The sequence below is a fragment of the Algoriphagus marinus genome (assembly GCF_001936475.1).
Taxonomy (GTDB): domain Bacteria; phylum Bacteroidota; class Bacteroidia; order Cytophagales; family Cyclobacteriaceae; genus Algoriphagus; species Algoriphagus marinus.
Genome location: NZ_MSPQ01000005.1, coordinates 346,030 through 400,995, shown reverse-complemented (window position 1 = coordinate 400,995; position 54,966 = coordinate 346,030). Strand labels below are relative to the sequence as shown.

Annotated in this window: 61 protein-coding genes (1 of these 61 only partly in view); 30 read left to right on the top strand and 31 right to left on the bottom strand. The window is 39.2% G+C overall.

Annotated features, from left to right (window positions below; all coding sequences use genetic code 11):
- The first annotated feature begins 363 nt into the window (after positions 1 to 363).
- From BVC88_RS10520 to BVC88_RS10500, 5 genes are read left to right on the top strand one after another with little or no spacing between them, the layout of a single operon-like run.
- A complete protein-coding gene (locus BVC88_RS10520; protein WP_075350632.1) occupies positions 364 to 1,608 on the top strand; it encodes a dihydroorotase in 1,245 nt (414 codons plus the stop codon).
- Complete coding sequence (locus tag BVC88_RS10515) at positions 1,601 to 2,113, top strand: DUF4199 domain-containing protein (RefSeq protein ID WP_075350631.1); 513 nt, start codon at positions 1,601 to 1,603, stop codon at positions 2,111 to 2,113. The genes BVC88_RS10520 and BVC88_RS10515 overlap by 8 nt, the downstream gene beginning before the upstream one ends.
- A gap of 7 nt (positions 2,114 to 2,120) precedes the next feature.
- On the top strand, positions 2,121 to 2,669 hold the full coding sequence (locus tag BVC88_RS10510) for a DUF4199 domain-containing protein (RefSeq protein WP_075350630.1): 549 nt from the start codon (positions 2,121 to 2,123) through the stop codon (positions 2,667 to 2,669).
- A gap of 3 nt (positions 2,670 to 2,672) precedes the next feature.
- On the top strand, positions 2,673 to 3,635 hold the full coding sequence (locus tag BVC88_RS10505; RefSeq protein WP_075350629.1) for a glycosyltransferase family 2 protein: 963 nt from the start codon (positions 2,673 to 2,675) through the stop codon (positions 3,633 to 3,635).
- Positions 3,635 to 4,597 carry a glycosyltransferase gene (locus BVC88_RS10500; RefSeq protein WP_075350628.1) on the top strand — a complete coding sequence of 321 codons (963 nt, stop codon included), beginning with the start codon at positions 3,635 to 3,637 and terminating at the stop codon, positions 4,595 to 4,597. Before BVC88_RS10505 ends, BVC88_RS10500 begins: the two co-directional genes overlap by 1 nt.
- On the opposite strand, the gene BVC88_RS10495 is transcribed toward BVC88_RS10500, so the two are convergent.
- Positions 4,594 to 5,358 carry a class I SAM-dependent methyltransferase gene (locus BVC88_RS10495; protein ID WP_075350627.1) on the bottom strand — a complete coding sequence of 255 codons (765 nt, stop codon included), beginning with the start codon at positions 5,356 to 5,358 and terminating at the stop codon, positions 4,594 to 4,596. The genes BVC88_RS10500 and BVC88_RS10495 overlap by 4 nt on opposite strands.
- 174 nt (positions 5,359 to 5,532) lie before the next feature.
- On the opposite strand from BVC88_RS10495, the gene BVC88_RS10490 reads away from it, so the two are divergent.
- Positions 5,533 to 7,029 (top strand): TolC family protein, encoded by a 1,497-nt coding sequence (locus BVC88_RS10490; protein WP_075350626.1) that lies wholly within the window; start codon positions 5,533 to 5,535, stop codon positions 7,027 to 7,029.
- On the opposite strand, the gene BVC88_RS10485 is transcribed toward BVC88_RS10490, so the two are convergent.
- From BVC88_RS10485 to BVC88_RS21675, 9 genes are all read right to left on the bottom strand, one after another.
- Positions 7,030 to 7,398 carry a hypothetical protein gene (locus BVC88_RS10485; protein WP_075350625.1) on the bottom strand — a complete coding sequence of 123 codons (369 nt, stop codon included), beginning with the start codon at positions 7,396 to 7,398 and terminating at the stop codon, positions 7,030 to 7,032.
- A 54-nt stretch (positions 7,399 to 7,452) separates the two neighbouring features.
- Positions 7,453 to 7,644, bottom strand: a complete 192-nt coding sequence (locus BVC88_RS10480; RefSeq protein ID WP_075350624.1) for an Arc family DNA-binding protein — start codon at positions 7,642 to 7,644, stop codon at positions 7,453 to 7,455.
- Between the two features lies 1 nt (position 7,645).
- Positions 7,646 to 8,134 (bottom strand): hypothetical protein, encoded by a 489-nt coding sequence (locus tag BVC88_RS10475; protein ID WP_075350623.1) that lies wholly within the window; start codon positions 8,132 to 8,134, stop codon positions 7,646 to 7,648.
- A gap of 1 nt (position 8,135) precedes the next feature.
- Positions 8,136 to 8,984 (bottom strand): SPFH domain-containing protein, encoded by an 849-nt coding sequence (locus tag BVC88_RS10470; protein WP_075350622.1) that lies wholly within the window; start codon positions 8,982 to 8,984, stop codon positions 8,136 to 8,138.
- A 116-nt stretch (positions 8,985 to 9,100) separates the two neighbouring features.
- A complete protein-coding gene (gene ftsY / locus BVC88_RS10465; RefSeq protein WP_075350621.1) occupies positions 9,101 to 10,057 on the bottom strand; it encodes a signal recognition particle-docking protein FtsY in 957 nt (318 codons plus the stop codon).
- Between the two features lie 90 nt (positions 10,058 to 10,147).
- Entirely contained in the window at positions 10,148 to 10,300 is a 153-nt protein-coding gene (locus BVC88_RS10460) for a DUF4295 domain-containing protein (RefSeq protein WP_075350620.1), read from the bottom strand.
- 36 nt (positions 10,301 to 10,336) lie between these two features.
- A complete protein-coding gene (rpmG, locus tag BVC88_RS10455; protein WP_075350619.1) occupies positions 10,337 to 10,519 on the bottom strand; it encodes a 50S ribosomal protein L33 in 183 nt (60 codons plus the stop codon).
- Positions 10,520 to 10,550: 31 nt separating this feature from the next.
- Positions 10,551 to 10,793 carry a 50S ribosomal protein L28 gene (gene rpmB, locus BVC88_RS10450; RefSeq protein WP_075350618.1) on the bottom strand — a complete coding sequence of 81 codons (243 nt, stop codon included), beginning with the start codon at positions 10,791 to 10,793 and terminating at the stop codon, positions 10,551 to 10,553.
- 102 nt (positions 10,794 to 10,895) lie between these two features.
- Positions 10,896 to 11,054, bottom strand: a complete 159-nt coding sequence (locus BVC88_RS21675) for a DUF5522 domain-containing protein (protein ID WP_175574404.1) — start codon at positions 11,052 to 11,054, stop codon at positions 10,896 to 10,898.
- A 74-nt stretch (positions 11,055 to 11,128) separates the two neighbouring features.
- Here BVC88_RS21675 and rocD point away from each other — a divergent pair, with 74 nt between their 5' ends.
- From rocD to BVC88_RS10420, 6 genes are all read left to right on the top strand, one after another.
- Positions 11,129 to 12,394 (top strand): ornithine--oxo-acid transaminase, encoded by a 1,266-nt coding sequence (gene rocD / locus BVC88_RS10445; RefSeq protein ID WP_075350617.1) that lies wholly within the window; start codon positions 11,129 to 11,131, stop codon positions 12,392 to 12,394.
- Between the two features lie 109 nt (positions 12,395 to 12,503).
- Positions 12,504 to 13,157 (top strand): HAD family hydrolase, encoded by a 654-nt coding sequence (locus BVC88_RS10440; protein WP_075350616.1) that lies wholly within the window; start codon positions 12,504 to 12,506, stop codon positions 13,155 to 13,157.
- A 1-nt stretch (position 13,158) separates the two neighbouring features.
- Complete coding sequence (gene hemB / locus BVC88_RS10435; protein WP_075350615.1) at positions 13,159 to 14,127, top strand: porphobilinogen synthase; 969 nt, start codon at positions 13,159 to 13,161, stop codon at positions 14,125 to 14,127.
- 514 nt (positions 14,128 to 14,641) lie between these two features.
- Positions 14,642 to 15,940: an ammonium transporter gene (locus tag BVC88_RS10430; protein WP_075350614.1), complete on the top strand. Its 1,299-nt coding sequence runs from the start codon at positions 14,642 to 14,644 to the stop codon at positions 15,938 to 15,940.
- 106 nt (positions 15,941 to 16,046) lie between these two features.
- On the top strand, positions 16,047 to 17,240 hold the full coding sequence (locus tag BVC88_RS10425) for a porin (protein WP_075350613.1): 1,194 nt from the start codon (positions 16,047 to 16,049) through the stop codon (positions 17,238 to 17,240).
- Positions 17,241 to 17,527: 287 nt separating this feature from the next.
- Positions 17,528 to 17,890, top strand: a complete 363-nt coding sequence (locus BVC88_RS10420) for a hypothetical protein (protein ID WP_075350612.1) — start codon at positions 17,528 to 17,530, stop codon at positions 17,888 to 17,890.
- Positions 17,891 to 17,925: 35 nt separating this feature from the next.
- Here BVC88_RS10420 and BVC88_RS10415 read toward each other — a convergent pair whose 3' ends face one another.
- Together BVC88_RS10415 and dnaK are read right to left on the bottom strand one after the other, a co-directional pair.
- Positions 17,926 to 18,300 (bottom strand): co-chaperone GroES, encoded by a 375-nt coding sequence (locus tag BVC88_RS10415; RefSeq protein WP_075350611.1) that lies wholly within the window; start codon positions 18,298 to 18,300, stop codon positions 17,926 to 17,928.
- A 126-nt stretch (positions 18,301 to 18,426) separates the two neighbouring features.
- On the bottom strand, positions 18,427 to 20,346 hold the full coding sequence (dnaK, locus tag BVC88_RS10410; RefSeq protein WP_075350610.1) for a molecular chaperone DnaK: 1,920 nt from the start codon (positions 20,344 to 20,346) through the stop codon (positions 18,427 to 18,429).
- A gap of 436 nt (positions 20,347 to 20,782) precedes the next feature.
- On the opposite strand from dnaK, the gene BVC88_RS10400 reads away from it, so the two are divergent.
- From BVC88_RS10400 to BVC88_RS10390, 3 genes are read left to right on the top strand one after another with little or no spacing between them, the layout of a single operon-like run.
- Positions 20,783 to 21,589, top strand: coding sequence for an MOSC domain-containing protein (locus tag BVC88_RS10400; RefSeq protein WP_245803627.1), 807 nt, complete (start codon positions 20,783 to 20,785; stop codon positions 21,587 to 21,589).
- Entirely contained in the window at positions 21,586 to 22,524 is a 939-nt protein-coding gene (locus BVC88_RS10395; protein WP_075350608.1) for a hypothetical protein, read from the top strand. The genes BVC88_RS10400 and BVC88_RS10395 overlap by 4 nt, the downstream gene beginning before the upstream one ends.
- Complete coding sequence (locus BVC88_RS10390) at positions 22,503 to 22,988, top strand: nucleoside-triphosphatase (RefSeq protein WP_075350607.1); 486 nt, start codon at positions 22,503 to 22,505, stop codon at positions 22,986 to 22,988. Before BVC88_RS10395 ends, BVC88_RS10390 begins: the two co-directional genes overlap by 22 nt.
- Here BVC88_RS10390 and hemE read toward each other — a convergent pair.
- The 6 genes from hemE to truA form a co-directional block, all read right to left on the bottom strand.
- On the bottom strand, positions 22,985 to 24,010 hold the full coding sequence (gene hemE / locus BVC88_RS10385) for a uroporphyrinogen decarboxylase (protein ID WP_075350606.1): 1,026 nt from the start codon (positions 24,008 to 24,010) through the stop codon (positions 22,985 to 22,987). The two genes, BVC88_RS10390 and hemE, sit on opposite strands and share 4 nt — an antisense overlap.
- Before the next feature lie 128 nt (positions 24,011 to 24,138).
- The gene (locus BVC88_RS10380; RefSeq protein ID WP_075350605.1) at positions 24,139 to 24,663 is read right to left on the bottom strand and encodes a hypothetical protein; all 525 of its coding nucleotides are present in this window, start codon (positions 24,661 to 24,663) and stop codon (positions 24,139 to 24,141) included.
- 133 nt (positions 24,664 to 24,796) lie between these two features.
- On the bottom strand, positions 24,797 to 25,312 hold the full coding sequence (locus tag BVC88_RS10375) for a hypothetical protein (protein ID WP_075350604.1): 516 nt from the start codon (positions 25,310 to 25,312) through the stop codon (positions 24,797 to 24,799).
- A 2-nt stretch (positions 25,313 to 25,314) separates the two neighbouring features.
- Positions 25,315 to 25,905, bottom strand: coding sequence for a hypothetical protein (locus BVC88_RS10370; RefSeq protein ID WP_075350603.1), 591 nt, complete (start codon positions 25,903 to 25,905; stop codon positions 25,315 to 25,317).
- A gap of 39 nt (positions 25,906 to 25,944) precedes the next feature.
- Positions 25,945 to 27,717, bottom strand: coding sequence for an ABC transporter ATP-binding protein (locus BVC88_RS10365; RefSeq protein ID WP_075350602.1), 1,773 nt, complete (start codon positions 27,715 to 27,717; stop codon positions 25,945 to 25,947).
- A gap of 6 nt (positions 27,718 to 27,723) precedes the next feature.
- Complete coding sequence (gene truA / locus BVC88_RS10360) at positions 27,724 to 28,482, bottom strand: tRNA pseudouridine(38-40) synthase TruA (protein ID WP_075350601.1); 759 nt, start codon at positions 28,480 to 28,482, stop codon at positions 27,724 to 27,726.
- A 101-nt stretch (positions 28,483 to 28,583) separates the two neighbouring features.
- On the opposite strand from truA, the gene BVC88_RS10355 reads away from it, so the two are divergent.
- Entirely contained in the window at positions 28,584 to 29,066 is a 483-nt protein-coding gene (locus tag BVC88_RS10355; RefSeq protein WP_075350600.1) for a DUF4293 domain-containing protein, read from the top strand.
- Between the two features lie 184 nt (positions 29,067 to 29,250).
- On the opposite strand, the gene BVC88_RS10350 is transcribed toward BVC88_RS10355, so the two are convergent.
- From BVC88_RS10350 to BVC88_RS10335, 4 genes are all read right to left on the bottom strand, one after another.
- Positions 29,251 to 30,009: a hypothetical protein gene (locus BVC88_RS10350; RefSeq protein ID WP_075350599.1), complete on the bottom strand. Its 759-nt coding sequence runs from the start codon at positions 30,007 to 30,009 to the stop codon at positions 29,251 to 29,253.
- Between the two features lie 24 nt (positions 30,010 to 30,033).
- Positions 30,034 to 30,720 carry a hypothetical protein gene (locus BVC88_RS10345; protein WP_075350598.1) on the bottom strand — a complete coding sequence of 229 codons (687 nt, stop codon included), beginning with the start codon at positions 30,718 to 30,720 and terminating at the stop codon, positions 30,034 to 30,036.
- Positions 30,717 to 31,247, bottom strand: a complete 531-nt coding sequence (locus BVC88_RS10340; protein WP_075350597.1) for an RNA polymerase sigma factor — start codon at positions 31,245 to 31,247, stop codon at positions 30,717 to 30,719. Before BVC88_RS10340 ends, BVC88_RS10345 begins: the two co-directional genes overlap by 4 nt.
- Positions 31,248 to 31,334: 87 nt before the next feature.
- On the bottom strand, positions 31,335 to 32,948 hold the full coding sequence (locus BVC88_RS10335) for a CotH kinase family protein (protein WP_075350596.1): 1,614 nt from the start codon (positions 32,946 to 32,948) through the stop codon (positions 31,335 to 31,337).
- Between the two features lie 56 nt (positions 32,949 to 33,004).
- Between BVC88_RS10335 and BVC88_RS10330 the strand changes: the two genes are divergently transcribed.
- Positions 33,005 to 34,102 carry a trans-sulfuration enzyme family protein gene (locus BVC88_RS10330; RefSeq protein ID WP_075350595.1) on the top strand — a complete coding sequence of 366 codons (1,098 nt, stop codon included), beginning with the start codon at positions 33,005 to 33,007 and terminating at the stop codon, positions 34,100 to 34,102.
- A 21-nt stretch (positions 34,103 to 34,123) separates the two neighbouring features.
- Here BVC88_RS10330 and BVC88_RS21015 read toward each other — a convergent pair whose 3' ends face one another.
- Both BVC88_RS21015 and BVC88_RS10320 read right to left on the bottom strand, forming a co-directional pair.
- Positions 34,124 to 34,546 carry a rhodanese-like domain-containing protein gene (locus tag BVC88_RS21015; RefSeq protein ID WP_083639069.1) on the bottom strand — a complete coding sequence of 141 codons (423 nt, stop codon included), beginning with the start codon at positions 34,544 to 34,546 and terminating at the stop codon, positions 34,124 to 34,126.
- Between the two features lie 107 nt (positions 34,547 to 34,653).
- On the bottom strand, positions 34,654 to 35,055 hold the full coding sequence (locus BVC88_RS10320) for a hypothetical protein (RefSeq protein ID WP_075350594.1): 402 nt from the start codon (positions 35,053 to 35,055) through the stop codon (positions 34,654 to 34,656).
- A gap of 172 nt (positions 35,056 to 35,227) precedes the next feature.
- On the opposite strand from BVC88_RS10320, the gene BVC88_RS10315 reads away from it, so the two are divergent.
- Both BVC88_RS10315 and BVC88_RS10310 read left to right on the top strand, forming a co-directional pair.
- Positions 35,228 to 35,623 (top strand): PAS domain-containing protein, encoded by a 396-nt coding sequence (locus tag BVC88_RS10315; RefSeq protein ID WP_075350593.1) that lies wholly within the window; start codon positions 35,228 to 35,230, stop codon positions 35,621 to 35,623.
- Positions 35,620 to 36,456 carry an MBL fold metallo-hydrolase gene (locus BVC88_RS10310; RefSeq protein ID WP_075350592.1) on the top strand — a complete coding sequence of 279 codons (837 nt, stop codon included), beginning with the start codon at positions 35,620 to 35,622 and terminating at the stop codon, positions 36,454 to 36,456. Before BVC88_RS10315 ends, BVC88_RS10310 begins: the two co-directional genes overlap by 4 nt.
- A 6-nt stretch (positions 36,457 to 36,462) precedes the next feature.
- Here BVC88_RS10310 and BVC88_RS21315 read toward each other — a convergent pair whose 3' ends face one another.
- The 5 genes from BVC88_RS21315 to BVC88_RS10290 all read right to left on the bottom strand — a co-directional run bounded on the left by BVC88_RS21315 (position 36,463) and on the right by BVC88_RS10290 (position 42,212).
- Positions 36,463 to 36,609, bottom strand: coding sequence for a hypothetical protein (locus tag BVC88_RS21315; RefSeq protein ID WP_175574403.1), 147 nt, complete (start codon positions 36,607 to 36,609; stop codon positions 36,463 to 36,465).
- 83 nt (positions 36,610 to 36,692) lie between these two features.
- On the bottom strand, positions 36,693 to 38,231 hold the full coding sequence (locus BVC88_RS10305) for a YifB family Mg chelatase-like AAA ATPase (protein WP_075350591.1): 1,539 nt from the start codon (positions 38,229 to 38,231) through the stop codon (positions 36,693 to 36,695).
- 62 nt (positions 38,232 to 38,293) lie between these two features.
- Positions 38,294 to 38,656, bottom strand: a complete 363-nt coding sequence (locus tag BVC88_RS10300) for a hypothetical protein (RefSeq protein ID WP_075350590.1) — start codon at positions 38,654 to 38,656, stop codon at positions 38,294 to 38,296.
- A gap of 28 nt (positions 38,657 to 38,684) precedes the next feature.
- Positions 38,685 to 40,517: an ABC transporter ATP-binding protein gene (locus BVC88_RS10295; protein ID WP_075350589.1), complete on the bottom strand. Its 1,833-nt coding sequence runs from the start codon at positions 40,515 to 40,517 to the stop codon at positions 38,685 to 38,687.
- A 57-nt stretch (positions 40,518 to 40,574) separates the two neighbouring features.
- A complete protein-coding gene (locus tag BVC88_RS10290) occupies positions 40,575 to 42,212 on the bottom strand; it encodes a hypothetical protein (protein WP_175574402.1) in 1,638 nt (545 codons plus the stop codon).
- A gap of 246 nt (positions 42,213 to 42,458) precedes the next feature.
- On the opposite strand from BVC88_RS10290, the gene BVC88_RS10280 reads away from it, so the two are divergent.
- From BVC88_RS10280 to BVC88_RS10230, 11 genes are all read left to right on the top strand, one after another.
- Positions 42,459 to 42,707, top strand: coding sequence for a type B 50S ribosomal protein L31 (locus BVC88_RS10280; RefSeq protein WP_075350586.1), 249 nt, complete (start codon positions 42,459 to 42,461; stop codon positions 42,705 to 42,707).
- Between the two features lie 69 nt (positions 42,708 to 42,776).
- Positions 42,777 to 43,973, top strand: a complete 1,197-nt coding sequence (locus BVC88_RS10275) for a GlmU family protein (protein ID WP_075350652.1) — start codon at positions 42,777 to 42,779, stop codon at positions 43,971 to 43,973.
- An 11-nt stretch (positions 43,974 to 43,984) separates the two neighbouring features.
- Positions 43,985 to 45,133, top strand: a complete 1,149-nt coding sequence (locus BVC88_RS10270) for a DNA polymerase III subunit (RefSeq protein WP_075350585.1) — start codon at positions 43,985 to 43,987, stop codon at positions 45,131 to 45,133.
- A gap of 1 nt (position 45,134) precedes the next feature.
- Entirely contained in the window at positions 45,135 to 45,575 is a 441-nt protein-coding gene (locus BVC88_RS10265; RefSeq protein WP_075350584.1) for an ATP-dependent zinc protease family protein, read from the top strand.
- A 42-nt stretch (positions 45,576 to 45,617) separates the two neighbouring features.
- Positions 45,618 to 46,526 (top strand): 30S ribosomal protein S6--L-glutamate ligase, encoded by a 909-nt coding sequence (rimK, locus tag BVC88_RS10260; RefSeq protein ID WP_075350583.1) that lies wholly within the window; start codon positions 45,618 to 45,620, stop codon positions 46,524 to 46,526.
- Entirely contained in the window at positions 46,523 to 47,461 is a 939-nt protein-coding gene (gene hemC, locus BVC88_RS10255) for a hydroxymethylbilane synthase (RefSeq protein ID WP_075350582.1), read from the top strand. The genes rimK and hemC overlap by 4 nt, the downstream gene beginning before the upstream one ends.
- Positions 47,458 to 48,303, top strand: coding sequence for a peptidylprolyl isomerase (locus tag BVC88_RS10250; RefSeq protein WP_075350581.1), 846 nt, complete (start codon positions 47,458 to 47,460; stop codon positions 48,301 to 48,303). The genes hemC and BVC88_RS10250 overlap by 4 nt, the downstream gene beginning before the upstream one ends.
- Positions 48,275 to 49,210 carry an SDR family oxidoreductase gene (locus BVC88_RS10245; RefSeq protein WP_075350580.1) on the top strand — a complete coding sequence of 312 codons (936 nt, stop codon included), beginning with the start codon at positions 48,275 to 48,277 and terminating at the stop codon, positions 49,208 to 49,210. Before BVC88_RS10250 ends, BVC88_RS10245 begins: the two co-directional genes overlap by 29 nt.
- A gap of 43 nt (positions 49,211 to 49,253) precedes the next feature.
- Positions 49,254 to 50,639 (top strand): sodium-dependent transporter, encoded by a 1,386-nt coding sequence (locus tag BVC88_RS10240; protein ID WP_075350579.1) that lies wholly within the window; start codon positions 49,254 to 49,256, stop codon positions 50,637 to 50,639.
- Positions 50,640 to 50,766: 127 nt separating this feature from the next.
- Complete coding sequence (locus tag BVC88_RS10235) at positions 50,767 to 51,138, top strand: response regulator (protein ID WP_075350578.1); 372 nt, start codon at positions 50,767 to 50,769, stop codon at positions 51,136 to 51,138.
- Positions 51,139 to 51,214: 76 nt separating this feature from the next.
- Positions 51,215 to 51,817 carry a porin family protein gene (locus BVC88_RS10230; protein ID WP_075350577.1) on the top strand — a complete coding sequence of 201 codons (603 nt, stop codon included), beginning with the start codon at positions 51,215 to 51,217 and terminating at the stop codon, positions 51,815 to 51,817.
- Between the two features lie 70 nt (positions 51,818 to 51,887).
- On the opposite strand, the gene BVC88_RS10225 is transcribed toward BVC88_RS10230, so the two are convergent.
- Both BVC88_RS10225 and BVC88_RS10220 read right to left on the bottom strand, forming a co-directional pair.
- Complete coding sequence (locus tag BVC88_RS10225; RefSeq protein WP_075350576.1) at positions 51,888 to 54,407, bottom strand: WD40/YVTN/BNR-like repeat-containing protein; 2,520 nt, start codon at positions 54,405 to 54,407, stop codon at positions 51,888 to 51,890.
- Between the two features lie 91 nt (positions 54,408 to 54,498).
- A protein-coding gene (locus BVC88_RS10220; RefSeq protein WP_075350575.1) for a hypothetical protein crosses the window boundary here: on the bottom strand, positions 54,499 to 54,966 show its 3' portion. 702 nt of this gene lie beyond the right edge of the window; the window shows 468 of its 1,170 coding nt (coding positions 703-1,170); its start codon lies off the right edge, out of view — the gene reads right to left on this strand; it ends in the stop codon at positions 54,499 to 54,501.

The following is a 54,966-nucleotide window of genomic DNA, read 5'->3' as shown; positions in this document are numbered from 1 at the left end:
CCCTGCAGCGCCGATGGTACTGGGGTTACTCCCGGGAGAGTAGGTCGCCGCCTCATTTATTCAAAAGCCTTTCAGGAAACTGAAAGGCTTTTTTGCGTTTAAGATTTTTCAAGAGTCTATTGACATCCGGGCAGCACACGTTAGGAGATCGGGAGCCACTTATTTATTCATAAGCGAGCTAGACAGCTGGCTTTTTTTGTGTTAAAGGTTTTTAAATATTTCATTGTTACACTTGTAGAAACCCATCAACATTAAGTAAGTGTAAACTTTAGGTTCTTTTCTTAAAAGTGTTTTCATATAATTTGATTAACCATTTTTCATTTTTAGAATATTATTGCAGTTTTGCATCAAAGCCAAATTTGAATGTCCATTCTATTTAGAGGTCTCCGTCTTGTTAATTCTAATGGTTTGTCACAACCAAATGATTACGTTTTTGAAAAAGGAGAATTTACACTTGTTACCAACAGCAATTCATCGGTATTTAATGAAGAAATTAATGCAGATGGCTGGCTCTTGTCAGATGGTTGGATTGATCTTAGATGTAGTATGGGCGAACCTGGTCATGAGTATAAAGAATCCATAGAAAGCCTTGCTGATTCATTAGTATCTAGTGGTTTTTGTGCAGGCGTGATACAGCCAAATACTCACCCAACGATTCAGTCAAAAGGTGATGTAGAATATATTTTGAATCGTGCGAAGCGGTTTACTCCTGAATTTGTAATACAGGGTGCTGTCACAAAAGATACTGCTGGAGAAGATTTTACTGAGATTTTGGATATGAATTTCCAGTCTGGTGTTAAGATCTTTGGTGAGGGTGTTAAACCCTTGTCGAATGGCGATCGGTTTATGAAAGTGAATCAATACCTGCAAAAATTTGACGGAATTTTGTTTGATCATTCTTACGATCCATTACTTGCTATTTTCGGACAAATGCATGAAGGTGAAAATTCCACAATGCTAGGGGTGAAGGGAATTCCAAATCTGGCTGAAGACGTGGCAATTCAAAGGAATATTGAGATTTTAAAATATACTGGTGGGCGTGTTCATTTTCAAACTGTCAGTTCTGCTAAAACTGTAGATCTTATTCGGAAAGCAAAAGCTGAAGGCTTAAGAGTTACTTCAGACATTTCAATTTATCAATTGATTTTTTCTGATCATGATTTAATGGATTTTGATCCTAATCTTAAGGTTTTACCGCCTTTCAGGGGAGATCTTGACCGGAAGGCATTAATTGATGGATTAAAGGATGGTACAATAGACGCTATTGTATCTAATCATCAGCCTGAAGATTTCGATTCCAAGTTTATGGAATTTGATCTGGCGCATTTTGGAATGGCTGGACTCCAAACCTTTCTACCAGCATTGGTTCGCTTAGAAGCTGAATTGGGTTGGGGATTGTTAATTGATAAAATTACGAAAGGGCCCAAATCAATACTTCCTCAAGAATTGACCGATTCTTGGACCATATTTGATCCTAAGTCTACTTGGACTTACAATGAAAAAACTAATAAATCGCTTTCTTCAAATAACCCTTGGTTTGGCAAAGAACTTACGGGGAAAGTGAAATATGTGATTCAAAAAGGTCAATTAATCGAAGTGAATGTCTAAGTATTTTAAAACAGCCTATCAATTCGGGAGCTTGGGCGGTATACTTAGCTTATTTGCTTTTTTTATACTTTCATTTTTTTATGTAGACCCTACGAATTTAACTTTGCTTTTTGGCTATGTTATAACACCGATTGCAATTTTTCTTGCCATCAAATTTTTTAAAGAATACTCCAATGGTGGATACCTATCTTTCGCAGAAGGTATGTCTGTAGGATTTGTGACATATGTTTTGATTGGATTAGTTTCAGCTATTGGGATTTGGATTATTCTGACGATTTCACCGAGTCTATTTGAGCAAATAAAACTTTCAAAATTCGATGTTTTAGAGAAAGGAAAAGAAACAATTATTTCTCAGGTCGGCGAAAATTCCTTTGACGCTACTCTTGTAAGCATAAAAGAAATGTCGAAATTGGATGTGTCAATCAATGATGGGCTATGGAAAATCATCCCAGGATTGTTTTTTACTATTATTATTTCAATTATTTTAAGAAAAAACCCTAACTAAAAAAATTATGGAAGAGCATCAATCTCCTTTTCAAGCAGCAATTAAACCCGGAGTTACCATGGGTTTGGTTTCATTGGCAGTAACCTTTATTGCCTATTTCATTGACTCCACACTCTTGGCATCAGGCTGGTTTGCATTGGTTGCACTTGTCATTTTCTTCGGATTGATCATTTATTTTGGTAGGGAATATCGTACCGAACTTGGTGGTTATATGAGTTTTGGGACCGCATTCAATTTTAGTTTTATAGCTATAATTATTTCAGGCTTAATTGGTCTAATTGGTCAAATTTTACTTTTTCAAGTAGTTGATCCGGAGTTGCCAGGAGTTTTAGCCGATAAATCTTTCCAAACCACGATTGAAATGATGGAAAAGTTTGGAGCCTCTGCTGATTCTTTGCCTCCAGATCAATTAGAACAAATGAAACAGGATACTATGAGCAATTTCACTCTAGTAGGTCAATTGAAAGGTTTTGGAATTGGAATCATATTTTACGCAATTATTGCATTAATTTTGGGGGCTATCTTGAAGAAAAAGGATAAGTCACTCGAATTTTAAATCATGCTTCAGATTTCCGTCGTAATTCCTGTTTTCAACGAAGAGGAGTCTTTACCAGAATTAGCAAATTGGATCAGCCGGGTCATGCATGACCACGGCTTTTCTTATGAAGTTATTTTGGTGAATGATGGAAGCTCCGATAATTCTTGGGAGCAAATCCAATCTCTGGCGGAAAAAACAAATGAGATCAAAGGCATCAATTTCACTCGAAATTATGGTAAATCTGCTGCGTTAGATGCGGGTTTTAATAAGGCCTCAGGGGAAGTAGTGATTACTATGGATGCAGATCTTCAAGATAGCCCGGATGAGATACCAGGACTCTATCAAATGATTAAAGAAGGTGGGTTTGATGTTGTTTCAGGCTGGAAAAAAGAAAGGCATGATCCAATATCCAAAACAATCCCTTCTAGATTTTTTAATGGGGTGACTCGATGGATTTCAGGCATTAAACTACACGATTTTAACTGTGGATTAAAAGCCTACCGTTTGAAGGTGGTGAAGAATATCCAGATCTATGGGGAAATGCATCGCTACATTCCCTTATTGGCAAAATGGAATGGATTTGGAAAAATAGGAGAAAAGGTAGTTAAGCACCAATCACGTAAGTATGGGTACTCCAAGTTTGGGATTGAGCGTTTTTTGAATGGTTTCTTGGATTTAATTTCAGTATCATTTGTCCATAGGTACAAAAAGAAACCGATGCACTTTTTCGGACTTCTTGGTTCTTTATCTTTTATGACTGGATTTTTGATTACCTGCTGGTTGATTTTTCAAAAAATTTATGGTCTTAGTAAAGGATTGAAAGTACGTGAGATTGTGGATCAGCCACTCTTTTTTCTTGCTTTGGTGGCATTGATTATTGGTGTTCAATTATTCGTTACGGGTTTCATCGCAGAGCTAATGACTTCCAATCAATCCAAAGAAGCTGAATACAAAATTGGCGAAGAGGTTAATTTTGATTTTTGATGTTTTTTTCGGTGATCATTCCGGTCTTTAATCGACCCGACGAGCTGGCCGAACTACTAAGAAGTCTATCTGTCCAATCCTATCAAAAGTTTGAAGTGATAGTCGTCGAAGATGGTTCGAGTATTACTTCAGAATCTGTTATCGGAAAATTCAGAAATGAAATTTCAATAACCTATCTAGTCCAATCTAACCAAGGGCAAGGTTTTGCGCGAAATAATGGAATGAGTAAGGCTAGCGGTGACTTCTTTGTCATTTTGGATTCGGATGTGATTTTACCAAAAAAGTATTTGGAAGTGTTAGCTAGTCAAATCCAAGAGCGAAAACTAGATGCTTTTGGTGGTCCTGATGCAGCCGCTTCCGATTTTTCGACAATGCAAAAAGCTATGGATTTTGCAATGACCTCCTTCTGGACTACAGGAGGGATTCGTGGAAAACTTAAAGACCCTTCCAAGTATCAAGCGAGGGGATTCAATATGGGGGTTTCCAAGACAGTTTTTTTAAAAACTGAAGGTTTTGCTGATCCAAATAGGGGAGAGGACATTGAATGGAGTATTCGGATAAAAAAAGCAGGATTCAAATTGGAATTGATTGAGGAGGCATTTGTTTATCATAAGCGAAAAAACACCTTGTTTTCTTTTGCAAAGCAAGCTTTTTCTTTTGGTCAAAATCGAGTAAATGTATCTCGATTCCATCCCGAAGCAATCAAACTTGTTCATTTGCTGCCTACTGCTTTCAGCTTGTTCCTTGTTTCGATGATTCCCCTCTCGATATTTTTCCCGTCGCTTTTCACCCTCCAATTAGTCTTAATTGGATTTTGGATTGGGATGATTTTTTTGAATTCCTTGATCCAATATCGCTCAGTTTCTGTTGCATTGTTGAGTATTATTACATCATTGACTCAACTCGTTTGCTATGGATTTGGGTTAGTATATGAATATCTTAAAAAATCGGTAAAGGGCTAAATTCCCTTTTTGCAGATAAATAGGATTTCATCTGGTGCTAGTGCAAATTGCTTAACTTTTTCTTGACCTAATTCCTTTACAAATTCATTTTCTTCGATTTTCAATCCGGATCTTCGGAGTCGTTCTGCATAGTCTTTTCCAAATTTCCTGACGTGATCACGTTGACCAAAGAGCCGCTCTCGTTCTGCAGGGTCTGTGATAGATTTGTCTTCCAGTGTTTTTTCTAGATTATAAACGGGGGATTGAAGAATTCCCCAGCCTGATTCCTTCAGAACTCTATTGAACTCTGAACAAGCTTTGATATCATCTTCTACATGCTCCAGTACATGGTTGCAGAACACAATATCAAATGTATTTTCAGGGAAAGGTATTTCATGAACATCCATTTTCACTTTAGCTAATGGGGATTCTATGTCGGCTGTAATGTATTCTAAATTTGGAAGGGACTCAAATCGATCTATAAAGCAATGCTCCGGAGCTACGTGAAGAACTTTCAACTTTGCAGTAAAAAAATCTGTTCTCTCTTTTAAAAATAGCCACATCAGTCTATGTCGTTCAAGGGCCAAGCAATTTGGGCAAAGGGCATTTGGCCTAGCTATTCGGCCATAAGGAAGGAACTTGCTGTATTGACTTCCACAGACTGGGCATTGAACCTGAGTGCCTTTATTTAACTGTGCAAAAACTTTCATCACCAAAGGGCTAACTCGCTGTAGCAATGGTCTCGGCACGTACCGGATGACAAAACTGATAATAGACTTCATAGGGTGATTTAAATCCAACGCAAGTTAACCAAAGACACCGTAGGGTTGAAAAGAATTAGTGGATTTTGAAATTTTACAAATTTTAGGAAAATGTAACAAACTATTCTATTGTTTAAGAATTTCCAATCGGTATTTTAGTTGATCCAAATATAGAACTATCAATTAAGCTATTTTATGAGATCTATTAAACCAACTTTTTTTGCCCACCTATCCAGTTTATTTCTTATTTGCCTATTCTGGAATGTGTCACACGCCCAGGAGGCTACTACTTTTACACTTCAAGAAATGGTGCAACGCGCTAAAGAACTTTCTCCTTCTTCGCTTCGGGCCCAAACCAGAAAAGAAAATAGCTATTGGCAGTACCGATTGTTTAAGTCAAATTATAATCCTCAACTGCGGCTAACCGGTACTATTCCGAGTTATTCTCAATCCTTCAATAGTGTTACCCAGCCGGATGGTTCTATCGAATTCTTGGAGGTTCAGCAGAATTTTATGGATCTTGAACTTGGTCTTCAGCAGGTAATTGCTCCCACTGGAGGGATCTTATCGGTTAATTCTTCTACTAATCGTTTTGATAATTTTCTGGCAACGGGAAGTAATCCTCAAACTAGGTATTCTGGAGTTCCTGTTAATGTGCGACTTCAGCAGCCAATTTTTGCTTACAACCCATTTAAGTGGGATAAGAAAATCCAACCCTTAGTTTTTGAGGAAAGTAAGCGAGCATATGTGCAAGAGATTGAAGAGGTGTCCTATTTCACTACTCAACTCTTTTTTGATTATTTGATTGCCCAAGTCAATCTTGAAATCGCAACTGTGAATTTGAAGAATACTGAAGAAATCTTTGGTATTGAAAAAAGAAGATATGAAATCGGAACGACTACTGAGGATCGCCTTCTACAAGTTGAACTTCAAGCTCTTCAGGCCAAGCAAGATCTTGCTCAGGCCAAGTTAGATTTGGAAGGTTCATCATTTGCAGTGAATTCATTTATTGGCTTGAATCAAACCTCAAAAATCACCTTAATATCTCCCACAGAATTACCTGATTTTGAAGTAGACGTTAATCAAGCTATAGAGTTGGCATTTGCTAACCGGGCAGAGGCTTTAGGTTTTGACAGAAGAAAGCTAGAAGCGGAAGCATTGGTAGCAGAAGCTAAAGGTCAGCGGATAGGAGCAAATCTGAATGCAAGTTATGGCTATAATAATGCTGCATTCAATTTTGGCGATTTGTATAATAATCCGAATACGCAAGCATTGGTGAATTTGGGCATATCAGTTCCAATCTTGGATTGGGGAAGAAATAAAGCGAGAATGTCGCAAGCACAGGCAAATCAGCGCTTAGTGGAGTATACGGTGGAGCAGGATATTATCAATTTCGAGCAGGAGATTTTCACAAAGGTTAAAAACTTCATCATGATGAGAGAGCGATTAAATGTTACTAATCTTTCTTCTGATGTGGCTCAGCGTAGATACGATATTGCGCTTAAGAGATATCAGACAGGAAGCGTAACCATAACTGATTTGAATATTGCCCAAAATGAAAAAGACTCTAATAAAAGAGCCTTTTTCAATTCATTAAAAGATTACTGGATGGCATATTATGAGCTTAGAGCACTTACGCTTTATGATTTTGAAAATCAGATTTTGCTTTATACTCCAGAGCTTGAAAACTAGTTAGCCTATTTTACCTTTTTCCTTTAGGTATTTTTCGAGCTTTTCAATTTCTTTGGAAAGTTTGTCTATGTCTTTCGTTTTCTTTTCCAGTGCCTTAGTTAATTTCGCTACATCATTTGGACTAAGATCACCTTTAGAGTTTTTACTTTGGAATTTGGCTAGATCCTTAGCGTATTTCTCTTTCAATTTTTCAATTTTCTCTTGATCCTTTTGAAGCTTGACTCTGGTTTTTTCGATTTTAGCTTGTTCTTTGAGAATCTTTTTATCTACTGTGGTTGCCTCACTAATGACCTCTTGGGCATAAGTGGTAGAAGGAGTCAGGAAAAATATTCCTGCTAAGAAGAGTATGCTGAAGATGATTTTTTTCATGACTTTTCGTTTTAAGTTTATTGAATTTCATCAAATACCATTGGAAAACAAAAGTTAATTCTGGTTTTTATCCTCTGAGTTTTCTACTGAAGGCGCTTTGGGTAGTCTACCAGATTTTAATAACGCTTCACGTATGATCCATTCCAATTGCCCATTGGTGCTTCTAAATTCATCTGCAGCCCATTTTTCAACTGCCTTCATCATCTTTTCATCTAGTCGTAGCGCAAAGGCTTTTTTAGATGCCATTTTATTCCTCCTTCCAGGTTGATAGATATTCTTCCAGCTCTTTAGCTTTCATGGTTCCTATCATGATTTTCTTTTTTTCTCCTATGTCTAGTAATAACCCTTTATCACCTAAAATACTATAAGCTTTAGTAGTGCTGTTCCCTTTCAATCCCCATCCGCCATAGTCAGTTATTGGACTATAGGAGATGACTGAAATAGATTGGATTTTTTCTCTTGGGTATTTTCTCCATGATCTTACAAATGGGAAAAATTTAAATGAAACTCCTATTTGGTCGATTCGTGTCTCGAGTTTTAAATTAAAAATGAAAAGAAGGATTAAACTCATTGTTACTCCTACAACCGACAATGCAATCCCCATTTCAGTTTTATCTTCAGCCTGAATAAAAAAAACAAGTAGTAAGATCAAGGTGGGCAGTTCGACCATCAAAATGAAATACATAACCCAAGTTCCTCTATAGGTTTGCGTTTCTTTATAAACTTGATTTGCCATATTACTGGTGTAATGTTCCTACGTTTAGTACAGGGCTGGCACTTCTATCTGAGCAGAGTACAACCATTAAATTAGATACCATTACTGCTTTTTTCTCATTATCAAATTCTATAATGTCTTTCATTTTCAAATCAGCAAGTGCCATTTCTACCATTCCTACTGCCCCTTCGACGATTTTCTGTCGAGCGGCTACTATGGCAGTTGCCTGCTGACGTTGAAGCATTGCAGAAGCAATTTCAGATGCGTAAGCCAAATGCGAAATCCGAGCCTCAATGACTTTGATTCCTGCATGATTCAATCGGTCACTTATTTCTCGCTCAAGCGAATGGTTTACTTCCTCTACGCCTGATCGAAGTGTAACTTCTTCTTTTTCGGCCTCAAAGTCATCATATGGATACAATCCAGCCATTTTTCGAATAGCAGCATCTGATTGTAAATGAACAAAATTCTCATAATCATCGACATCAAAAGTTGCTTTGAATGTATCGTCGACTTGCCAAACTACGATTGTACCGATCATTACTGGATTTCCGATTTTGTCATTCACTTTAACAGGTTTATTTTCAAAGTTTCGAACCCGTAGTGAAATTTTCTTCTTGGTCATAAATGGATTCACCCAAAAGAAACCACTCGCCTTTACGGTTCCTTTGTAATCCCCAAATAGTAAAAGAACCATTGCTTTATTAGGTTCTACAATAAAAAAACCTGTTAGGCAAATTGAGAAAAGCAAACTAGCTGCCACTCCAATAATAGGTTGCGCACCGATGAAGCTAAATACTGCAACGGGAATAAGTGCTACCAGGAATAGGATAATTAAATATCCAGAGAAAGGTTTGATTATTTTTTCCATGTCAATATGATGTTAAAATGATATCATATTGAATTACGTAAAAAAAATCTATACGTTCAAGTAATTTCAAAAAAAAAGTCCTGATACATCAGGACTTTAAATAGCATTATGTTTTTTTATTTCTTTTTGAAGAGTGAATCCACAAATTCTTTTCTATTAAAAATCTGTAGATCAGTCATTTTTTCCCCTACTCCAATGTATTTAACTGGGATTTTGAATTGATCCGAAATACCAATTACCACTCCACCTTTGGCTGTACCATCCAGTTTTGTAATTGCTAATGATGTGATTTCAGTGACCTTTGTAAATTCCTTAGCTTGAATGAATGCATTTTGTCCAGTTGAGCCATCGAGAACCAGCATGATCTCATGTGGTGCGTCTGGAATAAATTTTTGCATTACCCGCTTGATTTTACCCAGTTCATTCATCAAGTTTACTTTGGTATGAAGTCTACCGGCAGTGTCGATAATGACTACGTCAGCTTTTTGATCCACTGCTTGTTTTACTGCATCGAATGCTACAGAAGCCGGATCAGTATTCATTCCATGGGAAACTACTGGTACGCCTACACGCTCTCCCCAGAGAATCAATTGATCTACCGCCGCGGCCCTGAATGTATCAGCGGCTCCTAAAATGACAGATTTCCCTGCAGTTTTAAAAGTATTCGCCAATTTCCCAATTGTAGTAGTTTTTCCTACTCCATTTACCCCAACAACCATGATTACATAAGGCTTTTTATCTTCAGGGATATCAAAGTCAATGAGATCTTGCGTGTTATTTTCTTCGAGAAGAGCTGCTATTTCTTCCTTGAGGATTTTATCCAACTCGGAAGTATTAACATATTTATCTTTGGCTACACGAGCTTCTATTCGATTGATAACCTTTATGGTGGTATCCACTCCTACATCTGCTGTGATGAGGATTTCTTCGAGTTCATCTAATACAGCTTCATCCACAGTAGATTTACCTACTACAGCTTTGCTGAGTTTTGAGAAGATATTTTCGTTGGACTTTTGGAGCCCTTGGTCGAGACTTTCTTTTTTGTCCTTAGAGAAAAAGCCAAAGATTCCCATATAATACGTTTTAAAAATTCAATATAACCAAAAAGTCCCTGCTGACCTATGGGCAGAGGGACTTAGATACTTTAGGATGCACTTGGCAACTTATTTTTTCAAGGTATCCTGCACCAATGTGGAAGGAACCATTTCTTCTTTGAAGGTATAAGCACCAGTCTTGTCAGACTTTACGGCTCTTATCACTTTGGCGTAAGATACACCACCTTCTTTTTTTAGGGTTGCTACTACTTTCTTAGCCATATCTTTTGTCTTTTACTGGAATCGCTTCCGAGGGAATTACTTAATTTCTTTATGAACAGTCATTTTCTTCAAGATTGGGTTGAATTTCTTCAATTCTAATCTTTCAGTAGTGTTTTTTCTGTTTTTGGTAGTGATGTATCTTGAAGTACCTGGCATACCTGAAGTCTTGTGCTCCGTGCATTCCATAATCACTTGTACTCTGTTGCCTTTCTTAGCCATCTTCGTGTTGATTTAAGGGTCGTGACTTTGATTATCTGATTACGATCATACCGTCATTCTGCGCTTTCTTCAAAACTGCAGTAATTCCGTTTTTATTGATAGTTTTCAGTGCCTTTGAGCAAACTTTCAAAGTGATCCATGCGTCCTCTTCAGGTACGTAGAAAGTCTTCTTATGAAGATTTGGGTAAAATCTACGCTTGGTCTTGTTGTTTGCATGGGACACGTTGTTTCCTACGCGAGGTCTTTTTCCAGTAATGTCACAAACTTTTGCCATGGTAATATATCGTAAATATGATGCGTTTCTGTAATGAGTCTGCAAATATCGGAACTTTTCGCGAATTACCAACAAAGGGATTCAAAAATATTCCCTTTTCTATCAGCCTTTTGGGAAGGGGCAATGTTTACACCCACTTCCGCAGCAATATCCCCGTTTCAGATGATAGGATTTTGTGAAAACCATCAATCCGCTTTCGTTGAAATAATAATCGGAGGGTGTAATTGAAGTAGGAGTTTGTTGCTTCTTTTCGGGTTTCATGGGACAGACGAAGGGCAATTACTATATTTGTCCAACTCTTTGAATTTTAAATTAAAACCCAAAAATACAATAATATGGAGACTATTACTTCCAGTAACCAAGCAATCGCACTTGAGGATCAATACGGAGCACATAACTATCATCCGCTTCCAGTTGTTTTGGCAAAAGGAGAGGGAGTCTTTCTTTGGGATGTGGAAGGGAAAAAGTATTTTGATTTTTTGTCAGCCTATTCTGCTGTTAATCAAGGGCATTGCCATCCGAGCATTTTAAATGCTTTGATTGAGCAAGCTGGTACATTGACACTCACTTCCCGTGCATTTCATAATAATGTCTTGGGGCCCTTTGAGAAATATATTACGGATTACTTTGGTTTTGATAAAGTTCTCCCGATGAATACAGGTGCGGAAGGTGTAGAGACAGCTATAAAAATTGCTCGGAAATGGGGCTATGAAAAAAATGGCATCGAAGAAAATCAAGCTAAAATCATTGTAGCTGAAAATAATTTCCATGGAAGAACAACCACGATTATTTCTTTTTCGAATGATTCCAATGCACGGAAAAATTTCGGCCCATTCACTGAAGGCTTTATCCGTATTCCTTATAATGATATCACTGCGCTGAAGGCAGCATTAAAAAAAGAAAATGTGGTGGCCTTTTTGGTTGAGCCTATTCAGGGAGAAGCAGGAGTGTATGTGCCAGCTGATAATTACATTAAGGAGGCAAAAGCGGCCTGCGAAGCAGCTAACGTATTATTGATCGCAGATGAAATCCAGACTGGTATCGCCCGTACAGGTTCTCTTTTGGCCGTATGTGGTAATTGCACCTGTGAAAAATCATGTGAGCAACAGGCTACTTATACCAAACCAGACATGTTGATCTTAGGAAAAGCGATTTCTGGGGGCTTCTATCCAGTATCGGCTGTCCTAGCGGATAATCATATTATGGAAGTGATCAAACCTGGTCAACACGGATCAACTTTTGGGGGAAATCCTCTTGGGGCCAAAGTTGCAATCGCTGCGCTTGAAGTGGTATCTGATGAAAATTTGGCTCAAAATGCAAGAAGACTCGGAAAGATTTTTCGAGATAGGATGCAAGCGTTGGTAGAGAAATATCCTATTATGAAGCTTGTGAGAGGAAAAGGTCTTCTAAATGCAGTAGTTATTAATGATTCAGAAGATAGTAGTACAGCTTGGGATATTTGCGTGGCACTAAAAGATAATGGCTTACTCGCTAAGCCTACTCATGGGAATATCATTCGTTTTGCACCTCCATTGGTAATGACAGAGGATCAGATTCACGAGTGCTGTGATATTATTGAAAAGACCATAAAAGCTTTTTAATCATTAATCAGTTTAGCTTAAACTTCAATGAATTCCCTGAAATTTTGAATTTCAGGGAATTTTTTTTGGCTTTTGCGTAGTTTTGCCTTTAAATACACCTAAAAACAACATGCTTCAAGCGGTCATTTTTGACATGGATGGCGTTATTTGCCATACCAACCCCTATCATTCGATTGCATTTCAGCAGTTTTTTGCAAAAAGAAATTTGAACCCTACTGAAGAGGAGTATAAACATCATATGTATGGGAAAAATAATAGCTACATTCTAAGCCACTTTCTGGGACGTAAGATCGAGGGAAAAGAATTAGCTGAGTTGGAGTTCGAAAAGGAAAGCTTGTTCAGAGAAATTTATAAAACAAAAATTCAACCTATTGCTGGTTATTTAGACTTCCTCAGAAAGTTGAATTACCAGAACCTTCCTGTTGGTGTTGCTACCTCCGCTCCAAGGGCTAATATGGATTTGATTTTAGATACTTTAGAAGTGAGGTCAATTATGGGTTCTCTTTTATCGGAAGAGGATGTGTCCAAACATAAGCCTGACCCTGAAGTTTACCTTAAAAGTGCTTTCAACTTAAATGCAGACCCTAAACGTTGTTTAGTATTTGAAGACTCTTTCTCCGGAGTCTCAGCTGGTTTGAATGCTGGGATGAAAGTAGTTGGAGTTCTATCCACACATACTAAAGAAGAATTACCTGTTTGTGATTTATACATTAAAGATTACTCCGAACTGAATCTAGATCAGATTCAACAACTCTTTTTATAACATGCTCAGAAGACCAAGAAGAAATCGCAAATCCGAGGCAGTTAGAAGCCTTATTGAAGAAACATCCCTTTCTGTAAATGATATGATTTTCCCGATGTTTTTGGTGGCTGGCTCAAATCATAAAATCGAGGTTGCAAGTATGCCAGGTATCTATCGGTTTTCCATCGATTTAATGCTTCGAGAAATTGAGGCCTGTATGAAGCTTGGGATTATGGCCTTTGATGTGTTTCCGGCATATCCTGAAACGCTAAAAGATTCCATTGCATCCGAAAGCTATAATCCTGAAACCTTTTATTTAAAAGCGCTAAGGGAGATCAAGAAAAATTTTCCGGAAATCTGCCTAATGTCTGACGTGGCTATGGATCCGTATAGCAGTGATGGACATGATGGGTTGGTGAAAAATGGTAAAATCCTCAATGATGAGACGCTCGAGATTCTCGGTAGAATGTCATTGGCGCAAGCCGATGCTGGTGTTGATATCCTTGGACCTTCTGATATGATGGATGGACGTGTGGGATACATTCGTGGATTGTTGGATGAAAATGGTTATTCAGAAACTTCCATAATGTCATACACTGCCAAATACGCAAGTGCTTTTTATGGCCCATTTAGAGATGCGTTAGATTCGGCTCCGAAATTTGGAGATAAGAAAACTTACCAAATGAATCCTGCGAATTCAAAAGAGGCTCTTATCGAAGCTGATCTTGATATGGAGGAAGGTGCAGATTTCTTAATGGTAAAACCTGCTTTAGCTTACTTAGATATTATAAAGCTTTTGAGCGAAAATTATCCACTTCCAATAGCTGCCTATAATGTCTCTGGTGAGTATAGTATGATCAAGGCTGCCGCAAATCGTGGATGGCTAGATGGTGACCGAGCTATGCATGAATCACTGTTGAGTATTAGGCGTGCAGGAGCCAAAGTGATTCTTACTTATTTTGCTAAAGAGTTTGCTTTGCTTAGTAAATGAATCAGTTAAATATGAACTCAAAAAGCCGGCATTTTGTCGGCTTTTTTGTTTTGAGGGCAGATGATTTGCCTTGCTTATTTAAATTTTTCATAAAAATCTATGAATTAAGTTTAAATAAAAACTCATTTTTTTAAAATTTATATTTTTTATAAAACGGACTTATTGGTTTAAAATTCTGAAAAATACGCATAAACGGAATTAAATTTTTTAATTATAAAATATTCAATTGCTATGTTTTGAATCTGAATTTTTTCAATCGATTCCGAAGAATAATACATAGGTTTTCAAAATATTGTTTTGTTAAACAGAAGGTTTAAAAAAACATTGATTTTTATTGATTTTTTGAAAAAATGATAAAAATTGGTTTAAAAAATATATTTAAAAGCTATAAAATTTGTATTATCTGTAAAAGTATATTTGTTTTTTTATCAATAATATAATTACATTCGGAAATAGCTTCGGCTCTCAAACCTTATAAAAATTCTGAAAAAGTTCAAAATTTAATCAAAAACCTATGAAGTATTTTGTACCTCTATTTGCTCAAGATGTAGGAGCAACGGCAGATTTATCCGCAGAAATCGCCCAAGGACTATTTACCACCAATAATGTTTGGATGATGCTTTCCACTGCGCTGGTCTTTATTATGCACCTGGGCTTTGCCGGTGTTGAGACTGGATTTGGACAAGCTAAAAACACGGTGAATATTCTCTTTAAAAACACGATTACACCCATCTTAGGCATATTGTCTTATGCGGTAGTCGGTTTTTTCTTAATGTATCCAGGATTTGAGACTCCTGGATGGTTTGCTTTTGACCTTTCTGGTTGGAAGATGTTTTGGTTTTCCCCAGCGGATGCTGATGTTTCAATAGGATATGCTGATGGAGGATTTACTTATTGGACTGATTTTTTATTTCAAGGGATGTTTGCTGCAACAGCCGCGACTATTGTCTCCGGGGCAATAGCTGAGCGGGTGAAATTATCTGCTTACCTGATCTTTACTTTATTCTTTGTGGGAATAGTTTATCCCTTGATTGGAAGTTGGAAATGGGGCGGTGGTGCTTTAGATGCTATGGGCTTTTATGATTTTGCAGGGAGCACATTGGTTCACTCTGTAGGAGGATGGGGGGCTTTGGCAGGAGTAATCCTAGTTGGTCCGAGAATCGGGAAATATGTAAATGGTAAAACTGTAGACAAACCTGGTGCATCAGTTCCACTTGCTGTGATTGGAGTTTTTATGCTATGGTTAGGCTGGTTTGGATTTAATGGTGGATCTGTTTTATCTGCGGATCCTGCACTTGTTTCCTTTGTTTTGGTCACGACCTCTCTGGGGGCTAGTGCTGGAGGTATCGGTGGCTTCCTGGCGGGTAATTTGGTTTTTAAGCGACTCGATTTGGGAATGATGCTGAATGGAGTGCTTGCAGGACTTGTAGGTATCACAGCGGGAGCAGACGTGATTACTCCTGCTTCAGCAGTGATTATAGGGTTAGTGGCAGGAGTCTTAGTAGTCTATTCTGCCGTTTTATTGGATAAGTTGAAACTTGATGATGTGGTGGGTGCCGTTTCGGTTCACCTGACCTGCGGCGTTTGGGGGACTTTAGCAGTAGGAATTTTCTCAACCAACCCCGAGCATACTTTTCTCACTCAACTTACCGGCGTAGCGATTTGCGGGGCAATGGCCTTCAGCTGTGCTTTCATTATCTTTTTTGTTTTAAAGAAGACTATAGGTATCAGAGTGTCTGAGGCTCACGAGAAGAGCGGTCTTGATTCTCATGAACATGGAATTCGTGGCTATACAATCGTCTATGACGAATAGTCAAACCTAAATTAAAGAACCCCTCCGGCGAAAAAAATACCACTCTCTTTCATCCGGATGGGGTCCTGCTAGTCAACTCTATCATTCACTAACATTCAAAATTAACATGAAAAAATTTATTCTGTTTTCAATTATTTTCTTAATGGTATATTCTCCGCTTCTTTTTGCTCAAGAAGAAGTGCTCATCGTAGAGGTAGTAGAGGAGGAGGAACCTTCTACATTAACCTTGTCAGGGTCAGTTGATGCCTATTTTAGAACAAACTTTAATGCACCAAATAAGGGTGAGAATTTTATGGCCCCAGCTTCTTCTTTTGGAAACCTTCCGGGTTTTGCATTAGGTATGGCAAATATTATCGCCACTTATGAAGGGAAAAATGTTGGAGCGGTTGCAGATTTAGTTTTCGGTCCAAGAGGCGAAGATGCTGTTTTTGGATCTCCTTTGTATGCTGGAGGTATGGCAGGAAGCTCTCAAATTATCAATCAATTGTATGTGTATTGGAATGTAAATGAAACGGTTACTTTGACATTTGGAAATTTCAATACCTTTTTAGGATACGAAGTTATCTCTCCAACGGGTAACTTTAATTATTCAACTTCCTACATGTTTTCATATGGACCATTTTCGCATACAGGTTTGAAAGCTGATTTTGCTCTTTCGGATAAATGGTCATTGATGGCATCAGTAATGAATCCCACCGACATGACAGAATTCAACTTGAGTGGCACCTATACCTTGGGCGCTCAACTTGGATATTCGACTGATGCAGGTAGCACTTATTTAAACTTTGTTTATGGAGATCAAGATGGTAGATTAGAGAATGACGGAAGTTTGATCACAGATCAATCCTCAGCTGGAAATACCTTTCAAATAGATTTAACTACAGGGTTCAATCTATCTGAGAAATTGTTTCTTGGTGTAAACACCACATATAACACTACTTCTTCAGGGGAGTTCTTCTCAGGTTCTGATATTCAGGATTCCGACGGTGATGGTTCAGGGTTTTATGGTTTTGCAGGGTATTTGCAAGCAACTACTTCCGATAAATTTGCAATCGGGCTTCGTGGTGAATATTTCAGTGTATTCAATGGTGGACTTGAAGGAGTGGTAGGTGTAAATGGCGAAGGTGATGGAAATGTTTTTGCGATGACATTGTCTGGAAATGCTAAAATCAGTAAGAACCTAACTCTCATTCCTGAATTGAGATTAGACTCAATGGGGGAGGAGTTTTTTATGAATCAAGATTTAAATCCAAGCAAGTCTCTAGCATCTTTCTTGATAGCAGCAGTGTTTTCATTCTAAATTATTATACAGGGTCTATTGTGAATTAAGCCGAGTTGAATTTCAACTCGGTTTTTTTATTTTCAAGTGTATTTATAGTAAATGAGCTTAAAAAAACATTTCTTTTTGAAAATTAGATAGACTAATTCCTATTTGAGGTTGTTCCTGAGGTCTAAAATATGTTGTAATACAATTAATTAAAGAATATAATTTTTCATTTCATTAGAAATCTTTTAAAAAAGATTGAATGAACAGGAACATTTTTTTAATTAGACAGTATATCTTGGTACAACCCAAATATACTAGTCATGAAAAGTTTGTCTCTTTTTGTAGCTGTTTTCCTCACTTGTGCTACTGCCTTTTCCCAGGATTTCCCAAAAGGTCCTGCTGCAAAAAATACTAAAGTAGGAAAGGCCTCTACAAATAATCTTAGTGTCGTTTTTGATAATAACCCTCAATTAGTTAAGGGCCCCAATTCGAAGAATTTTAAAGTTTGGAACAAGGAAAGTAATGCTGTTCAAATCAGAACACGAAAAAACATTAATAATCCGAAAGGACTTCAAGCCAAAAATAGAAAGGTTTGGGAGGAATCAAATCGAATAGAAGTAACTAGCAAAGCAGCATACCAATTGCCAAAGAGTATGAAGAGGCGGAAAATTTGGTGGCATTAATAATTTAAAGCTCGTAGTCTACGAGCTTTTTTGTTTTAGAGGTCTTGCTCCCGCTCTAGCATCAAAATGCTATGTTGGGGTACAATAAAATATTTTTCTCCCTCATAAATAACTTCGTGCGATCCAGATAATAAGAAAATAGCTAAATCTCCTTCTTTTGCTTGGAGCGGAACATATTTTACTTTTTCATCAGAATCCATCCAAGGTTCAGGATCTTCAGTTTGAATTGGAATAGGGTAGCCAGGACCAGCTTTGATGATATAGCCTTGTTGGACTTTCTCTTTTTCCTGTATTCCAGGAGGAAGATAAAGTCCTGAGCCTGTCTTTTCATTAGGTCGTTTTAAACGAATCAAGACTCGATCTCCAACAATAATGAGTTTTTTTAATTTGTTTTCGGCTGTTAGTTGCATTCGATATAAATTCTAAAGTCAACAAGAAGAGCCAAGAACCATGATTCTTTAATCCGGATTCTTGGCTCTTAAAATAATAGCGGCATCTGATTTTCACAGATGCCGATTTATTGGTTTAGCTATGGTTTACTTTTTGTCTTCACTTACTTCCTCATAGTCAACATCAGATACCCCGTCTCCGCTAGTTCCGTCGTTGCTTCCTGCATTGACATCCGGTCCACCTTGTGCACCTTCAGCGCCAGCAGCATTGTACATTTCAGAAGAAGCTGCTTCCCAAGCTTTGTTTAGTCCATCCATCGCAGTATCAATACCTTCGATATTTTGTGCCTGATGAGCAGCCTTCAAAGTGGCAAGTGCAGATTCGATTGCTGATTTATTGCCTTCAGAAAGTTTGTCACCGTATTCTTTCAACTGCTTTTCAGTTTGGAATACTAAGCTATCAGCTTGGTTTAGCTTGTCAACTTTTTCTTTTTCAACTTTATCTGTAGCAGCATTTGCCTCTGCTTCAGCTTTCATTCGCTCAATTTCTTCCTTAGAAAGACCTGAAGAAGCTTCAATCTTGATTTTCTGCTCTTTACCGGTTCCTTTATCTTTTGCAGATACATTGAGGATACCGTTGGCATCAATATCGAAAGTTACTTCAATCTGAGGTACACCACGCTGTGCAGGTGGAATGTCAGCCATTTGGAATCTACCAATTGTTCTGTTGTCCTTAGCCATTGCCCGCTCACCTTGAAGCACGTGAATATCTACCGCTGGCTGATTGTCAGCCGCTGTGGAGAATACTTCAGACTTCTTAGTCGGGATAGTCGTATTGGATTCGATCAATTTGGTAAATACACCACCCATTGTTTCGATTCCCAGTGAGAGCGGAGTTACGTCCAAAAGTAGGACATCCTTCACTTCACCAGTCAATACACCACCTTGGATAGCAGCTCCGATTGCAACTACTTCATCTGGGTTTACACCTTTTGAAGGCTTCTTTCCAAAGAATTTCTCAACTTCTTCCTGAATTTTTGGAATTCTAGTAGATCCTCCAACCAAGATTACTTCATCGATATCTGAAGGCTTCATTCCAGCATCTGCCAAGGCTTTCTTACAAGGCTCCATTGATCTTCTTACCAAGTCCTCAGAAAGTTGCTCAAATTTTGCTCGGCTCAAGGTTCTCACCAAGTGCTTTGGTCCAGTCTGAGTTGCAGTGATATACGGCAAGTTAATTTCAGTAGATGCAGAGCTTGAAAGCTCAATTTTTGCTTTCTCAGCCGCCTCTTTTAATCGCTGAAGTGCCATCGGATCTTGTCTCAAGTCGATTTGTTCTTCAGCTTTGAATTCGTCTGCTAACCAGTTGATGATCACTTGATCGAAATCATCTCCACCTAGGTGAACATCACCGTTGGTAGATTTCACTTCGAATACACCGTCACCAAGTTCAAGAACTGAAATATCGAATGTACCACCACCAAGGTCATACACTGCAATTTTCATGTCCTGATTTTTCTTATCCATTCCATAAGCCAATGCTGCTGCAGTAGGCTCATTGATAATACGTTTTACTTCAAGACCAGCGATCTGACCAGCTTCTTTTGTTGCTTGACGCTCAGCGTCATTGAAATATGCAGGAACGGTAATTACCGCTTCGGTTACTGCCTGTCCTAAGAAATCCTCAGCAGTAGTCTTCATTTTCTGAAGAATCATTGCAGAAAGCTCCTGTGGAGTGTAAGATCTATCACCGATTTTGATTGCTACGGTATCGTTAGGTCCTTTTTCTACTTTATAAGAAGCGTGTTTCTTCTCTTCAGTAATTTCAGAGAATTTTTTCCCCATAAATCTTTTTACGGATGAAATGGTATTTTGAGGATTAGTGATTGCCTGTCTTTTGGCAGGGTCTCCTACTTTTCGCTCTCCATTTCCGTTGTCAAGAAAAGCCACGATTGAAGGTGTGGTTCTTCTTCCCTCACTGTTTTGAATTACTACAGGTTCATTACCCTCCATTACAGCTACGCAGGAGTTGGTAGTACCCAAGTCAATGCCGATAATTTTTCCCATGATTATAAATTTTATTTAGTTTCAGATTTAATACATTTCCCTTTCTTCAAGTCATGTGCCATCCCGGAATCTTTAGATTATTGTGTCAGATTGGCAGAAAACTTGCCAATAACTTTCTGGTTTCCTTCCGAAAATGTCAAGAATCATTTGGCAGACCTTCCTGCTTGGCAGTTTTTATGATTTCTTTTTCCCCTGCAACTATTTAGTGATTGTCTGCATCTTATCTGTAATGAGAAAGTTTTTCTATATAAGAAATCGAAAAGAATTCTTGCGCGGGATTCTTGTGTTTTGCATTGGAATTGCCTTTGTCAAAGTAGATTGGAAGCTTGAACTGCTAAATCCGCTTTGGGTTTACGTCGAAACTCTCGAAAATTCTTTAATTAATTTCTTCAGCTAAGAAGCAGAATTTCTGATGGAGAGGACTTATTTTTGAATCATGAATTCAGCCTTGCGAGTCCAGGATATTTTTATCTACCCAATAAAGTCTCTTCGGGGAATTAGAGTGGAATCTGCAAAAGTTTTGGAGCGTGGGTTTCAATACGACCGATGTTGGATGCTGGTAGATCGAGCTGGTTTATTTCTTACGCAACGAACTCATCCCCAAATGGCGTTGATCAAGGTCGATTTACACGATGACCATCTCACGGTATCAAATCCTGTATCTCAGGCTAAACCCCTCAAAATTCCATTTGACCTTCTATTAGATTCACAGATTGAAGTGGAGATTTGGGATGATCGCCTGAAGGCAAACCTGGTAGATCCATCTATTGATCAATGGTTCTCTGAAGTCTTAGGTATAGAGTGTCAGTTGGTCCGAATGCCTGAATCAGGACAGCGTAAAGTAAGTCCAAAATATGCGATCAATGAGGAGTCGGTAAGTTTTGCCGATGGTATGCCCTATTTAATTATAGGGCAAGAATCGCTTCATCATTTGAATTCAAAATTGACTCATCCGGTTTCTATGGATCGTTTCCGCCCAAATATTGTCTTTTCGGGTGGAGAAAGCTTTATCGAAGACTGTTGGAAAAATATCAAAATCGGAGACGTAGATTTCTGTATAGTCAAACCCTGTGCTCGTTGTGTAATGATTACTGTCGATCAAGAATCAGGCGTAAGCAGTAAAGAACCACTTAAGACTCTTGCTACCTACCGCACATTAAACAATAAAGTATACTTTGGGCAAAATGCACTTTCGCTCCAAGAAGGAAAAGTACGCATAGGAGATTCAATTCAACTAATATGATCAGCAAGCGATATTATCGACTTATAGCCCTTTGGGTATTGACAGAGACATTTCTGGGTGGATTACTCCATGCTTTTCGAATTCCGCTTGCAGGTGTTTTTATCGCATGCTTTTCGGCGCTATTTATTTCCTTGATTTATACCGCTACGGGCAGTTCAAAAAAAGTGATTCATGCCACGCTAATCGTTTTGGTATTTAAGATGCTACTCAGCCCGCATGCACCACTTGGAGCATTTTTATCAGTTGCATTACAAGGGACTTTTGGAGCAATAATTCTTTCATTGGTTCGGTCTCAGAAAGCTGGAAGAATGCTTGTCACAGTTTTTGCATACCTGCAGTCAGCCACAATGAAGCTTATCAGTTTGACGATTATTTTTGGAATGGGCTTTTGGGATGCACTGGATGAGTTTATGCTCTCTATTGTAGAATACTTCCCTTTTTTGTCTACGATTCTAAGTGCCAAAAATTTGGTATTGAGCTACCTTGGGATTTACCTAGTGACCGGGATTATTGCCGGATGGATGATCGGGAAAGTGACCTTGGTCGCTAAGCGAACACCCGTGACTTCAGAAGAAGAACAGATAGTTACCTCTGCCAAAAAGAATCGGAAAATAAATTTCGAGTGGTCTATCATCGCATTATTGGCGGTGATTTATTTTATTCCATTTATTCCAGCTTCTTTTAGAGAAATGAGTTTAAGAGCTGCAATTATCCTTACTGCCTGGCAATTGGTTTTAGGACCTTTGGTCAAAAAAGCACTGTTCGCTTTTCTGGGAAATAGGAGATCGGGACTACTACGGGAGATCAATCTGATTGAAGGCATTCTTCCTGAGATGCGTAAAAATCTTAAAATCTCCTGGAGAGCTGCTTCAGGGCAAAAGACCTTCCAACGAATTCCTTTTTTTGTAAAAACATGGGTACAGATCAGTCTCTAAGAATCATCATTCTTACAGGAGAAAAAAGAGCAGGGAAGACTACCTGGCTTCAGAAGCATAAAAGTGGATCTGCAGGTTTTCTCAGTCCTTTTATTCTGGAAAAAAGAAACTTTTTATTGATTCCAAATCAGATATCGATCCCCATGGAAGAGCTGGGAGGCAACCTGAAAGTGGGAAAATATTCATTTTCAAATCAATCCTTTGAACGAGTGGATCGACACGTTCGTGATCAGTTTCACGCGCCTGAATTGATTTTTGATGAAATCGGGCCCTTAGAATTTAAAGGAGAAGGCTTCGCCGAGTTGCTTCGATATACGCTTCAGAATTACTCTGGCAAATTAGTGATTGTTCTCCGATCAGGGATTGTAGAAGAGGCGATCGAAACTTTCCAGCTCGATCGCTTTCCGATAACTGTTATAGATTTTGAGCAGTTGATGAACTCCGAAGAGACGGAGCTGAATTAGCAATAATTCTTCACCGTCTCAATAAATACTTTCACCATCGCAGGATCAATGTCTGGATAGACACCATGTCCAAGATTAGCAATATGACGTGTCCCTTTAAATTGGTCCATCATATCAATGGTTGCTTCCCTTACTTGATCTGGATTTCCGTATAGTGCAGCAGGGTCGAGGTTTCCTTGAAGCGTTTTGTTTTCTCCAATTAATTTTCTGGATTCAGCTATTCCCATGTTCCAATCCAGACCTATTGTCTCACAATTCAACATCCCCATTTCTTCTCGGGCAAAAAATGCGCCTTTGGCAAAAACAGTCTTAGGTACTTCGCTGATTGCATTGCAGATCTGTGAAATGTATGGATAGGAAAACTCAGCATATTGCTTCGGTCCTAAAATTCCTGCCCAGCTGTCAAAAATCTGGACTAAATCAGCTCCTGCGTTGATCTGTGCTTTCAGATAGTTGATAGTACTGTCAGTAATCATCTGAAGCAACTGGTGTGAAAATTTTGGTTGGGTGTAGAGCATCTCTCTTGCTTTAGAGAAAGTCTTCGAACCTGATCCTTCAACCATATACGCAAAAATGGTCCAAGGAGCACCTGCAAACCCGATTAGAGGGACTCGACCAGCTAGATTTTTCTTGGTTATTTCGATTGCTTTGATCACATAGCTGAGGTCATTTGCCCCATCGGCTACGCGGAGTTTTTTTAGGTCTGCCTCTGATCTGACTGTGTTTGGAAAAAAAGGGCCTCTTTTCTCCACCATTTCATAGGGTAATCCCATCGCCTCCGGAATTACGAGAATATCAGAAAAAATAATTGCAGCATCTACACCTAAAATATCCACAGGCTGAATGGTTACCTCGGCAGCAAGTTCAGGGGTTTGTGCGAGTTCGATAAATCCACTTACGCTTTCCCGGACAGCTCTATATTCAGGTAAAATTCTACCTGCCTGACGCATCAACCAAACTGGTGTTCGTTCTGTTTTCTCTCCCTTTGCGGCTCTTAGCAGCAAGTCATTTTGTAATTGCATGGGTGCAAAGATAAGGAGCAAATTTTATTTGGACTCTGGAAAATTGGAACATAAAAAAACAGGAGGGAGATTTCTCCTTCCTGTTTGTGGTAATCAGTTGGTTTAGGTAATGTACTTTGTATTGAATATTACTTTTTCAAGTCAATTCTTTTAAAATCTTCATCTTTTAAGCCGAGCATAGCAGTGACAGCCTCATAGTTGGTAAAGTCGATTCTACTAGAGGCATAATCGCCTGGAACGACAATCACTCTGAATAATTGATTTAATCTCCATTCTTCCCCAAGATTAGCAGGATTGATAGCACCGTCTAAGAATAACCTGAAATCATCTAGCGTGAAATCATAATTGTAGATCAATACCCCACCTTCGTTGAAGAAAACGGTCTGAGGAAGGGCTCTCCAAACAGACTTGCCTCCGTCTATTTCCCACTCGATAAAAGCTAAAACCACATCACTTTCGATGTTCGCTTCCTCAAATATTAATTTTTCGATGTAATTGTTCGCTTGGGTGAAATTGACCTCAACTTCAAAAACTTTAGATACAATATTTACCCCATCAAGCCCATCAAGTCCAGGAGGTCCCACTGGACCCTCACATGCTTGAAAGCCGATTAGAATAATGATCGAGAGAGCAAGTAAGTTTAGCTTTTTCATTGTGTTTGGTGTTAGGTACGATTTCTTTCACGAGAAAGAATAAAATTTTGTTCGTTAAAAAAGCTTAATCACCATATAAGTGTTTGGAAAACAAGTTTTAAAAAAATGATCAACTTCAGGTATGCTCTTAGAATTACTTCAAAAGTGCAAGGACATGGACTTCCTTTTCGGATATAATCTTATCAATAAAAATACCATTTAGCTCCAGCCCATTTTCTTGAGCATAGTTTTGAAGTTTTTCTTTAATCGCATCCGGTCCCGGCATCACCCATCTACTCCCGGATATTTTGGCTACTAGATAGCCATTTGTGTCAAAAGTTTTAAACTCAAAATCATTCAGGGGTACAGCTTGATTAATTCCGACGAAAACCTTCATGGTATCTAGTTTCCCCGCTGGTTCCACCTCGTAAATCGTATGAAGATAAGTTCCGGGCTTCAGCCCTTTTTGAGTCTGTATTTCTTCGAAATAATTCGCAAGTTTTTCATCCTGAGGAATTCCCTCAAAGGTTCTGCCAGCAAGACTTTCAGGCTTGGAATCAACTAGTTCAATGATGATGGGATTATTCCCTCCCAATCTGTCAAAGCCCCAAAATCCAAGCACTGCTACTAGGGCCAAAAAAATCAATCCAAATAAAATACGTTTTTTCATTGTCAGAAAATATATCTGATTCCAATTGCCCCTTGTCCTTTTACATGACCCACTCGATCCAAGAGTTCTAAGAAAAAGCCAGCCTCCGCAAAAATATTTATCGGAAGGTCATCAAAGTAATATTCTGCACCGATAAAAGCCTCAGGGCCAAAGTCAACGTTTGTTCGCTGCTCCTCAAGCAAGGGAACTCCAGGCTGACTAACTATCCCTGTAGCATAGGTATAGGTGATATTTGCTGTCCGCAACTGAATCCCAGCGCCTCCATAAGCGAGTAGATAGCCTTGCTCGATCCCGAAAGTCTCAGTAAAATCCTCGTTGTATGCCATTCTTGCATTGAGAGAAATCCCTTTTTTGGAAGAGTGGGCAACATAAAAGGCATTATTACTAGGTGGGTTGTTTTCAAAATCACGCTGGTAATAGCTATTCCCGTTGAGTCCCGCACTTCCCAGCATAAACTCATAGGAGATGTAATCGGAGATAAAGTCTTTGTAAGTAATCGAAAGCGGCTCACCAAGTCTGAGACCAATGCTTCGCTCTTGAGCGAAAGTGAAAAAAGGAATAAATAAGATTGCTAGAATGATTTTGTACTTCATGAGTGATTAATATTTTTCCGAATTGTCGCAAAAATCAGGCTAGATCGCCATTGTTTTAAGTTGCATCTGATGCAATTGGGTATAGTAGCCGCCGAGGTCAAGCAAATAGTCATGTGTACCCGTTTCGACTATTTCGCCCTTATTGAGCACAATTATTTTATCTGCTTTTTGAATAGTGGATAGTCGATGGGCAATCACAATGGAGGTTCTGCCTTTCATCATTTTATCAATTGCCTCTTGTATCAGTTCTTCCGTTTCTGTATCCACAGAGGAGGTGGCTTCATCTAAAATGATAATTTCCGGATTATAGACCATCGCCCTTACAAAAGAGATCAATTGGCGCTGACCAACCGACAGCGTTGCTCCACGCTCCATTACATTATAGTCCAAACCTCCCGGCAATCGCTCAATGAATCGTTTTGCACCGACCAATTCAGCGGCATACATCACTTGTTCTCTGGTGATTTCTGGATTACCAAGTGTGATATTATAATAGATCGTATTTGAAAATAAAAAAACATCCTGCATTACGACTCCGATATGCTTTCGCAAAATTCCCAGTTCAAAATCTCTGATGTTATGACCATCGATACTGATCGAGCCTTTGCTGATTTCATAAAACCGTGAAATCAAATTTATAATCGAGGATTTTCCCGCACCTGTTGCTCCCACCAACGCAACAGTTTGTCCTGGCTTAACCTCAAAATTGATGTCTTTGAGTACATAGTCCTCATCGACATATGCAAACCAAACACTCTTCAATTCAATATGCCCTTTCAACTTTTCAGGGGCAAAGCTTCCCTCATTGTCGATATGTTCTTTGCTTTCGAGTAGTTTGAAGATTCTAGAGGAACTTACCACTCCCATTTGAAGCGTATTGAACCGGTCAGCAATCATCCGAATGGGTCGAAAAAACAATTGCAGATACATGATGAAGGAAATCAAAACTCCGATTTGTAAATCCATTCCCAACACGCCCACTGCACCATACCAAACTACAAGGCCAATTCCAATAGCTTGAATAATCTCCGCAACTGGGAAATAGATTGAATAGTAAAGTACAGATCGAATGTGCGCACGAGCATGTTCCTTATTGATTTCTTCAAACTTCGCAAATTCTCTTTTTTCACGATTGAAGATCTGTACGATGTTCATCCCAGTGATATGCTCTTGCAAGAATGAATTGAGGTTGGAAACCGCATTTCGAACATCATTGAAAGTGACTTTGATTTTCTCCTTGAATACATAGGTTGAAATGACCATCAAAGGGAGCGTACATAAACTCACCAAGGTCAATTTCCAATCAATGTAAAACATCACTGCAAGAATCGTGACCAACTGAAGTAAATCTCCAATGATTGCCGCCAAACCTTCGCTGAATACATCTGCTAAAGTTTCAATGTCTGAAATATTTCGAGTTACTAATCGACCGATAGGGGTGTTGTCAAAGAATTTCAAGCGGAGCTTGAGCAAATGCTGATAGAGCTGAACCCTGATATCCCGAATAATCACTTGTCCAATCCACCCTGAGTAGTAGGTGTGAGCCCATTGCACCAAGGCTTGAAGGATCATCAATACAACCAGGAGATAGATAATCTTCAACAGGCCTGCGCCATCACCCACTGTGACATAGTCGTCTATAGCAACCTGAATAAAATAGGGTCGGGTTGGAGCCAATATTGCCAAAGCAATTGTCAGAAACACCAAAAAGTAGAATTGTGGCTTATAGGGCTTTACAAAATTGTAAAGCTTCTTGAGGACTTTGGTGTCAACAATTTCTCCGGAGGATTCTTTTTCTTTTTCTAAGCTCAAAATAGTTTAGTCTAAATAGATTTTTTCAGGATATTCGACTCGACTCAAAAACAAGCCTTTTGCCGGTGCCGATTTTCCCGCTTTTTTCCGGTCTCTGGAAAGGATAATCTGATCCATTTCATCAGCTTTTCTATGATGGTAACCCACTTCCAAGAGGGTTCCCACTATTGTTCTTACCATCCCTCTGAGAAATCGATTGGCAGTTATATGAAATAACAATTCGCCGTCTTTTTGTTCCCAATAGGCAGACATTATTTGACAGCGGAAGTGTTTTACCGCAGTGTTCACCTTACTAAAACACTCGAAATCTTCATGTCTCAACAAGACTTCTGCTGCTAGATTCATCTGAATCACATCAGGATTGTAAAAGCACCTCCAGGCTAATTCATCAAGAAATGGGTTTTTGCGAAAGATAATCCGATAAACATAAGATCGCTTTTTGGCATCAAATCTCGCATGTGCTGTAGGTATCACTTCCCTGATCGAATGTATGGCTATTTCCTTTGGGAGAATACCATTTATTGCTTTGAGGAACTTTTCCTTTTCAAACGGTAAATCTGTTTCAAAATGACAGACCTGCATACTAGCATGTACCCCAGTGTCAGTCCGACCACTACCAACTACGGTAACGGGCGTTCTAAAATAGGTGCTCAGTGCTGATTCAACTGATTCTTGTACTGAAAATGAATTTTCTTGGATTTGCCAACCATGAAAAGGGGTGCCTTTGTAGCTCAATTCCAGAAAAAAACGCTTGACTCCACTCATAAGTTTGCAAAGATACTATTCCCCTTCAATTCCGCTAAGAAACTTCCATTCCTTGGAAAGCATTTAAGAACCGCTTTTCTTTGCCAAAAAAATAAACAACAATGATTCAGCGCGTACAAACCATATTCTTGTTTTTAGTAGTCATCGCTATGGGTGTGACCATCGGAATGCCTCTTTGGGAGCAATTACAAACCAATTCCGGAACTGGAGATTCTTGGAATCTTACTGCTTTTGCTTTGAGTAATTTTGATGCTTCAGGGGAATTGATTCAGTCTTCATCCAAATGGTACATCGGTACTCTGGCCGCTTTCGCGGGACTTTTAGCCTTGATTTCGATTTTCCAATATGCCAATAGAGGTCGTCAGATGCTGATCAATATGATGAATAGCCTTGTGATGGTGGGTTTGGTAGTTGCTGTTTTCTTGACTACCAATGGTATAAACACAGCTATCAATGCTCAAGAGGCAGGTACTTATCAAATAGGTTTTTGGGCGATTCTGGTAGCGATGGTTTCTAATATGCTAGCTAACCGATTTATCCGAAAGGATGAGGCGCTAGTCAGGTCTGTAGATCGGATTAGATAGAAGAAATATATTAGTGAAAAGTATCAAGACTTTAGAACTAAGATACTAGATTCAAGAATTAAGAAACGAGGGATAAGAGAAACTAGTGAGGATTTTAGGATTGGTAATGGTGAGCTAAGTTTTTAGAATCAATATATCAATGCTTAAAAAGAAAAATAGCCGGTGATAAGCCGGCTATTTTCGTTTACCAAAATCTGATCCCTATAGTTGGGTAAAAGGTTTTTAGATTTTCTGTCCCAATGATGCCTACTTGGATAGCAACATCTTTACTGATTTTCCTTCTATAGAACGCCTGCATTGTGGTTCCTTGAAATAATTGACTTTTTTTAGAATTAACCAAAATACCTACCCCAAAAGTGTTTGCAGAATTTGACTTTGGATCACTTCGATCCCATCTAAACTCCGTGTTTGCGAACCAATTGCTATTGACTTTTATGTTTTTTTCTATTCGGTCAGGGAAATATATCGTGTTGGTAAAGGAAGCACCAATGTCAAATTTCTTAAAGTTAAACATCACCTTCGCTCCAAATTGAGGAGTGAAATCCCCTCCTGTATAATCCATCCCAAGGACTAATCCAAGTTCCAGTTGATCCACATGGGGCAAATAGTTTCGCTCTAAATCAAGAATAACAGCATCTTCTTTTGTGATACCATACTCTTCGCTTATCCGATAAGTTAAAGTCTTGAACTCGGGAAAATCTGTTGTTTCCTTCAATACCTTTTTAAATCGTTCCTCAAGTTTTGTCATTTCATATTCATCTTTATTGAAGAGAAGAATTAATTTCCCCTCATTTGGGAAGTTGAAAACCAAAGTATCAGTGATTGGAAATGAAAGATTAAGTTTTTCTAATTCGTTGCTGTGAAGCTTATTTTCAATTTCCTGAGCAATACTACTAAAGGAAATAAGCATGGCGATGCCAGTGAGAAGCGTAAATCTTTTCATTTTCTTGAGTTTTAGAAATGTGGTTTAATTGTTTTGTCCGAAACGGATCCGACCCAAGCGACCAGATCTCCCGATTTGTTTTTCTTCTAATTTGACGGGATCAGATTTCCCAAAAGCTGTTTTTACCTGGAAATTGGTTGGTTTAAGCCCCCAAGAAATCGTCACTTCGTGGAGGGTTTTCAATTGAACTTGGTTTTCAAATTCTTCTAAGGAATCTTTTTCAGCGAGAAGTATAACTGGCTTATCAATAGCGATAAATTCAAAATCCGGAACTTTGACAGAAATCTCTGGTAGTTCTTTTTCCTGTGTTTCTGTGATCTTTTTGGGTTTGGATATTGAGGGAATCGTCTTCGATATTCCAGATTTTGATTCTTCTTGAAACTTCATTTGAACAGGCAGATCTATCACTGATATTTCGGTTAGAGAATTTTGATCAGAGAATTGTAGCTCAATAGTTTCTGTTTCGTTCCAGGCAAATTTTGAAATCAATAAGATGCCAATAATCCCTGCCGCAAGTCCAAGGAAAGGCCATAGTGAGATTCGCTTTTTATCTTCAAGTTTATCGATGATCTTTTCCCAGCTATCAGCATTTGGCTCAAACTGAGGAAGATTTTGGAGGTGACCTTCGAGTTGATTTTCAAAACTCATCTTCCCTAGGATTTTTTCCCAGCTATCTGTTCTTGGTGTATGTTCGTTCAGTTGATCTTTCATGCCTGCAGAAGAGTTTTGAGTCGCTTTTTCAATAATCCCTTGGCGTAATTCAATTGTGACTTTGACGTGCTTTCACTTATTCCGAGCAGTTTTGCACACTCCTGATGGGGATATCCTTCCACAGTTACCAGCATAAAGACTGCTCGTGCCCCAGCTGGAAGATTTCGAATCGCCTGATCCAGAAGCTCTGCATCAAACCAGGCATTCAATTCCTCTCCGATTTCTAGATTTGCTTGTTCCAAAGGTTCAAAGTGAATCTTTTTCTTACTTTTTTTGATTGCCTTACGAATTGTGATCGTTTTCATCCAACCAATCAAAGCTTCATGATGAGCTAGTTTTTTGAGATTCTGAAAAACTTCGACATAGGTGTCCTGAAGGACATCCTGGGCTTCGTCCTCATCATTCAGGATTCGAAATGCCAAAGAATAAACCAATCGTTTTGTCAATTCAAACAATTGGAATTGTGCCTTTCGGTCGTTTTCGATGACCTTTTCAATTAATTCCTGATTGATTTGAATAAGACTCATTTGTTGGGGTTATAAAAGAAAGAGTCGGCTAAACACCAAAAGGTTGGAAAGCATCAAAAAAAACCGGAATTATCTTCCGGTTTCTGATCAGTTGAGGATCAATTTTCCTCTCAGGATCACTTTCCCGTTCGGTTCAATAATTTGATAAATGTAGATGCCATTTCCTGCCAGTATGTCAAATCTGTTTTTTTTCTGGCCTTCGGCAAAAGTGAATTCCTGAATTTCTTGTCCCAGCGTGGAGTAAATTTTCATCTTTTCTCCACCTTTCCACGCATCCTCTGATTGAATGAAAAGTGTTCCTGAGCTAGGGTTAGGGTAAACCTTAATTCCTGTTTCTTGCTCCGGTTCTAAAGCCAGTACTACATCAAATTGGTAATCCATCCAATTCAAGCGATCCTGAACCCAGGTTTTCAAATAGGTGATTTCTTTTTGGTACGTTTGCCCAACAAAATTATTTGGCCAAACATATTCGCCCAGCACATCCCATTTTTCAAAATTCCGGACTCCAGCTCCACCGATTTCTGATTGCATACTGTCAATTGCAAACATTATTTTTTCATCTGAAAAAACGTCTTTTCGCAGTTCGATCCATCGGTCTTTCATTTTTGAGATATACGATGGGTCTTCCAAGAGTTTTGTCCACCAAAAGTGGATTACCCAATAATCATCTGGGCATACTGAATTGAAGTCCCAGGCCCAGCCATCTATGTTGGAGCCATTGCAATAATTCGCATTGCCAAAAGCTAAATTGAAATCCCAAACCGGACCTGCTTTTATTTTGCCTCCTTCACTTTCCCGATCCTTATAAAAAAAGCTACTCAAGCGATAGCCATCTACATTTCTGGAAAGCTCATTGATCAGAGAAAAGTCAATAAAGCTTTCTGCATCAATGTATTTTGCATACCCATTAGTCGGGTCTTTGAATTCCGGGCCATTTAAAACGCTCTCAAATTCATCAATATAACCCTTGATATAGTTGAATTGCTCAGGCACGATCTCGTCATAGTCTGGTGTGTCAAACATGATTCTTGTTTTTCCTGCTCCAGGAAAAGGAAGAATAGGAGATTCCCATGCAATCTCTTCTTGAAGTCCTTTATCAAATTTCAGAATATACCCACCCGTCAATTTATCTCCCGAGATATCCTCAGCGTCTAGTTTTTTGATATCTACTCGGTTTTTATCCCGCTTGATCCGTTCGGTGAGAAGATAAACACCCAAGTATTCATCATTTATTACGAGTTCAAAAAATTTGATTTTTGGGGCATATTCCATGTTTTTAGAAGCCAAATAATAAGCCAAGGCATTTCTCATAAGTGACTTATCGCTGAAAGGGCCGTGGAAAACAAAGTCTTCTTCCTCCGGAAACCCAAGTAGTCCAAAGTCAACCCCATCCTGATCTTCATCCCATAATTCAATTCCATAACTCTTCTTGTCGAAAGATTGGGAGGACTGACCTCTGATTTCTATCCCAACTGACCCATCGTAATGATTATATGGATCAGTGATCTTATTTTCGACTCCATCACCATTCCAGATGATTCCCATTTTGCCAAGGACTTTTGGTTCGTCAGGAATTTGAACTTCTGTATTGATAACTACGATTGGAAGATTAGAACTAGTAAGCTGAGCAAAAGCAGAAACGCTAAAACTCAACCATAGGAAAATACCAAATTGGGTTTTGGCAAAAGAAATTCGTTTCATACTGCAAAATATTAATAGTATTTTTCCTTCCAATCAGAATTCAAAAAATACATATCATGAGGCTTGAAACTTTAGCAATTCACGGAGCAAATATCATTACGGATTCAGAAAAACCTGCAATTCAGCCTATAACGCTAAGCACCACATTCATTCATCAGCCAGATTCGATGATTTATTCCAGAGCGAATAATCCAAATCGGAATGCGCTGGAAAAACTGTTAGCAAAACTTGAAAAGGGAGAAGATGCCACGGCCTTTTCTTCAGGGAATGCAGCTGGTGCTGCTGTTTTTCAAGCCTTGGAACCAGGTTCCCATATAATTGCTCCAGATGACATGTACCACGGGCTGAAAAATGCAATTCTTCAACTTTTCAATGGAGTGCTTGAGGCTACTTTCGTAGATATGACGGATTTGAAAAATATAGAAAATGCGTTTCAGGCAAATACCAAATTAGTTTGGGTGGAGTCGCCTTCAAATCCCCTTTTAAAAATTACTGATATCAGAGCGGTGGCAAAACTTGCAAAACAAAACGGCGCCATGCTCGCATGTGACAATACTTTCGCTTCCCCAGTCTTTCAAAATCCTATTGATTTGGGTGCAGATATCGTGATGCATTCAAGTACCAAATATTTTGGAGGTCATAGTGATATTCTGGGAGGTGCATTAATCACCAAATCTGTCGATGATTTTTGGGAAAAAGTAAGGATCGTGCAACGAGTAGGAGGTGCAGTTCCTTCCCCTTTTGATTGTTATTACCTTTGCAGAAGTATCAAGACCTTGCCTTATCGGATGAAAGGTCATGCAGAACATGCAGGGATTATAGCCGACTATCTAAGCCAACATTCTGGAGTAGAGCAAGTGTATTACCCAGGACTTAAAAGTCATTCCGGACATGATATTGCAGCAACTCAAATGACTGGTTTTGGTGGGATTTTATCTTTCCAAGTAAAAGGTGGCGCTGAAGCTGCAAACAATTTGATTTCAAGACTTCATTACTTCACAAACGCGACTAGCCTCGGGGGAGTGGAAAGCTTGATCGAAAGAAGGGCCGCATCGGAGGGTCCGAATACGCTTACTCCCCAAAATCTTATTCGAGTTTCAGTTGGTCTAGAGCATTTGGATGATTTATTGGAAGACTTGGATCAAGCCTTCTGATCTGTGATGTTTTACTTTGATTTATTTTTCAAGTGGAAAACCATTTCGATACCAATCTCCTAGACCACCTTCCAAGTGGTAAACTGATGTATAACCCTGTCCGGTCAAAAATTCAGCTGCTTGTGCACTGCGAACGCCCGCTGAGCAATAGATTAATATAGATTTCTCTTTGTCTAGCTGTTTTGCTTTAGTCTCAAATTCTGGATCGTAGATATTGATCACAGTTGCATTTGGGATTTTTCCTTCAGCTACCTCTTGAGGAGTTCTTACATCAAGGATGATTGTGTTTTCCTTTTCTGAGAGGTTTTTAAAGCTGACAGCATCTACGCTTTGGACTCCTTGTTTTTGAGTGACTCCAACTGCGGTGCTTTCAGAATTGGTTTTTTCTGGTTGACAAGAAAATAAGAGAATTGCAAATACTGGAATAAGTAGGGTCGCTTTCATGGCAAAATGGAAATTTCACCAAAAGTAACTTTTCTAAATCTTTCATAAAGTGATTTTTCTCACCGTGATGGTTTTTGGGAAACCGTTGGTTTCATCCTTTAGTAAGCTTAATTGGTTTTTGAGAGATTATAAACATAGCTGTTTTCGCCCTCCTTTCTTGTAAGTTTTGACAACTTACCGTCCTTCAGACTAAATTTAAAATTTCCTGAAAGGATAAGCCCCCAGTTAAATTCTGCAGTCCAGATACATTCATCAGTGAATATGATCTCATCCCCGATTATTTCATAAGTTCCTCTACAGATTGCAGGATATTTAGACCTGCTGGAGGTACCTGAAAACCTTCCGTTTTCGAGAGTCAATGTGATGTCAGAGCTAACAAAGTCTGAATTTGGAACAGCTAAATAAAATTGCCCAATATAGGCCCCCTCTATGTTAGTGAGTACTTGGGGTTCTTCAGATTTACAGCTCCAAAAGATCAATAAAAAGATCAATAAATGATTAGGTTTCATACTACATCAGGACGAGGAATCTCTAATGAGGTTACATGATTTTCAGTAAATCGTAATAGTTTTTGAAATTGATAATAAACTGATGATTAAAGTATCCTTCCTAAAATTATTTGTTTTTCTAAAATATTTATTACCTTCTACTTCTTTTTAAGTTGTACATAATAATAAACCCATGGCAATTCAGCCTATTGAGCTAATTCTTGGTAGACAATTCATTGATGGGTTGTCAATGCCAGTTTTTTTGGTGGATCCAGAAGGTAATCTTTTGTTTTACAATGAGCCCGCTGAAGAAATTCTAGGAATCAGGTTTGGAGAAACAGGAAGTATGCCTGTAGAAGAATGGTCAACTATCTTCAAACCTACTGATATTGAAGGCAACCCTTTACCCCCCGAGAGTCTCCCTTTGGTACAAACTCTAACTCATCACAAACCTGCACAAGGATCGTTTTACATTGATAATTTAAAAGGCGAAAAGCATTTGATAAATGTGTCTGCGATACCAATCGAAGGAAGACCCAAACGTTTTCTTGGAGCAATGGCTTTGTTTTGGAACTCTAATTTCTCATGAAAATCAAAGTATGGGGTTGCAGGGGGTCATTACCCTCACCAGGACCCGAAAATATAATTTATGGAGGAAACACTTCTTGTGTAGAAGTTTCAAAGGGCGATACACTTATCATCCTAGATGGAGGATCTGGAATTCAGCGACTTGGAAAATCTCTTTCTCCAAAAGTCAAGGAGCTTCATGTTTTATTGACACATCTTCATATTGACCATACGATGGGATTGGGTTTTTTTCAACCACTTTATAATCCAAATATTCAAGTTCATTTCTGGGGCCCAAGCACGGCTCTGGAGCCTCTATTACATCGTTTACGTCGCTATTTCTCGCCTCCATTATTTCCAGTCAGATTAAATGAATTGCCAAAACATCCTATAATTCACGAAATTAACAACTCTGAATTTGTAATAGGAGATATTAAAATTAAATCAGCTTATATCTGTCATCCTGGGCCTACATTGGGTTTTCGGATGACAGATGGGGATTCTGTATTTGCTTATATGCCAGATCATGAGCCCGCGCTTGGTTCTGCTAACTTTCCGAATGAAGCTGAGTGGACAAGTGGTTATGAAATTGCAGAAAATGCAGATTTACTGTTCCATGATGGAGAATATACAGCCGCTGAGTACCAAACTAAAATAGGTTGGGGTCATAGTTCTTTGCAGGATGCAGTCGCTTTTGGAGCTTTGGCTAAGGTGAAAAAGCTCGCAATTTTTCACCACGATCCTTTAAATTCCGATGAGCGACTCAGTAAGATTTTTGAAGAATGTGTTACTGCGACGAGTCCAAATTATGACGTATTCCTCTGTAAGGAAGGAGAAGTTTTTGAATTGGGTTAGTAGCTCTTAAAACTTGGCTGCATTTTGGCCATCTTGATAGCCTTTTCTAAAAGCCTCTAAGGTTTCTTCCCAATTGTAAATGGAGTCTAAAATAAGGAAGGTAGCGATTCCTATAAAGAAGAAGAGTACATCGCGCTTGGTGATCCTTTTCATAACTGTGAATTTATAATTGAAAGGTTTGATTTTTTTTAAAATCTCAAATCATATATCTCAATCATCCATCTCAAATCTGTACACTATCCAGCCCATCCTTCTCGATCTAAACTTCGATACTGAATTGCCTCCGCAAGGTGCTCGACTTTGATATTTTCGGACCCTGAGATATCCGCGATAGTTCGTGCTACTTTCAATATTCGATCATAGGCTCTGGCTGAGAGGCCCAATCTTTCCATTGCAGTTTTCAAAAGTGATTTCCCAGCTTCATTGATTTGACAGACTTCCTTCACTTGGTGGGAGGGCATCATAGCATTGCAAAAAACTTCCGGATTATCTTTAAACCGTTCTTTTTGCCGCTCTCTTCCTTGGATCACTCGCTCTCTGATTGATTTACTGGACTCGGTTTTTCGGGTGGAGGTCATCTCATCAAATTTTACAGGAGTTACTTCTACATGAAGGTCGATTCTGTCTAAAAGCGGACCTGAAACTTTATTTAAATAGCGTTGTACGATCCCCGGACCACAGACGCATTCTTTTTCGGGATGATTATAATAGCCACATGGGCAAGGGTTCATGCTCGCAATCAGCATGAAATTGGCAGGGTAATCTACCGAAACTTTTGCACGCGAGATCGTAACTCTTCGCTCTTCAAGTGGTTGTCGCATTACTTCCAGGACAGATCGCTTAAATTCTGGTAATTCATCCAAAAACAAAACCCCATTGTGCGCTAATGAGATCTCTCCAGGTTGTGGGTTACCGCCTCCTCCAACTAAGGCTACATCCGAAATTGTATGATGCGGACTTCGGAATGGTCGTTGTGCCAAGAGACTTCCATTTTTTCCGAGTTTGCCTGCTACAGAGTGAATTTTGGTAGTTTCCAAAGCTTCCACAAGAGTGAGCGGAGGGAGGATCGAAGGAAGTCGCTTAGCCAACATGGTCTTGCCGGCACCAGGAGGTCCGATCATGATGACATTATGACCACCCGCTGCTGCGATTTCCATTGCCCGCTTGATATTTTCTTGCCCTTGCACATCTGCAAAATCAAATTCATTGTCATCCAAGGAATGATAAAATATCTCTCTAGTATCTGTGACTAAGGGCTCGATTTGTAAATCCCCCATCAAAAAATCAGCGGCTTGCTGCATAGTTTCTACTCCGATAATATCAAGGTTGTTCACGATGGAGGCTTCTTTGGCATTTTCAAGAGGTAGGATAAATCCCTTGAAGCCCCTTTTTCTTGCTTCTATGGCAATCGGAAGGACACCTTTTACAGGTCTAAGTTTTCCATCTAAAGAAAGCTCCCCCATGATGATATATTCTTCCAAAGAAGGGAATTCGACTTGCTCGGAGGCCTGAAGAATTCCCATCGCAATAGGAAGGTCATATGAAGAACCTTCCTTGCGGACATCCGCAGGAGCCAAATTGATGACTACCTTTTGACGAGGCATTCGAAATCCAAAATATTTGAGTGCGGATTCTACGCGCTGCTGAGATTCTTTAACTGCCGAGTCAGGGAGTCCCACCATGAAAAAACTGGTTCCTTGACCAACGTTAACTTCAATTGTAATGATGTTTGCATCTACACCGGAGACTGCACTTCCAAAAGTTTTTGCTACCATAAAAAAAGGAGACGATTAGGTCTCCTCAATATAGCAGTTTGCTTTAGTTGAAATGATATTTGTTAGGTAATATTTTGTCTAGGCGGGATATTACTAGAGTCATTCTCAGAAGGCTTCTTAGAAGGATCTAGAGGTTTTGCGGTAGATTTTGGATGTTCAAAGTCATAAATCTTAGCTTTCAATGCATTCATGTCATTTTCCATTCCCTTTATTTTTGAGGTAAGGCTGCTATTTACAGAGTAGCCAACTCCCCAAGTAATGAGAAAAATAATCATGCCTGTAAGTGTGATTTTGACCATGGAGTCTGAAGTGATTTCATCCATTCCAAAAAGTCCTCCTAGGGTGTCAAAAGCAATAAAGAAAATCAGAAAAGCGCCAAAATAAACCAATAAGGCTATTTGAAGGATTTGAAGAAATTTTTTCATGGTTTACGATTTTGGTTTTACGAATATACTAAACGGACTGAATACTGGAAAGCTTCTGATATAAGCCTTCTTTTTGGCTTAATTCCAAATGGGTACCTCTCTGGACAATCTCTCCACGCTCAATAACCAGAATTTCATCGGCATGCTGTATGGTGCTCAACCGATGAGCGATCACTAATGTGGTTCTGTTTTGCATCAGCTTAGTGAGAGCTTCTTGTACTAGAAGTTCCGATTCTGAATCAAGCGCCGAAGTAGCTTCATCAAGAATCAAGATTGGCGGGTTTTTAAGGACAGCCCGGGCGATGCTAATGCGTTGTTTTTGACCTCCGGAAAGCTTGGATCCCCGTTCACCTATTGAGGTATGGTAACCATTTTCCAGATTTTCAATAAAATCATGTGCATTTGCAATTTTAGCAGCATCCATTACTTCGGACTCTGTTACTCCATCTATCCCAAAAGCGATATTGTTAAAAACCGTATCGTTAAACAATATTGATTCTTGAGTTACAATACCCATTAAGCTTCGTAAATCGGTAAGATCAAAATCCCTTAGGTCAGCTCCATCAAGGAGAATTTCACCTTCTGTTGGATCATAAAATCTGGGTACAAGATCTGCCAATGTCGATTTCCCCCCTCCAGAAGGACCTACCAAGGCTATGGTTTTTCCACGTTCTAATGAAAAATTAATCTTATGTAAAACTCTGGTCTCCTCATAAGCGAAGCTTACGTTTTTGAATTCAATTGATTTATCAAAACCATTTAATGCTTTTGGTTTTGATGGAGAACTGATCAGCGAAGTAGTATCGATTACTTGGAAAATCCGATCTGCAGAGGCTATTCCACGTTGGATATTGCTTACTGCTCTTGAAATTTCCTTAGCGGGATTCAATACCTGAGTGAAAATAATGATATATGTGATGAAGTTTGAAGCGCTAAGTTCCGAATCGCCGCTAAGAACCAACCCTCCTCCATAAACCAAAATTCCTGCAACTACGGATACACCTAGAAACTGAGAAATAGGAGAGGCTAACTCGTTTTTCCGAGCCATATTCACATTTACATCGGCATAGTAATTAGTTTCCTGGTCGAATTTATTCTTCATAAATCGCTCGGCGTTAAACGCCTTGATTACTCTCATTCCTCCAAGAGTTTCATCCAGAATATTTACAATTCTACCAAGTGATTGCTGGCTTTGAACGGCCTTCTTCTTGAGCCTTCGGGTTATTCCTCCTATGATTGCACCTGAAATTGGGATAATTAATATGGTGAAAAGGGTAAGCTTCACTGACATAAAAAATAGCACTCCAAAATAGAGGATAATGGTTGCCGGCTCTCGAAAAACTACCCGAAGTGATTGTACAATGGTATTCTCTACTTCTTGCACATCATTGGTCATTTTTGACATCAAATCTCCTTTTCGCTCATTGGAGAAATAGCCAATGTGGAGCTTACTCACTTTGCCAAAGATGTCCATTCGCATCTTTTTGATCACTACTGCTCTGACTTTTGCTAAAACTACTCCAGACAAATAGGTGAAAAGATTAGCTAGGAAAACGGAGAGAACAATAATGATACATACATAAAACAGTGTCCCTTTTTTACCATATTCCTCAGCAACTTCCAGGAAATTATAATTGAATAAATGTGAAAAATAGTCAATTGATAGACTGAATTCTGGCTTTGAAGCATATTTGGAAAGGGTTGATGGGTCAACCTGTTCAAAAATGACATCAAATAGTGGCTTAAGTAAAGTGAAATTTAATAAGCCAAAAATGATAGAAAGTAGCGCGTATATAATGTAAATAGGAACGAATCTCCCATAGGGTCTGGCATAGGAAAGGATTCGTAAATAGGTATTCATAAATAGGGAGATGAAAATAAACCCGAATTTACGGAAAATTGTCCGCTCGGGGTGTTATTAGTAATTGTAATCGGGACGCAGGAAATTCCAACGAAACCCAAGTTGTACTAATTGATTTGATTCTGGACTATCCAAGTCTTGCGCTGTTCTCCTTCGGAAAGTGTGCGTAGCATCGATAAAGAAGTTGTGTCGAAGCATGTAACTCGCATTTAAATTGGTTTGTATCACTGTGTTTTCAATGCCCTGTCCAATGAAGTTTCCGAATAATCCAGTTGGGCTTCCGACAAGTCTATTTTTCAGGACATCCCCTCCGAAGTTGGTTTCTGGATTAGGATCAGCTCCATAGAGTTGATGCATGGCGATTAAGGTAAGATTCAATTTCGGAAGCGGTTGATATCGAAGAATTCCCAAAAACTCCCTGAAGTTTGCTCCTCGAGGATGGGTAAGTGGAGTTCTCCAATTGCTGTAAGATTGATAATCCTGTTTCTCTTGGAATGTATATGGTCTCGCTGTATTGAACTCTACCTGCAGATCTAGATTTGAGATTTTGAATGCGTTGATATATTTATAGCCTGCTTGTACTCCATATTTATTTCGTTTGGAGCCTTTCCCGTCAATTCCAAAAAATTCATTGAATACAAATTCATCCAATGCAAATTGACCATATAATTGCATCCCGGGGTATAAATTCCATTTGAAATCTGAGCCTAGCATGACCTTGTCAGGTGTTCCAAGACTTTGTTCCACCCATCTAAAAAATATAATAGGGTTGAAATAATTGAAGTTTGCCTGATCAGTCATTACCGACTCAAAGAATCCTAAGTTTAGTTTTTTACCCACATCAAAACCTAGCCTATGGAATGAAAACCATTTCTGGGGATACCTTCCGTCAGTAGGTCTTCCCCGATCATAGATTGCATCTGCTGTCATTTGAGTCCACACATTGGTGAGTTGAAATTTCCAGACTTTAGTATTCAACTTCACAAACATGTATGGATTGGAAAAGTCCGAAAGTAAAAATGATCGATATCCTTCTCCAACAAAATTACGGTCGTGCCCGATCTGGGCTTGAATATTTTTGGTCAGGTTAAAATTGACATGACCAAGCGCGGAAAAGTAACTGTAACCCTGCGTGTTGTATTCTTTCCAAAATCCTTCACCGGGAACTGCTCCGTTATTCTCCGCATAATTTTTGATCCAAGACGGGAAGAATGCCTCTGAAGAAGTGAAATAGGTATAAAACCCCACTTTTTTATCAATAGAGCCCCGAACTACAACTCCTCTTGTCAGACGGTTTGGGTTTTGATCATTATCAGTTTCGATTCCGCCGCTTAGGAATAGGACTGGACTCACATGAATATCAAATTCATCACTGTGATAATAGGCTAAATCACCGGGTCTTTTATAAAGGGCATTTAAAAATGGCTTTTTCGAAAGTGAAGTTTCCCTGTCTACAAATTCCCAATTGTCTTGGCTCAAATAGGAGAGGTTAAACTGGTCTGATCTGCTTTTAATTACTGGGTCATTGGACAAGGAATCAAGATATTTCCCCAATAAATCCCTTCTTAAGGGTTTGAATCCTGTTTGGAAAATTGAATTATTTGATCCTTGAAGAATCTCGTATCGTTCGAATCGATGATAATAATCCCGATCATAAGGGACATAGCTTCCCTGTGCAAAGAGAAACTCTGGCATAAAAAGTAAGGATAAAAGCAGGAGCCAATAAATACTTAAGGTTGAATTTCTGGGAGTTTGCATCGGATAAAGCTAGAAAAAGAGCTGAAATCTAAAAACTGAGGATGTATATTTGCGCTCCAAATCTACTATAAAGATGCTTTTGAACAATTGGCTCATAAATACTTGATAAAGATTTGGTGAAAAATATGAAAAAGAATAACTTTGTGCCTCATTTGAAAAAGGTACTATATAACTAGCAATACAATGAAAGCTGATATTCATCCAAATTACAGAGACGTCGTGTTCTATGACACTTCAAGCGAATTCAAATTCATGACTAAGTCAACTATCGAGACTTCCGAGACTATCACTTGGGAAGATGGTAAAGACTATCCAGTTTATAAAATTGAAGTTAGCTCTGAGTCTCATCCTTTCTACACAGGTAAGAAAATGATGTTGGATACTGCAGGTCGAGTTGAGAAATTCAACAGAAGATACGCAGCTAAGAAGTAATTCTTCCCAACCTTACTTGAAAAAGTCTCCCGGAGCATGGATTCCGGGAGACTTTTTTATTTTTGCTTCATGGACTCAATTTTATTGTTTGATGACCCTGCTATTCGCGGTTCATTACTACCTTTTGCTTTTACCAGACCTGTTGCAGATTTCCGGGTAGGAATCTTGAAAATCTCTGAGAAATGGGAAAAAATCACTGGTAAATCAATTTCATATCTAACTCAGGATTACCTGCAAAAAAAATTTCCACGAGCGAAAGGGAAAGCTATGGCAGTTAATGCTGCATGGCTTCCTGACGCAGAATCTTGGGGATTAATTGAAAATCTAAAAGAGGATCAAGCATTGTTTTTTGGTAAAATCCTGCTCGCATCCTACATCGGAGAGACTGAAAAGAATCTTGATGCAGTAAAAGAGAAAAAAACAATTCAACTTGAAAAGTCACCTTCCTTACTTCTCAAAACTTGGAATATTTTTCAGTTTAACGGAGAGGAGATTCGAAAAGACTTTGCTTTGATCACCAAAGGGAGAAAAAGTGAGCCAATCACAGATCCGTATACGAAAGTATATTCAGCCGAAAATATCTTTATAGAAAAAGGAGCAACTATCCGTGCAGCGATTCTCAATGCTGAAAATGGTCCTATCTACATCGGTAAAAATACTGAGATTCAAGAAGGATCCATCATTAGAGGACCTTTTGCACTTTGCGACCACAGTACTATAAATATGGGCGCTAAGCTTCGTGGAGATACAACAGTTGGTCCTCATTGCAAAGTTGGTGGTGAGGTTTCTAATTCGGTTATTTTTGGGTACAGTAATAAAGGTCATGAAGGCTTTTTGGGGAATTCCGTAATCGGAGAATGGTGTAATCTTGGGGCAGATACAAATACCAGCAATCTGAAAAATAACTATGCACCTGTCAAACTTTGGGACTATACCAAAGGTGGGTTTGCGAATACCGGTTTGCAGTTTTGTGGATTAATGATGGGAGACCATTCCAAGTGTGGAATCAACACCATGTTTAATACCGGCACTGTAATCGGTGTGGGAGCAAATATTTTCGGAGATGGCTTTCCGCGTAATTTTATTGCTTCATTTGCATGGGGTGGGGCAAGTGGCTTCTCCACATTTCAATTTTCCAAATTCGAAGAAACAGCCAAAGCGGTTATGGGACGAAGAGGTTTGGAGTTGACTGCGGAGGAATTAGAAATTCTTCAAACCATATTTGAACTGTCCAAAAACTATAGAATTTGGGAGAAATCCTCTTGAACTAAACTCACATGCAATTCGCATCTATACCAGGACTTCCCGATATTAAAGAAAACTTGATCAACGCAGTCAAAAATAACCATTTGGCTCATGCGCTACTTTTTTATGGTCCGGAGGGATCGGCAAATTTGACGATGGCTTTAGCCTTGTCTACATATTTATTTTGTGAAAACCCTGGAGAAAATGACTCCTGTGGTCAATGTTCGCCATGTCAGCGAATGAGCAGACTTGTGCTTCCTGATTTGAATTTTGCAATGCCTTCAATTTCAAAAAGTAAAAAGGACGAAGAAAAAGAAGAGGAAGATGACGACGAAAAATCTGATTTATTGAGCAATTGGAGAAAGTTTGTGCTTTCCAATCCTTACGGGAATATCCATGATTTCATTCTATTTAATGGGTTTGAGAAAAAACAGCTGAATATTTCTAAAGGTGCTGCCAAAAAAATAATTCAAACTCTTTCCTTGAAGGCTTTTGAAGGCGGATACAAAATTATGATGATCTGGGCTCCGGAATACCTGCATCAAAACGCTGCAAATGCCCTTCTCAAAATTCTGGAGGAGCCTCAGCCTAAAACTATTTTTATTCTGATCACTTCTCATCCAGAACAGTTGTTGACTACCATCCTTTCTAGGACGCAGAAAGTATTGGTCAGAGGCTTTACAGATGAGGAGATTCAAAACCATTTAATTGAAACTGGCAAGGCAGATGAAGTTACCGCCAACCAGGTTTCGATGATTGCGGACGGCAGTATGAGAGAGGCCGTTCGGCTAGTTGATCAAGTGGAGGATCATCAGGTGAAGCAAATCCGGGAATGGTTCGTGGATTGCTTTAAATCTGATTTTAAGTCCTTGTTTAATAAGGCAGATTCCTTTCATAAGGAAAGCATAGAAGGACAAAAGTCTTTGCTCCTTGGAGGAATGAATGTACTTCGAGAGATGCTTTTGGTTGATGCTAATCTGAACCAATTGGTTAGAACCCGCGGTGAGGATCTGGATTTTGTGACCAAAATTAATGCAAGTGTCTTCAAAGGGGATCACATTGACACCTTGTACGAGGCTTTCAATCAGGCACATTATCATTTGGAACGTAATGGAAATGCGAAATTCATCTTCACGGACTTATCGATGAAGATTTCGAGATTAATGGCAAAAATTAGCTAACATGGAAAAAAAGATAATTGGCAGAAAGGAAAAAATTTCTTTGCCGGATCTGGATTTAAAACTTGTATGGGCCAAAGTTGATACCGGTGCATATACGAGTAGTATTCATGCAGAAAACATCCATGTTGAAGAAATCGAAGGAAAAAGATTGTTGAAATTTCAGGCTCTAATGGAAGGTCATCATGCTTTTACAGGGAAAATAGTGACTTTTGATAAATTCACTGAGAAGAAGGTCAAAAACTCCTTTGGGCATGCTGAAGTGAGATATATGATCGTTACGACAATAAAAATCGCAGATGAGACATTCCCTGCTGAATTTACACTCTCCGATAGGTCCAGTATGAGAAATGTAATTCTACTTGGAAGAAAAGCCTTGAAAAAGCGATTCCTGGTAGATGTTGATCATACTAATCTTGCGAGAACTTACCGAAAAAAAGCCTAATTGAATTTCAATATCCTACTTTTACCCTAGTAAAATAAACACATGAAAATTGCCATTTTATCCAGAAACCCAAATCTCTATTCCACAAAGCGGCTTTTTCAGGCGATCCAAGCAGCAGGTCATGAGGCGGTTATCATAAATCATAGTATTTGTGATTTGATTATTGAGCAGGAGGGTCCTTCTATTTATTATAAAGGAGAGCGGCTCTCCAATATTGACGCGATTATTCCTAGAATCGGAGCCTCAGTGACTTTCTATGGCACTGCGGTAGTTCGTCAATTTGAACTGATGGGTACATTTAGTGCAGTCAATTCACAGGCGATTGTCAGAAGCCGTGACAAATTGAGAAGCCTCCAAATTCTTTCAAGTGCTGGTTTAGGAATGCCTAAAACGGCCTTCACCAACTTTTCCAAAGGTGGGGAAAAGCAAATTATCGAGCATGTAGGCGGAGCTCCTCTTATTATCAAATTGCTTGAAGGAACCCAGGGATTGGGAGTTGTCTTGGCGGAAACAAAGAAAGCCAGCCAATCTGTAATCGAAGCATTTCATGGATTGAAGGCAAGAATTATAATTCAGGAATTCATCAAAGAAGCCAAAGGTGCTGATATACGAGCTTTTATTGTTAACGGAAAGGTAGTCGGGGCAATGAAACGACAAGGAGCTGAAGGTGAGTTTCGATCCAATCTTCACCGTGGCGGAAAGGCTACCATAATTAAGCTGTCTAGATTGGAAAAGCAGGCGGCCTTAGGTGCTGCAAAAGCCTTAGGCTTGGAAATAGCTGGCGTGGATATGCTTCAGTCCGCTCGAGGACCACTTATCTTAGAAGTAAATAGCTCTCCGGGACTAGAGGGGATTGAGAAAGCAACCGGAATAAATATCGCAGGAGAAATCATCAAGTTTATCGAAGAGGGGGTAAGCAAAAAAAGTGTAAAAAGAAATTCTGTTCAATGAGTCAATTAGTCAAAATAGGAACTCGCGGAAGTAAGCTCGCGCTGTGGCAGGCTTATCATGTGGAGGGCTTATTACAAAAGGCAGGTCTTGCGACAGAAATCGTTTTGATCGATACTAAAGGAGATCAGGTCTTGGATGTTTCCATTTCAAAAATTGGGAGTAAGGGTGTTTTTACTCAAGAATTGGAGGACCAGCTTATGGATGGTAGAATAGATATCGCCGTCCACAGCGCAAAAGATATGCAGTCAAATTTGCCTTCAGGTTTTGAAATTATAGCTTTTACGGAGCGTGAAAAAGAGAATGATGTCCTTGTTTCTCACGATTCAAGTATCTCTTTGAAAAATGAAGAACGGACTTTGGTGCTAGGTACGTCTTCCACCCGTAGAGTATCCACACTCAAGCATTTTTACCCCCATGTGAAAACAGTGGAGGTGAGGGGAAACCTACAAACCCGTATCCGAAAAATGGAAGAAGGACTCTGTGACGCGCTTTTGTTAGCCTATGCTGGAGTTCATCGGATGGGCTACGATCATTTGATCGCGGCAGAATTAGATCTGGATGAATTCACCCCGGCTGTAGGCCAAGGATCCGTGGCAATTGAAGTTGCCTCCCGTCTAGACGAGCAATTGAAATTAGGAATCTCTCAAGCTTGTAATCACTTTGAAACAGCGCAAAAGTTGAAAGCTGAACGTGCATACTTGCGTGTTTTAGAAGGAGGATGCAGTATTCCAGTTTTTGCTTTGGCCAATTTGGAAAAAGAGAATATCATCTTAAAAGGAGGAATAGTAAGTCTCGATGGTAAAGAGAGGATTTCTCTCGAAGTGATAGGCGATTTGAATTCACCTGAAGAACTTGGTCAGCAGTTAGCAGACCTGGTTTTAGGAGCAGGGGGAAAACGAATTTTAGAAGAAATAAAAACAACTTTAGGAAAATGAGTTTTGTGAGAAATTTAGTTTTTGCGATCCTTTTGATGAATTCCTTTGCCTGCTCTGGGCAAAAAGATTATTTAATTAAAATTGAGACAGAGAAAGGAGAAATCGTGGCAGTACTTTTTGATGATACTCCTGCTCATAAATCCAATTTTATTGAATTGGCTGAAGAGGGGAGATTTGACTCTACCCAGTTTCATCGGGTGATGAACGCATTTATGGTTCAGGGTGGAGATGTCTTCACCAAAGAAAAACTAGCACCTGCTGATTGGCCAACCCTTCCTGCGGAGATTAATGCTAAACATTTCCACCGGAAAGGAATGATCGCCGCTGCCAGACAAGGAAACGGAATCAATCCAGAACGTAGATCCAATGGATCTCAATTTTACATAGTAATCGGGAAAGTCTACAATGAAGAGGAGCTTAAGGCTGATATGGAGAAACTTCAGCCAGCTTTCATGCAATATGTACAGCTAGCTAGTCAGGAAGAGCTCCGGAAGGAATACAGTCGACTATATGCTGCTGAGCAATTTGACAGCCTGACAATGCTAGTGGTCTCAAAAAGAGAAGAAATTGAAAAATCATTGAATCTTAATTTGACAAAAAACTTCAGTAAGGAACAAATTGAAGCTTATACTACTATCGGAGGAACTCCACACCTTGATCAGGAATACACTGTTTTTGGAGAAGTTATTTCGGGATTGGAAGTGGCAGAAGAGATTTCAAAAGTAAAGACAGGTTCTAGGGATGTACCTATCGACCCTATTTATATGAATGTCACAGTGGAGAAAATGACTCGAAAGAAAATCGAAAAGGAATATGGCTACAACTACCCAGATGGAAAGTAAACGGAAGATTTTTATCACAGGAGCAAATGGTCTTTTAGGGCAAAAGCTTGTAGAGCAATTGGTTGCTAAAGGTGAGTTTTTGGTATTTGGAAGCGGAAGAGGAGAAAGTAGGCTGCCTGGAAAAGGATTTGAATATATTGATCTAGAGATTACCTCAGAAGAGCAGATTTTAAAAACAATTCAAGCTATTCATCCTGATATTATCATCCATGGGGCAGCAATGACAAATGTAGATCAATGCGAGCAAAATCAAGAAGCTTGTTTTGATGCGAATGTTAATGCTACCAAATATTTGGTTAAAGCTGCGGAGTCTGTTCAGGCTCATTTTATTTTTCTTTCTACAGATTTTATTTTTTCAGGAGAAAAAGGGCCTTTGGACGAAAAAGAGGAGGCTTCACCAGTTAATTACTACGGTAAAACAAAGTTACTGGGAGAAGAAATAGTCATGAATAGTCAAACAAAATGGGCTATTGCAAGAACAGTTTTGGTATTTGGTATAGCGCACGACATGAGTCGAACAAATATTATCCTTTGGGTGAAAAGCTCTTTGGAATCAGGAAAACAGATCCAAGTGGTAGATGATCAATTTCGAACTCCCACTTTAGCTGAAGATCTGGCAGCAGGCTGTATTCTGATCGCAGAGAAAGGAGCTGAAGGAATTTTCAATATTTCCGGATCGGATTTTTTGACGCCATATGAAATGGCCATGATGACTGCTGATTACTTTGGACTTAACAAAGAGTTAATCAAGCGTTCAGATTCAAGTACATTTACTCAACCGGCAAAAAGGCCTCTGAAAACAGGTTTTATTATCGAAAAAGCACGAAAAGAGCTTGGTTATGAGCCTAAAACTTTCCAAACGGCAATTGGTATTTTGGCAAAACAAATTATCTTAGCCCGCTCTTAAAAAGTAGTTTATACCCTTTAATTTAACTTAGCATTATCTATTTATGGCAGTACCTATAGAATCCGAAGAAAGAGGTCAATTTGGATCAAGTCTTGGTTTTATCATGGCTGCGGCTGGATCAGCTGTAGGACTTGGTAACATCTGGAGATTCCCTTACCTAGTGGGAGAAAACGGAGGAGGAGCTTTTGTGTTTGTATACATTCTCTGCGTTTTACTGATCGCACTTCCGCTTTTATTCAATGAAATCGCATTGGGAAGAAAATCCGGCAAGAATCCGATTGGAGCGATTCGTGATACAGGAGGAAATAAGTTTTGGCAATTGACAGGCGTACTTTGTGTATTAGTCTGTTTTTTTGTTTTTAGCTATTATTCTGTGATTGCAGGATGGACAGTGGGATATATAATCACCGAAATCATCAATGTACCGGTTGATTTTGAGGTCTTTATTGAGACTCCATTGTATGTGATTCCATTGACATTTCTATTTATTCTAATGACAATCTCGATCGTATTGGGCGGAGTGTCAGGAGGAATTGAGAAAGCTTCAAAATTTTTAATGCCAGTTCTTTTTATCATCATCATATTCATTGCTGGTAGATCTGTTACTTTAGAAGGAGCTCAGGCAGGGATTGATTATTACTTGAAGCCTGATTTCGCCAAAATCAATCCAACTGTTATTCTACAAGCTTTAGGGCAAGCATTCTTTTCAATGTCAGTGGGATGGGGATTGATGATCACATTTGGTTCCTATTTGCCTAAAAAAGCAAATATCATTCAGTCGTCTGGCTGGATAGCTGGGATGGATACTTCAGTAGCTCTTTTGGGAGGACTAATGGTGTTTCCGGCATTATTTGCTTTGTTGCCGGGTAAAGATCCTGCAGCAGGTCCAGCTTTGGTTTTTGATGTGCTTCCAAAGGTTTTTGCTGAAATGCCAGGCGGGCATATCATTGGAGCTTTATTCTTTACTTTATTGATGGTGGCAGCATTGACTTCTACTATTTCTATGTTGGAGGTTCCAGTAGCATATCTAATCGATGATCGAAAATGGGGTAGAAAAAAAGCGACTTGGATTGTAGGAATTGGAGCGATGCTTCTTTCCGTTCCTTCAGCTCTTTCTGCAATAGAGGGGAATTTCTTTGCGGATTTAAGCTTTAATTTCCTGGGGAACCCTTTAACAGGATTCTTCGGAATCATGGACTTTATTTTCGGGACATTTGCAGTGATTGTCATCTGTCTAATGCTGGCACTTTATACAGGATGGGCATCTAAAATCTCAGATTATGCGGATGAACTAGCTTCTGGTGCGCCATCATTTAAAGGACCGTTCCGGGGAGCTTGGATTTTCTTTATCAAGTATGTATGTCCAATCGTGATCATCCTTTTGATTTTGAATATGGTCGGTATTTTCGGAGCGCCTCAAGCGGCTTAATTCTAGTCTTAAAATAATTTAAAAGGGGCTTTTGCCCCTTTTTTTATGGATTAGGGCCTCATCATTTTGATATGTCGCACCTTTTGTTGTATTTGAAATGCATTTGTTTGTCATATAACTAAATTCAATGCGTGTACTTGTAGTAGATGATGATAATATTCATCTCTTGATTCTTAAAAAGATTTTTGAAAAATCTCAAGATGATGTGGTTCTGGCTCACAATGGATTGGAAGCACTTGGTTTTCTAAGAGAGGATCCCAATTTCCATGTGATCCTTACAGATATCATGATGCCTGAAATGGATGGTATAGAATTTTTGACTCAATTGAAGAATAATTTGCTTTTCAAAAGTATCCCGGTGATTGGTTTCACTGCTGGGGATGTTGAATATTTTCGAAAAAACTCACCGAATAAATTCGATACTTTAATCCCTAAACCCCATAATTTTTGGGACTTATACTTGCTTGCAAAAGATAAGGCAACAAAAGATTTGAATTAAAATCTAGTTTTGGCAAGTGAATTGTTAATTTTTTCAAAACTTTTACGTTTTGTAACCTGAATCAAAAATCACTTTCATGAAAAAATTTATCCTACTCTTTGCTTTCTTGGGTCTGGGCCTTTCGGCATATGCTCAAGAATTTTCTTTAGGCCCTAAGTTTGGGCTTTCATCTACCAAAGTAGATTTCGAGAAAAATAATTTTATCCCAGGGGATGCTGAAACAGGGTATCATGTTGGGTTGTTTGGAAGACTTGCTTTTGGAGGGTTCTATATGCAACCAGAGCTTTTGTACACAAAGACGAGCGGAACATTCCAAATAAATAGTCCTCAGCCAGGTGGAAGCTCAGGCTCAAATTCCTTTTCCGAGAATTTTAACCGATTAGACATTCCTTTAATGCTTGGGGTCAAATTATTCAAGTTTTTTAGGATACAAGCAGGGCCAATTGCAAGTATTGATATCAATTCAGACTTGAAGGATGCCACAAATACCGTTCAAAATGCAGATTTTAATTCAGCCACTTTAGGGTATCAGGCAGGGCTAGGACTAGATATTGGAAACTTACTAATCGATGCTAAATATGAAAGTTCACTCTCATCCTTGACAGGGAATATTGGAGGTCTTGAAACAGATCAGCGAATCAATCAATTTATTCTTTCCGTAGGATTCAAGCTTTTTTAAGCTCTATTTTAAACCAAAAAAAAATGCCCGTTCGGTTGATTCCAAACGGGCATTTTTATGTATGGACTATTTATTTTTCCATTACCACTTGAGTTGGCTTGGCCAGTTTGTGAATAGGATCCAGATCTACCACGTAAACACTTCTACCATGTGTGCTAATGACTAAGTCATTTTCCCGGCTTTGGATCGTCATGTCATAAATGGCTACGTTTGGAATGGCGCCTTGGAAAAGATTCCAATTATTTCCTCCATCCATTGTCACATAAAGTCCGTGGTCTGTTCCTAGGTATAGGATCGCTTCATTTACTTTATCCTCTACGATAATGTTGGTGGACTCATCGGGGAGATTTCCTTTGATGGCTGTCCAAGTCTTTCCATAGTCTGTGCTTTTATACACGTAGGTGGCAAACTCATCACTACGATAGCCATTGAGCGTCACATAAACCAATCCTTCCTGATGACTTGATGGCGCAATGCTGCTCACCCAGCGATCTTGCGGAAGTCCAGCATTCAAGCTGATCCAGTTACCACCATTGTTTCGAGTGATCCAAACATTTCCGTCATCCGAACCTGCGTAGATCGTCCCAAATTCCAATGGAGATTCTTCGACTACCGACAAAGTCGCATAAGGGACATTTCCACTTTTTTGATTTTTTGTCAAGTCAGGAGAGATTCGCTTCCAAGTATTTCCTTGATCCAAACTTTGGTAAACATATTGCGAAGCCATGTACACGATATCCTGATTATGGTAGCTGAGTTCAGCTGGTGTTCTCCAATTGTATCGATTAGGAGCGGTGCCGATTTCATGGCCCGGGGTGATAAACTTTCGCTGACCTGTGGTCTTATCGATACGGAAGTACATACCAAACTGGGATCCTGTGTAGACAATGTTATTATCGCGGGTATCGACTGCTACTACCATTCCATCTCCTCCCATCAGCGACTCCCAAGGGTCTGATGGATCATTGGTCGACTTACCAAACCAAACACCGTTATCCTGCATTCCGCCATAGATATTGTAAGGCTTGGCATCATCCGTCATGATGGAGTAAAACTGTGAAATAGGCATCTGAGTATTCAAGTGATCCCAAATCGCACCTCCGCCGTAGCTTCGGTAAAGTCCACCATCATTCCCCAATAAAATATGCTTGCTGTCTGTTGGATTGATCCACATAGATTGGTGATCAGAGTGAGGCCTGCCAACGGAGTCGGTTCTGCTGAAGTTTTTTCCTCCATCTCTAGAAACCAAAAGCGGCACTCCCAAAACAAAGATTTCATCTTCATTTTCGGTATTCACGCGGATTTCTCCAAAGTAATATCCATAGGAATTGTACAGTCGGCTGATATCCGACTCGGAAACCTTTTTCCAGGATTTGCCTGCATTCTCAGATCTGTAGATTTCTGCGCCAATTACCGCACCATCAAACATAGCCGCATTTGCGTCAACAGCTTCGCCATTGTAATTAGCAATCTGGGTAGTATTTATTTTCCCTGTTTTTAAGAGACGCTTTACTTCTGCTGCAGTGTAAATCGTGGCAAATCTGTTTGATCTTAGAAAAGTATCCAGTCTTTTATCTTCAAGTCCAAGCGCTTCTTCAGTACTCATATTCTTGAAGTCTTCAAATTTCAAAGCATTCTCATCAGGCTTTGCCCCACGCTGTCTTGGCGCTTCAGGAGCTTTGTCAGATTTGGCTTGGTTATCAAGTAAGGCATATACCACCTCTGGATTGCTTTGGCTAAAGTCAAAGCCGATTCTCCCTACAAATTCGTCCTGAGGGAATCCATCCACTGCTTTTTTCCAGGTATTTCCACCATCCTCTGATCTCCAGATGGATGATCCTTTTCCATTGCCGATGAAATCATGAGCCTGACGGAATCGTTCCCAGCTTGCAGCCAAAAGAATATCTGGATTACTTGAATGGATTTTGATATCAATGATACCGGTATTGTCATCGATGTAAAGTGTCTTTTTCCAAGTCTTGCCTCCATCGGTGGTTTTATAGAGACCGCGCTCTTTGTTTTTGGAGTAAAGGCCTCCCATGGAACCAACCCATACTACATCCGGATTAGTTGGGTGAATCTGAATCGAACCAATATGCTGCGAATGTGGCAAGCCCATCATCGTCCAGGTTTTGCCTGCGTCTGTGGATTTGTAGATTCCTGCACCGGCGTAGGTTGATCTACTGGAATTATCCTCTCCAGTTCCAACCCAAATGATGTTATTATTGGAAGGCGAAAGTGCCATATCGCCAATGCCCAAGGCTCCTTGATGATCAAAGATTGGGGTGAAGGATTGCCCGTTGTCTTCAGTTTTCCAGACTCCACCAGAGGCTGCCGCCACATAAAAGGTATTTTGATTTTGAGCGACTTCGATGTCTACGATTCGTCCAGACATATTAGTTGGACCTACATTTCTGGCTTTGAAGTCTTTTAGGGGAGTGGAAGAAAGCAATTTTGCATGCTTCTCCATCGATTCGATTAGTGCCTTTTCTGAAGTTGGCTTGATGTCCTGAGCTTGAAGATTCGCTGCAGTAGTCAGGGCCATCAATCCTGAAGCGAAGAGGACTTGGAGGGTAGTGATTTTTTTCATTAGGAAAGATTTGATAAAAACGAATATAAACAAATGCGGGCAAACTCGATGGAGAATGCCCGCAGAAGGGAATAAGTTGAGATAAGAGGAGTTATTTGGATACTAGTCGGGTCTTATAGATGACTACATAGTCTTTTTCTACTTCTTGATAATCTGGAGAAAACCAGATTTCTTCCTCTGAAATGAACTCGTAGACAAATCCCAGTCCTTTAGGTTTTTGAATGATTGGACTGACTGACTTTCCGTCAAAAAGAACGAGGCCATTGGTATTGACATCTGTCATTTTTTGATAACCGGCATCTTGGTCTTTTTTGATTAGATCAAATATGTCCTGATACTCCGCCTCGGTTAAGCCTCGACTGTAGTTGACCAGAAACCGGTCGTTTTCTGTTCGGTGAAAGGAATTAATTGTCCCACCATAAATATCCTTTGACTCATATTGACCAAATTTATCCAAGTCTTTAGGTTCTTTTTCAATGAATTCCTGAAAGGGAATCTTTCGGATCGATGCAGGACTGTCTAAATTTGAAAAATGGTAGCCATAAACAACAGGTTCATT

Excerpts from the sequence above, each read along its gene's own strand:
- BVC88_RS10520 (WP_075350632.1), top strand. The coding sequence starts at position 364 with ATGTCCATTCTATTTAGAGGTCTCCGTCTTGTTAATTCTAATGGTTTG.
- BVC88_RS10240 (WP_075350579.1), top strand. The coding sequence starts at position 49,254 with ATGGCAGTACCTATAGAATCCGAAGAAAGAGGTCAATTTGGATCAAGT.
- BVC88_RS10390 (WP_075350607.1), top strand. The coding sequence starts at position 22,503 with ATGGGTACAGATCAGTCTCTAAGAATCATCATTCTTACAGGAGAAAAA.
- BVC88_RS10265 (WP_075350584.1), top strand. The coding sequence starts at position 45,135 with ATGGAAAAAAAGATAATTGGCAGAAAGGAAAAAATTTCTTTGCCGGAT.
- BVC88_RS10415 (WP_075350611.1), bottom strand. The coding sequence starts at position 18,300 with ATGCAACTAACAGCCGAAAACAAATTAAAAAAACTCATTATTGTTGGA.
- BVC88_RS10235 (WP_075350578.1), top strand. The coding sequence starts at position 50,767 with ATGCGTGTACTTGTAGTAGATGATGATAATATTCATCTCTTGATTCTT.
- BVC88_RS10230 (WP_075350577.1), top strand. The coding sequence starts at position 51,215 with ATGAAAAAATTTATCCTACTCTTTGCTTTCTTGGGTCTGGGCCTTTCG.
- BVC88_RS10475 (WP_075350623.1), bottom strand. The coding sequence starts at position 8,134 with ATGGCAAATCAAGTTTATAAAGAAACGCAAACCTATAGAGGAACTTGG.
- ftsY (WP_075350621.1), bottom strand. The coding sequence starts at position 10,057 with ATGGGAATCTTTGGCTTTTTCTCTAAGGACAAAAAAGAAAGTCTCGAC.
- BVC88_RS10245 (WP_075350580.1), top strand. The coding sequence starts at position 48,275 with ATGGCTACAACTACCCAGATGGAAAGTAAACGGAAGATTTTTATCACA.
- BVC88_RS10290 (WP_175574402.1), bottom strand. The coding sequence starts at position 42,212 with ATGCCAGAGTTTCTCTTTGCACAGGGAAGCTATGTCCCTTATGATCGG.
- hemC (WP_075350582.1), top strand. The coding sequence starts at position 46,523 with ATGAGTCAATTAGTCAAAATAGGAACTCGCGGAAGTAAGCTCGCGCTG.
- BVC88_RS10485 (WP_075350625.1), bottom strand. The coding sequence starts at position 7,398 with ATGAAAAAAATCATCTTCAGCATACTCTTCTTAGCAGGAATATTTTTC.
- BVC88_RS10305 (WP_075350591.1), bottom strand. The coding sequence starts at position 38,231 with ATGGTAGCAAAAACTTTTGGAAGTGCAGTCTCCGGTGTAGATGCAAAC.
- BVC88_RS10470 (WP_075350622.1), bottom strand. The coding sequence starts at position 8,984 with ATGGAAAAAATAATCAAACCTTTCTCTGGATATTTAATTATCCTATTC.
- BVC88_RS10320 (WP_075350594.1), bottom strand. The coding sequence starts at position 35,055 with ATGAAACCTAATCATTTATTGATCTTTTTATTGATCTTTTGGAGCTGT.
- BVC88_RS10480 (WP_075350624.1), bottom strand. The coding sequence starts at position 7,644 with ATGGCATCTAAAAAAGCCTTTGCGCTACGACTAGATGAAAAGATGATG.
- BVC88_RS21015 (WP_083639069.1), bottom strand. The coding sequence starts at position 34,546 with ATGAAAGCGACCCTACTTATTCCAGTATTTGCAATTCTCTTATTTTCT.
- BVC88_RS10315 (WP_075350593.1), top strand. The coding sequence starts at position 35,228 with ATGGCAATTCAGCCTATTGAGCTAATTCTTGGTAGACAATTCATTGAT.
- rpmG (WP_075350619.1), bottom strand. The coding sequence starts at position 10,519 with ATGGCTAAGAAAGGCAACAGAGTACAAGTGATTATGGAATGCACGGAG.
- BVC88_RS10490 (WP_075350626.1), top strand. The coding sequence starts at position 5,533 with ATGAGATCTATTAAACCAACTTTTTTTGCCCACCTATCCAGTTTATTT.
- hemE (WP_075350606.1), bottom strand. The coding sequence starts at position 24,010 with ATGCAATTACAAAATGACTTGCTGCTAAGAGCCGCAAAGGGAGAGAAA.
- BVC88_RS10505 (WP_075350629.1), top strand. The coding sequence starts at position 2,673 with ATGCTTCAGATTTCCGTCGTAATTCCTGTTTTCAACGAAGAGGAGTCT.
- BVC88_RS10510 (WP_075350630.1), top strand. The coding sequence starts at position 2,121 with ATGGAAGAGCATCAATCTCCTTTTCAAGCAGCAATTAAACCCGGAGTT.
- BVC88_RS10280 (WP_075350586.1), top strand. The coding sequence starts at position 42,459 with ATGAAAGCTGATATTCATCCAAATTACAGAGACGTCGTGTTCTATGAC.
- BVC88_RS10430 (WP_075350614.1), top strand. The coding sequence starts at position 14,642 with ATGAAGTATTTTGTACCTCTATTTGCTCAAGATGTAGGAGCAACGGCA.
- hemB (WP_075350615.1), top strand. The coding sequence starts at position 13,159 with ATGCTCAGAAGACCAAGAAGAAATCGCAAATCCGAGGCAGTTAGAAGC.
- BVC88_RS10515 (WP_075350631.1), top strand. The coding sequence starts at position 1,601 with ATGTCTAAGTATTTTAAAACAGCCTATCAATTCGGGAGCTTGGGCGGT.
- rpmB (WP_075350618.1), bottom strand. The coding sequence starts at position 10,793 with ATGGCAAAAGTTTGTGACATTACTGGAAAAAGACCTCGCGTAGGAAAC.
- BVC88_RS10345 (WP_075350598.1), bottom strand. The coding sequence starts at position 30,720 with ATGAAAGATCAACTGAACGAACATACACCAAGAACAGATAGCTGGGAA.
- BVC88_RS10225 (WP_075350576.1), bottom strand. The coding sequence starts at position 54,407 with ATGAAAAAAATCACTACCCTCCAAGTCCTCTTCGCTTCAGGATTGATG.
- BVC88_RS10330 (WP_075350595.1), top strand. The coding sequence starts at position 33,005 with ATGAGGCTTGAAACTTTAGCAATTCACGGAGCAAATATCATTACGGAT.
- BVC88_RS10340 (WP_075350597.1), bottom strand. The coding sequence starts at position 31,247 with ATGAGTCTTATTCAAATCAATCAGGAATTAATTGAAAAGGTCATCGAA.
- rimK (WP_075350583.1), top strand. The coding sequence starts at position 45,618 with ATGAAAATTGCCATTTTATCCAGAAACCCAAATCTCTATTCCACAAAG.
- truA (WP_075350601.1), bottom strand. The coding sequence starts at position 28,482 with ATGAGTGGAGTCAAGCGTTTTTTTCTGGAATTGAGCTACAAAGGCACC.
- rocD (WP_075350617.1), top strand. The coding sequence starts at position 11,129 with ATGGAGACTATTACTTCCAGTAACCAAGCAATCGCACTTGAGGATCAA.
- BVC88_RS10500 (WP_075350628.1), top strand. The coding sequence starts at position 3,635 with ATGTTTTTTTCGGTGATCATTCCGGTCTTTAATCGACCCGACGAGCTG.
- BVC88_RS10295 (WP_075350589.1), bottom strand. The coding sequence starts at position 40,517 with ATGAATACCTATTTACGAATCCTTTCCTATGCCAGACCCTATGGGAGA.
- BVC88_RS10380 (WP_075350605.1), bottom strand. The coding sequence starts at position 24,663 with ATGAAAAAGCTAAACTTACTTGCTCTCTCGATCATTATTCTAATCGGC.
- BVC88_RS10300 (WP_075350590.1), bottom strand. The coding sequence starts at position 38,656 with ATGAAAAAATTTCTTCAAATCCTTCAAATAGCCTTATTGGTTTATTTT.
- BVC88_RS10335 (WP_075350596.1), bottom strand. The coding sequence starts at position 32,948 with ATGAAACGAATTTCTTTTGCCAAAACCCAATTTGGTATTTTCCTATGG.
- BVC88_RS10400 (WP_245803627.1), top strand. The coding sequence starts at position 20,783 with ATGAATTCAGCCTTGCGAGTCCAGGATATTTTTATCTACCCAATAAAG.
- BVC88_RS10275 (WP_075350652.1), top strand. The coding sequence starts at position 42,777 with ATGGACTCAATTTTATTGTTTGATGACCCTGCTATTCGCGGTTCATTA.
- BVC88_RS10375 (WP_075350604.1), bottom strand. The coding sequence starts at position 25,312 with ATGAAAAAACGTATTTTATTTGGATTGATTTTTTTGGCCCTAGTAGCA.
- BVC88_RS21675 (WP_175574404.1), bottom strand. The coding sequence starts at position 11,054 with ATGAAACCCGAAAAGAAGCAACAAACTCCTACTTCAATTACACCCTCC.
- BVC88_RS10355 (WP_075350600.1), top strand. The coding sequence starts at position 28,584 with ATGATTCAGCGCGTACAAACCATATTCTTGTTTTTAGTAGTCATCGCT.
- BVC88_RS10250 (WP_075350581.1), top strand. The coding sequence starts at position 47,458 with ATGAGTTTTGTGAGAAATTTAGTTTTTGCGATCCTTTTGATGAATTCC.
- BVC88_RS10440 (WP_075350616.1), top strand. The coding sequence starts at position 12,504 with ATGCTTCAAGCGGTCATTTTTGACATGGATGGCGTTATTTGCCATACC.
- BVC88_RS10460 (WP_075350620.1), bottom strand. The coding sequence starts at position 10,300 with ATGGCTAAGAAAGTAGTAGCAACCCTAAAAAAAGAAGGTGGTGTATCT.
- BVC88_RS10495 (WP_075350627.1), bottom strand. The coding sequence starts at position 5,358 with ATGAAGTCTATTATCAGTTTTGTCATCCGGTACGTGCCGAGACCATTG.
- BVC88_RS10370 (WP_075350603.1), bottom strand. The coding sequence starts at position 25,905 with ATGAAGTACAAAATCATTCTAGCAATCTTATTTATTCCTTTTTTCACT.
- BVC88_RS21315 (WP_175574403.1), bottom strand. The coding sequence starts at position 36,609 with ATGAAAAGGATCACCAAGCGCGATGTACTCTTCTTCTTTATAGGAATC.
- BVC88_RS10420 (WP_075350612.1), top strand. The coding sequence starts at position 17,528 with ATGAAAAGTTTGTCTCTTTTTGTAGCTGTTTTCCTCACTTGTGCTACT.
- dnaK (WP_075350610.1), bottom strand. The coding sequence starts at position 20,346 with ATGGGAAAAATTATCGGCATTGACTTGGGTACTACCAACTCCTGCGTA.
- BVC88_RS10395 (WP_075350608.1), top strand. The coding sequence starts at position 21,586 with ATGATCAGCAAGCGATATTATCGACTTATAGCCCTTTGGGTATTGACA.
- BVC88_RS10425 (WP_075350613.1), top strand. The coding sequence starts at position 16,047 with ATGAAAAAATTTATTCTGTTTTCAATTATTTTCTTAATGGTATATTCT.
- BVC88_RS10310 (WP_075350592.1), top strand. The coding sequence starts at position 35,620 with ATGAAAATCAAAGTATGGGGTTGCAGGGGGTCATTACCCTCACCAGGA.
- BVC88_RS10350 (WP_075350599.1), bottom strand. The coding sequence starts at position 30,009 with ATGAAAAGATTTACGCTTCTCACTGGCATCGCCATGCTTATTTCCTTT.
- BVC88_RS10270 (WP_075350585.1), top strand. The coding sequence starts at position 43,985 with ATGCAATTCGCATCTATACCAGGACTTCCCGATATTAAAGAAAACTTG.